General features: G+C 43.1%; 59 protein-coding genes, 2 tRNA genes and 3 pseudogenes (1 of these 64 only partly in view). 28 read left to right on the forward strand and 36 right to left on the reverse strand.

Annotation, left to right across the window (positions count from 1 at the left end; translation table 11 throughout):
- Nucleotides 1-198: 198 nt before the first annotated feature.
- The 4 genes from O9323_RS08225 to O9323_RS08240 form a co-directional block, all read right to left on the reverse strand.
- Nucleotides 199-618: a hypothetical protein gene (locus O9323_RS08225; RefSeq protein ID WP_288124939.1), complete on the reverse strand. Its 420-nt coding sequence runs from the start codon at nt 616-618 to the stop codon at nt 199-201.
- A complete protein-coding gene (locus O9323_RS08230) occupies nt 602-1666 on the reverse strand; it encodes a ParA family protein (protein WP_002750534.1) in 1065 nt (354 codons plus the stop codon). The genes O9323_RS08225 and O9323_RS08230 overlap by 17 nt, the downstream gene beginning before the upstream one ends.
- Nucleotides 1667-1838: 172 nt before the next feature.
- Nucleotides 1839-2543 carry a Uma2 family endonuclease gene (locus O9323_RS08235; protein WP_002750532.1) on the reverse strand — a complete coding sequence of 235 codons (705 nt, stop codon included), beginning with the start codon at nt 2541-2543 and terminating at the stop codon, nt 1839-1841.
- A gap of 159 nt (nt 2544-2702) precedes the next feature.
- Nucleotides 2703-2942: a hypothetical protein gene (locus tag O9323_RS08240; RefSeq protein ID WP_002750530.1), complete on the reverse strand. Its 240-nt coding sequence runs from the start codon at nt 2940-2942 to the stop codon at nt 2703-2705.
- An 8-nt stretch (nt 2943-2950) separates the two neighbouring features.
- Between O9323_RS08240 and O9323_RS08245 the strand changes: the two genes are divergently transcribed.
- Nucleotides 2951-3217, forward strand: coding sequence for a glutaredoxin family protein (locus O9323_RS08245; protein WP_002750529.1), 267 nt, complete (start codon nt 2951-2953; stop codon nt 3215-3217).
- A gap of 3 nt (nt 3218-3220) precedes the next feature.
- Here O9323_RS08245 and O9323_RS08250 read toward each other — a convergent pair whose 3' ends face one another.
- Together O9323_RS08250 and O9323_RS08255 are read right to left on the reverse strand one after the other, a co-directional pair.
- Complete coding sequence (locus tag O9323_RS08250; RefSeq protein ID WP_002750527.1) at nt 3221-4402, reverse strand: serine hydrolase; 1182 nt, start codon at nt 4400-4402, stop codon at nt 3221-3223.
- Between the two features lie 27 nt (nt 4403-4429).
- The gene (locus tag O9323_RS08255; RefSeq protein WP_002750525.1) at nt 4430-5230 is read right to left on the reverse strand and encodes an RNA methyltransferase; all 801 of its coding nucleotides are present in this window, start codon (nt 5228-5230) and stop codon (nt 4430-4432) included.
- A gap of 36 nt (nt 5231-5266) precedes the next feature.
- On the opposite strand from O9323_RS08255, the gene O9323_RS08260 reads away from it, so the two are divergent.
- From O9323_RS08260 to O9323_RS08275, 4 genes are all read left to right on the forward strand, one after another.
- Entirely contained in the window at nt 5267-5422 is a 156-nt protein-coding gene (locus O9323_RS08260; RefSeq protein WP_002777610.1) for a DUF2256 domain-containing protein, read from the forward strand.
- Between the two features lie 169 nt (nt 5423-5591).
- Nucleotides 5592-6740 carry a glycosyltransferase family 4 protein gene (locus O9323_RS08265; protein ID WP_002750522.1) on the forward strand — a complete coding sequence of 383 codons (1149 nt, stop codon included), beginning with the start codon at nt 5592-5594 and terminating at the stop codon, nt 6738-6740.
- Nucleotides 6741-6749: 9 nt separating this feature from the next.
- The gene (locus tag O9323_RS08270) at nt 6750-8084 is read left to right on the forward strand and encodes a TrkH family potassium uptake protein (RefSeq protein ID WP_002733049.1); all 1335 of its coding nucleotides are present in this window, start codon (nt 6750-6752) and stop codon (nt 8082-8084) included.
- Between the two features lie 92 nt (nt 8085-8176).
- On the forward strand, nt 8177-8866 hold the full coding sequence (locus tag O9323_RS08275; RefSeq protein WP_002750520.1) for a potassium channel family protein: 690 nt from the start codon (nt 8177-8179) through the stop codon (nt 8864-8866).
- Between the two features lie 11 nt (nt 8867-8877).
- Here the strand turns inward: O9323_RS08275 and O9323_RS08280 are convergent, their stop codons facing one another.
- The 7 genes from O9323_RS08280 to pirA form a co-directional block, all read right to left on the reverse strand.
- Entirely contained in the window at nt 8878-10086 is a 1209-nt protein-coding gene (locus tag O9323_RS08280; RefSeq protein WP_002750518.1) for an RNA-guided endonuclease InsQ/TnpB family protein, read from the reverse strand.
- A 233-nt stretch (nt 10087-10319) separates the two neighbouring features.
- Nucleotides 10320-11918 carry a SpoIID/LytB domain-containing protein gene (locus O9323_RS08285; protein ID WP_002750516.1) on the reverse strand — a complete coding sequence of 533 codons (1599 nt, stop codon included), beginning with the start codon at nt 11916-11918 and terminating at the stop codon, nt 10320-10322.
- Between the two features lie 157 nt (nt 11919-12075).
- Nucleotides 12076-13125, reverse strand: coding sequence for a hypothetical protein (locus O9323_RS08290; protein ID WP_002734161.1), 1050 nt, complete (start codon nt 13123-13125; stop codon nt 12076-12078).
- 124 nt (nt 13126-13249) lie between these two features.
- A complete protein-coding gene (locus O9323_RS08295; RefSeq protein WP_288124941.1) occupies nt 13250-15298 on the reverse strand; it encodes a PP2C family protein-serine/threonine phosphatase in 2049 nt (682 codons plus the stop codon).
- Between the two features lie 270 nt (nt 15299-15568).
- Entirely contained in the window at nt 15569-16024 is a 456-nt protein-coding gene (locus O9323_RS08300; protein ID WP_002750513.1) for a GNAT family N-acetyltransferase, read from the reverse strand.
- Nucleotides 16017-16181 (reverse strand): DUF8624 family small hydrophobic protein, encoded by a 165-nt coding sequence (locus O9323_RS08305; protein WP_002732944.1) that lies wholly within the window; start codon nt 16179-16181, stop codon nt 16017-16019. The genes O9323_RS08300 and O9323_RS08305 overlap by 8 nt, the downstream gene beginning before the upstream one ends.
- A 155-nt stretch (nt 16182-16336) precedes the next feature.
- Nucleotides 16337-16498, reverse strand: a complete 162-nt coding sequence (gene pirA, locus O9323_RS08310) for an arginine synthesis PII-interacting regulator PirA (protein WP_002733724.1) — start codon at nt 16496-16498, stop codon at nt 16337-16339.
- A gap of 134 nt (nt 16499-16632) precedes the next feature.
- Between pirA and O9323_RS08315 the strand changes: the two genes are divergently transcribed.
- On the forward strand, nt 16633-17430 hold the full coding sequence (locus tag O9323_RS08315) for an SAM hydrolase/SAM-dependent halogenase family protein (RefSeq protein ID WP_002750510.1): 798 nt from the start codon (nt 16633-16635) through the stop codon (nt 17428-17430).
- 40 nt (nt 17431-17470) lie between these two features.
- Here O9323_RS08315 and nadC read toward each other — a convergent pair whose 3' ends face one another.
- Nucleotides 17471-18319 (reverse strand): carboxylating nicotinate-nucleotide diphosphorylase, encoded by an 849-nt coding sequence (nadC, locus tag O9323_RS08320; protein WP_002750509.1) that lies wholly within the window; start codon nt 18317-18319, stop codon nt 17471-17473.
- A gap of 71 nt (nt 18320-18390) precedes the next feature.
- Nucleotides 18391-18957 (reverse strand): Uma2 family endonuclease, encoded by a 567-nt coding sequence (locus O9323_RS08325; RefSeq protein WP_288124942.1) that lies wholly within the window; start codon nt 18955-18957, stop codon nt 18391-18393.
- A 161-nt stretch (nt 18958-19118) separates the two neighbouring features.
- On the opposite strand from O9323_RS08325, the gene O9323_RS08330 reads away from it, so the two are divergent.
- Genes O9323_RS08330 through O9323_RS08340 form a run of 3 tightly spaced genes read left to right on the forward strand, consistent with a single transcriptional unit; the run spans nt 19119 to nt 21020 of the window.
- Nucleotides 19119-19586, forward strand: a complete 468-nt coding sequence (locus tag O9323_RS08330; protein WP_002781546.1) for a CBS domain-containing protein — start codon at nt 19119-19121, stop codon at nt 19584-19586.
- A 42-nt stretch (nt 19587-19628) separates the two neighbouring features.
- Complete coding sequence (locus O9323_RS08335) at nt 19629-19919, forward strand: hemolysin XhlA family protein (RefSeq protein ID WP_272104109.1); 291 nt, start codon at nt 19629-19631, stop codon at nt 19917-19919.
- Nucleotides 19920-19973: 54 nt separating this feature from the next.
- The gene (locus tag O9323_RS08340; protein WP_288124943.1) at nt 19974-21020 is read left to right on the forward strand and encodes a S66 peptidase family protein; all 1047 of its coding nucleotides are present in this window, start codon (nt 19974-19976) and stop codon (nt 21018-21020) included.
- 327 nt (nt 21021-21347) lie between these two features.
- Here the strand turns inward: O9323_RS08340 and O9323_RS08345 are convergent, their stop codons facing one another.
- From O9323_RS08345 to rimM, 5 genes are all read right to left on the reverse strand, one after another.
- Complete coding sequence (locus O9323_RS08345; protein WP_288124944.1) at nt 21348-23453, reverse strand: secretin GspD/PilQ domain-containing protein; 2106 nt, start codon at nt 23451-23453, stop codon at nt 21348-21350.
- Nucleotides 23454-23526: 73 nt separating this feature from the next.
- Nucleotides 23527-24318, reverse strand: coding sequence for a hypothetical protein (locus O9323_RS08350; RefSeq protein ID WP_002750499.1), 792 nt, complete (start codon nt 24316-24318; stop codon nt 23527-23529).
- The gene (locus tag O9323_RS08355) at nt 24315-25076 is read right to left on the reverse strand and encodes a PilN domain-containing protein (RefSeq protein ID WP_002733761.1); all 762 of its coding nucleotides are present in this window, start codon (nt 25074-25076) and stop codon (nt 24315-24317) included. Before O9323_RS08355 ends, O9323_RS08350 begins: the two co-directional genes overlap by 4 nt.
- A gap of 169 nt (nt 25077-25245) precedes the next feature.
- A complete protein-coding gene (locus tag O9323_RS08360; RefSeq protein WP_288124945.1) occupies nt 25246-25809 on the reverse strand; it encodes a transposase in 564 nt (187 codons plus the stop codon).
- Between the two features lie 553 nt (nt 25810-26362).
- A complete protein-coding gene (gene rimM, locus O9323_RS08365) occupies nt 26363-26941 on the reverse strand; it encodes a ribosome maturation factor RimM (protein WP_002746464.1) in 579 nt (192 codons plus the stop codon).
- 150 nt (nt 26942-27091) lie between these two features.
- On the opposite strand from rimM, the gene O9323_RS08370 reads away from it, so the two are divergent.
- Nucleotides 27092-27889: a Tab2/Atab2 family RNA-binding protein gene (locus O9323_RS08370; protein ID WP_288124946.1), complete on the forward strand. Its 798-nt coding sequence runs from the start codon at nt 27092-27094 to the stop codon at nt 27887-27889.
- On the opposite strand, the gene O9323_RS08375 is transcribed toward O9323_RS08370, so the two are convergent.
- Together O9323_RS08375 and O9323_RS08380 are read right to left on the reverse strand one after the other, a co-directional pair.
- Nucleotides 27872-28666: a CPBP family intramembrane glutamic endopeptidase gene (locus O9323_RS08375; protein ID WP_002750490.1), complete on the reverse strand. Its 795-nt coding sequence runs from the start codon at nt 28664-28666 to the stop codon at nt 27872-27874. The two genes, O9323_RS08370 and O9323_RS08375, sit on opposite strands and share 18 nt — an antisense overlap.
- A gap of 377 nt (nt 28667-29043) precedes the next feature.
- Nucleotides 29044-29430 carry an AbrB family transcriptional regulator gene (locus O9323_RS08380; RefSeq protein ID WP_002734386.1) on the reverse strand — a complete coding sequence of 129 codons (387 nt, stop codon included), beginning with the start codon at nt 29428-29430 and terminating at the stop codon, nt 29044-29046.
- Between the two features lie 532 nt (nt 29431-29962).
- Between O9323_RS08380 and O9323_RS08385 the strand changes: the two genes are divergently transcribed.
- From O9323_RS08385 to O9323_RS08395, 3 genes are all read left to right on the forward strand, one after another.
- Nucleotides 29963-30946, forward strand: coding sequence for a succinate dehydrogenase/fumarate reductase iron-sulfur subunit (locus O9323_RS08385; RefSeq protein ID WP_002750488.1), 984 nt, complete (start codon nt 29963-29965; stop codon nt 30944-30946).
- A 73-nt stretch (nt 30947-31019) separates the two neighbouring features.
- Nucleotides 31020-32021, forward strand: a complete 1002-nt coding sequence (locus O9323_RS08390) for a CsgG/HfaB family protein (RefSeq protein ID WP_288124947.1) — start codon at nt 31020-31022, stop codon at nt 32019-32021.
- Nucleotides 32022-32274: 253 nt separating this feature from the next.
- A complete protein-coding gene (locus tag O9323_RS08395) occupies nt 32275-33237 on the forward strand; it encodes a protochlorophyllide reductase (RefSeq protein ID WP_002734294.1) in 963 nt (320 codons plus the stop codon).
- Between the two features lie 362 nt (nt 33238-33599).
- Here O9323_RS08395 and O9323_RS08400 read toward each other — a convergent pair whose 3' ends face one another.
- The 4 genes and pseudogenes from O9323_RS08400 to dnaK form a co-directional block, all read right to left on the reverse strand.
- Nucleotides 33600-34871 (reverse strand): esterase-like activity of phytase family protein, encoded by a 1272-nt coding sequence (locus tag O9323_RS08400; RefSeq protein ID WP_016516882.1) that lies wholly within the window; start codon nt 34869-34871, stop codon nt 33600-33602.
- A gap of 150 nt (nt 34872-35021) precedes the next feature.
- Nucleotides 35022-35213 (reverse strand): annotated as a pseudogene (locus O9323_RS08405) (hypothetical protein); the annotation flags it as partial.
- A gap of 97 nt (nt 35214-35310) precedes the next feature.
- Nucleotides 35311-36519, reverse strand: coding sequence for a sodium/glutamate symporter (gene gltS, locus O9323_RS08410; RefSeq protein ID WP_004162253.1), 1209 nt, complete (start codon nt 36517-36519; stop codon nt 35311-35313).
- A gap of 138 nt (nt 36520-36657) precedes the next feature.
- Nucleotides 36658-38562, reverse strand: coding sequence for a molecular chaperone DnaK (gene dnaK / locus O9323_RS08415; protein ID WP_002750478.1), 1905 nt, complete (start codon nt 38560-38562; stop codon nt 36658-36660).
- Nucleotides 38563-38923: 361 nt separating this feature from the next.
- Here dnaK and O9323_RS08420 point away from each other — a divergent pair, with 361 nt between their 5' ends.
- Together O9323_RS08420 and O9323_RS08425 are read left to right on the forward strand one after the other, a co-directional pair.
- Entirely contained in the window at nt 38924-40105 is a 1182-nt protein-coding gene (locus tag O9323_RS08420; protein ID WP_002750472.1) for an RtcB family protein, read from the forward strand.
- A 78-nt stretch (nt 40106-40183) separates the two neighbouring features.
- The gene (locus O9323_RS08425) at nt 40184-40795 is read left to right on the forward strand and encodes a 4Fe-4S single cluster domain-containing protein (RefSeq protein ID WP_002750470.1); all 612 of its coding nucleotides are present in this window, start codon (nt 40184-40186) and stop codon (nt 40793-40795) included.
- 256 nt (nt 40796-41051) lie between these two features.
- Here the strand turns inward: O9323_RS08425 and O9323_RS08430 are convergent, their stop codons facing one another.
- Nucleotides 41052-41816 carry a YebC/PmpR family DNA-binding transcriptional regulator gene (locus O9323_RS08430; protein WP_002734597.1) on the reverse strand — a complete coding sequence of 255 codons (765 nt, stop codon included), beginning with the start codon at nt 41814-41816 and terminating at the stop codon, nt 41052-41054.
- 214 nt (nt 41817-42030) lie between these two features.
- Between O9323_RS08430 and O9323_RS08435 the strand changes: the two genes are divergently transcribed.
- The 5 genes from O9323_RS08435 to O9323_RS08455 all read left to right on the forward strand — a co-directional run bounded on the left by O9323_RS08435 (nt 42031) and on the right by O9323_RS08455 (nt 47030).
- Nucleotides 42031-42516: a pentapeptide repeat-containing protein gene (locus O9323_RS08435; RefSeq protein ID WP_288124948.1), complete on the forward strand. Its 486-nt coding sequence runs from the start codon at nt 42031-42033 to the stop codon at nt 42514-42516.
- A gap of 171 nt (nt 42517-42687) precedes the next feature.
- Nucleotides 42688-44619, forward strand: coding sequence for a transglycosylase domain-containing protein (locus tag O9323_RS08440; RefSeq protein ID WP_288124949.1), 1932 nt, complete (start codon nt 42688-42690; stop codon nt 44617-44619).
- A 115-nt stretch (nt 44620-44734) separates the two neighbouring features.
- Nucleotides 44735-44980: a YlcI/YnfO family protein gene (locus O9323_RS08445; RefSeq protein WP_002750466.1), complete on the forward strand. Its 246-nt coding sequence runs from the start codon at nt 44735-44737 to the stop codon at nt 44978-44980.
- Nucleotides 44981-45081: 101 nt separating this feature from the next.
- Nucleotides 45082-46212, forward strand: coding sequence for a hypothetical protein (locus O9323_RS08450; RefSeq protein ID WP_002750464.1), 1131 nt, complete (start codon nt 45082-45084; stop codon nt 46210-46212).
- A gap of 8 nt (nt 46213-46220) precedes the next feature.
- The gene (locus tag O9323_RS08455; RefSeq protein WP_002750457.1) at nt 46221-47030 is read left to right on the forward strand and encodes a DNA adenine methylase; all 810 of its coding nucleotides are present in this window, start codon (nt 46221-46223) and stop codon (nt 47028-47030) included.
- Between the two features lie 319 nt (nt 47031-47349).
- Here the strand turns inward: O9323_RS08455 and O9323_RS08460 are convergent, their stop codons facing one another.
- The 4 genes and pseudogenes from O9323_RS08460 to O9323_RS08475 form a co-directional block, all read right to left on the reverse strand.
- A complete protein-coding gene (locus tag O9323_RS08460; protein WP_002750455.1) occupies nt 47350-47685 on the reverse strand; it encodes a type II toxin-antitoxin system PemK/MazF family toxin in 336 nt (111 codons plus the stop codon).
- A gap of 15 nt (nt 47686-47700) precedes the next feature.
- Nucleotides 47701-47940, reverse strand: coding sequence for a hypothetical protein (locus O9323_RS08465; RefSeq protein ID WP_002750454.1), 240 nt, complete (start codon nt 47938-47940; stop codon nt 47701-47703).
- Between the two features lie 165 nt (nt 47941-48105).
- A pseudogene (locus O9323_RS08470) lies at nt 48106-48201 on the reverse strand (LamG domain-containing protein); the annotation flags it as partial.
- A gap of 164 nt (nt 48202-48365) precedes the next feature.
- The gene (locus tag O9323_RS08475; RefSeq protein ID WP_155119063.1) at nt 48366-48734 is read right to left on the reverse strand and encodes a hypothetical protein; all 369 of its coding nucleotides are present in this window, start codon (nt 48732-48734) and stop codon (nt 48366-48368) included.
- Between the two features lie 277 nt (nt 48735-49011).
- Here O9323_RS08475 and O9323_RS08480 point away from each other — a divergent pair, with 277 nt between their 5' ends.
- Both O9323_RS08480 and O9323_RS08485 read left to right on the forward strand, forming a co-directional pair.
- Nucleotides 49012-49257, forward strand: a complete 246-nt coding sequence (locus O9323_RS08480; protein ID WP_002734321.1) for a hypothetical protein — start codon at nt 49012-49014, stop codon at nt 49255-49257.
- Between the two features lie 40 nt (nt 49258-49297).
- Entirely contained in the window at nt 49298-49501 is a 204-nt protein-coding gene (locus O9323_RS08485; protein WP_002731958.1) for a type II toxin-antitoxin system RelE family toxin, read from the forward strand.
- A 317-nt stretch (nt 49502-49818) separates the two neighbouring features.
- Here O9323_RS08485 and O9323_RS08490 read toward each other — a convergent pair.
- Nucleotides 49819-49891: transfer RNA gene (locus O9323_RS08490), tRNA-Arg, on the reverse strand.
- An 88-nt stretch (nt 49892-49979) separates the two neighbouring features.
- Nucleotides 49980-51119: a ferrochelatase gene (locus O9323_RS08495; RefSeq protein ID WP_288124950.1), complete on the reverse strand. Its 1140-nt coding sequence runs from the start codon at nt 51117-51119 to the stop codon at nt 49980-49982.
- 198 nt (nt 51120-51317) lie between these two features.
- On the opposite strand from O9323_RS08495, the gene O9323_RS08500 reads away from it, so the two are divergent.
- Nucleotides 51318-52076 (forward strand): LmeA family phospholipid-binding protein, encoded by a 759-nt coding sequence (locus O9323_RS08500; protein ID WP_002750445.1) that lies wholly within the window; start codon nt 51318-51320, stop codon nt 52074-52076.
- Nucleotides 52077-52230: 154 nt separating this feature from the next.
- Here the strand turns inward: O9323_RS08500 and yidD are convergent, their stop codons facing one another.
- On the reverse strand, nt 52231-52461 hold the full coding sequence (yidD, locus tag O9323_RS08505; RefSeq protein WP_002732315.1) for a membrane protein insertion efficiency factor YidD: 231 nt from the start codon (nt 52459-52461) through the stop codon (nt 52231-52233).
- Between the two features lie 55 nt (nt 52462-52516).
- Between yidD and O9323_RS08510 the strand changes: the two genes are divergently transcribed.
- The 4 genes from O9323_RS08510 to tsaB all read left to right on the forward strand — a co-directional run bounded on the left by O9323_RS08510 (nt 52517) and on the right by tsaB (nt 55073).
- Entirely contained in the window at nt 52517-53203 is a 687-nt protein-coding gene (locus tag O9323_RS08510) for a diacylglycerol/polyprenol kinase family protein (protein WP_024970158.1), read from the forward strand.
- A 230-nt stretch (nt 53204-53433) separates the two neighbouring features.
- A complete protein-coding gene (locus tag O9323_RS08515; RefSeq protein ID WP_193978273.1) occupies nt 53434-54306 on the forward strand; it encodes an aldose epimerase family protein in 873 nt (290 codons plus the stop codon).
- A 63-nt stretch (nt 54307-54369) separates the two neighbouring features.
- A tRNA-Lys gene (locus O9323_RS08520) sits at nt 54370-54441 on the forward strand.
- A 29-nt stretch (nt 54442-54470) separates the two neighbouring features.
- Complete coding sequence (tsaB, locus tag O9323_RS08525; protein WP_149106443.1) at nt 54471-55073, forward strand: tRNA (adenosine(37)-N6)-threonylcarbamoyltransferase complex dimerization subunit type 1 TsaB; 603 nt, start codon at nt 54471-54473, stop codon at nt 55071-55073.
- A gap of 453 nt (nt 55074-55526) precedes the next feature.
- Here the strand turns inward: tsaB and O9323_RS08530 are convergent.
- Together O9323_RS08530 and O9323_RS08535 are read right to left on the reverse strand one after the other, a co-directional pair.
- Nucleotides 55527-55793 (reverse strand): annotated as a pseudogene (locus O9323_RS08530) (transposase family protein); the annotation flags it as partial.
- Nucleotides 55794-55849: 56 nt separating this feature from the next.
- Entirely contained in the window at nt 55850-55999 is a 150-nt protein-coding gene (locus O9323_RS08535; RefSeq protein WP_002750438.1) for a hypothetical protein, read from the reverse strand.
- Nucleotides 56000-56188: 189 nt separating this feature from the next.
- Here O9323_RS08535 and cysK point away from each other — a divergent pair, with 189 nt between their 5' ends.
- Nucleotides 56189-56190, forward strand: partial view of a cysteine synthase A gene (gene cysK / locus O9323_RS08540; protein ID WP_004162273.1) — a 2-nt sliver only. The gene runs 979 nt beyond the window's last position; only 2 of the gene's 981 nt are visible here; only part of the start codon is in view: it crosses the right edge, with 2 bases visible at nt 56189-56190; its stop codon lies beyond the right edge, outside the window.

Genomic DNA, 56190 nt, shown 5'->3' on the forward strand with positions numbered 1-56190 from the left:
TTTTATATCTGAGGTTTTCTCTAATTTCAGTCTCTAGCCAATAATTACTATTAAGTTTGTTGGTGAGGAGATTTTCAATCATTGGTAGTACCTCGGAAATTGAGCGGCTCTTCTCGACTTTGTGTGATAATTTTTGCTTATGGAATCGTGAAATGCTTATCGGGTAACACTTTTAGGACTATTTTGTCGAAGAAACTATCAGTATAGACCTCGTTTCCACACAGAAACCAGAAGAGCCATTGAGCGAGATTCTTGACAAAAAAAAGAACCGTAGTTTTGTTGAATTTCGTTCTCTAACCAAGAGCCAATACTAATAGCTATCAATCGTTCTTGTCGTGCGCCATTCAAGGAGACTTGAAAACGAGAAAAGGCAGATTGAGAACTGTTAGGAGTGGGAGAAGGTTCTGAACGTTGGCCTCGATAAATTTCTAGCATTCCTAGAGTAACCACTTCGTGAATATAATAATCTAAAGCGCTCACAGTCAGGACTAAAGCGGCTCTGAGGATATCCGATACATCTAGGGCCGAAGTAGTCTGAGATTTGAGGGAATTGTGGATAGCGATCAAGTCACGAACGCGGGCAATGCTAAGGCGAAATTGTTCAATTGCTAACTGCATAAATCTCGGAGGTAAGACCGATAACTTTGTCTGCTAAGTCAGAAAAAATCTTTTTAAAGTCCTCTTGTTTTTCTTGGGCTTGATCTAACACTGTACCTTGCCATCCTAATTGTTCAGCAGTTAGCGCAAAAACGGGCGTTTGATGCTCTTGAGATAAGGCAATAAGACTATTAAAATCAGGTATTTTTACTAGAGTACAGCAAGCCGGTACACCATTCTGATCGTAGATAAATTTCGGTAGCATCATGCCATTTTTTTCTAGAGATGGAATCATTTTATCGCCAATATTTTTCTCGATTGTGTTAATCCAGTTTTCAAAGGCTTTTGTTTCTTGACCACCTCTGATTCGATAGTTTTGAACAATAGTTCCCAAAAAATGTAGGTTAACTTCGGGGAAGGGATAGTTGGCGGTTTTGAGAATTGGTAAAGCACTAGCTGCCTTAGCCCATTGGTGCCACTTAGGCAAGATTTTAGTTAAAGAATCGATAGCCATAACCGAGAAAAAATCCGCTGTGGTTGGCACAATAAAAAAGTTGCTGGTCATCAGTATATTTTGATTGATTGACCCCAAACTGGGACTCATATCGATTAAAATATAGTCAGCTTGAAATCTTTCGGCAGTTTTGTCTAATAAATATGTAATCGCACCGGGGAGATTTTTTAAAGCCTGAATTGACCCACTAAGTTCTTGAGCAATACCTAGGGTAACTTCATATTCAGCCAACCCCACATGACCGGGCAATAGAAATAAACGATCACGACCATCAATAGGAATACATTCCACAGCTTCAATTAATCTCGGTTGAGACTCAAAAGCAGGCGCTAAAGCTGTTTTAATATTAGAGTAAGTATTGTAGATTGCTTGTAGTCTTTCCTCCCTATCTTCACTTTCATTATTCAAAGCCATACCAGTTAAGTTACATTGGGGATCGGTATCGACAATAATTACTCTTTTGCCCTTCTCAGCAAGCATCCAACCAAGGTTAAAAGTGGTTGTAGTTTTGCTCACTCCACCTTTATGATTAAAAAAAGCTATTTTTTGCACCATGGCATTAATTATATTTGAAGATTGTTGCCCTTGGTCATTATTGTAACATCAGTGTGGAGATTTTGCCATGACTTCTAGGCTAGAATCAGAGTTTCGGATTACTCGTTTTAATGCCTAGCAATTAAGGAAAAATTGCGCCATGGTTTCCACCCTAACAGCCCCAATCGGATATTTAAGCAATTTCATCGGGATTAATGCCCAATTCTCGCAGCTTTTGGGCTAATTTTTCCGCCCGTTGTTGTTCTCTTTCTTTGGCTAATCTTTCCTGTTCTTTGGCTAATCTTTCCTGTCGGGCCGACTCTTGAGGGGTGGGAACCAATTCACCTGATTCGGTGAAATAGCGCAATTTATTGGCAAAAATTCCTAAATATAATCCTAGTTGCTTACTCCATAAATAACCGTTTTCATTGGGGGTAATCGGTTGGTATTGTCCCTCGATTAAAGTGAATCCTTGCCATTCTAAAGTATTAGGATCAAACCAAAAATATTCAGGAGTCCGGAAAGTATGCTGATATAGTTCCTTTTTGGCTTTTCTGTCCACATTAGCGGTGGAATCGGAGAGAATTTCGATGATTAAATTGGGATATTTACCCCCTTCTCCCCAGACAACCCAACTTTTCCGGGGACGTTTCTCTGTATCTAAAACCACGAAGAAATCTGGTCCACAAAAATCTCGCTGTTTTAGTTGTCTTTCGTTATAATAAATAGTCAAATTACCCGAGGCATAGTAATCGTTTCTATCTTGCCAGAGCCATTCAAGACAAGATAATAATAAAATAATTTGTTGTAAATGCAGATCACTTTCCAAGGGTGGTTCATCACTCCATAAATCGGTGGGAGGACAGACAATATCGGTAGCAATATCTAGGGTTGTCATCGTTTATAAACCCATTGAGTCAATTTGGGGTGATTCTAGCAACAAGCCACAATCAATACAATTATATTATAAGTCCGATCGTTTTGCTTGTATATAGGGTGTTAGGAGTCGGTTGGGGAAGTCAGAATATCATGACCTCAATCCCCTTGGTTGAAGGACTTATAAAAACCAGAAAAAAGCAACTAAAATAACAGTGAGAGTGGCGGCAAAAATGAGAGCGTATTCAATTTTTTGATTGATAATACCAATAACCATGACTAGGGTAATTGCCAGAAGAAACACACCGATATAGACTAGATTTTGAGAACCTGAATTAACTAAATTATTATTTAAAGTCGGTGTGGGTGTGGGAGTTTGTAGAATTGTTGATGAGAGACTAATCGTAGAGGTAATGAACATAAATATTTATGACTACCATAGAACTAATTTTATACAGTAAACCGGACTGTCATCTTTGCGAAGGGTTGCTAGAAAAACTAGAAAAAATCCGTCAACCGGAGTGGCAGTTAGAAATTAGGGACATTACCAGTCGAGAGGATTGGTTTAACGCTTATCAGTACGAAATCCCCGTTCTCTGTCAAAAACTGGCCACGGGGGAAAAAATCCTCCCTCGTCTTTCCCCCCGGGCAAATGCCGAACAATTAGCCCGTCTTTTAGCCAATAATTTAACCTAGGGGCTAATTACCCGGACTAGGACTAAGGACCAGACTAGGAGAGGGAGAAGACTGGGCGACTGGTTGCGGTTTGGCTGCGGGTTGAGTTTGATACCATTTAAAGTGTTGGTAGGCCGTGCGCGATATTTGTTGAATCAGAGTCCTAGCGTTACTATCATTGTGGGGACGTTTGACCATCACTGCTCCTAGATAGCGTTTCCCGTTGGGCATATCAATAATCCCCGCATCCGCTAACATTGAGCCAATATCACCGGTTTTATGGGCAATATCGGCGGATTTCTCGATACCTTGGGGCAGCAGGGTGCGAGTGCGCGTTTCCTGCATAATATTCAATAGACGATCTCGGGAACGTAAACTAAGTAATTCCCCTTGATTAACTTTTCCTAAGATTGTCACCAAATCTCTCGGACTTGTGGTATTAGTTCCTTCCAAGTCTGGTAAAGGGTTATTAATTACCGTACTGGTCAAACCCCAAGCTTGAAAACGCTGATTAAGAGCCTTTTTGCCGCCCATCCGCTTAATTAACATATTAGTAGCGGTATTATCGCTAATTACGTTCATTTTAGTGGCGGTTTCTAGGGCAGTATAGGTTTTATTCAATCCTAGATACTGCATATCCCCAGACCCACTGGCCAGGACATCCTTAGTGGCCACAAGGGTTTCATCGAGACGAATTTTCCCCGCGTCCACATCCTCAAAAAAGGCCACCAGAATCGGGATTTTAATCGTACTAGCGGCAGCAAAAATAGTATCTCCGCGAAAATTAGCGTAAGCACCGTTATCAAGGTCAATAAATAATGCTCCCGCCTGTAATTTCGGATATTTGACCGCTAAAGCCTGTAATTTCTGGTTAAGGCTGCTGATATTTTCGTTTAAGACTAAGGTGGTCGGTTTTGGGGTGACGAGTTTGAGAGTCGGGGAATTAGTAGCGGTGGGTTTTGGGTGTAGGGGTAATTTGCTCGGATCCACCACCGTTAAAACCGTACCAGCGATCGCACCTAAACCGACACCAAGGATAGAGAAGCGAAGAACCTGAAGGAGAAAAGAAGCGATTAGGTTGGGTTTACGCTGTTTTTTTGTCCTTTTAACTGGCACAGGCCTTTTGTTATTGTTTGAGTCCACGGACCTAGGGGACTCAGGGCCAGATTGAACTTTACTAGGACGACGAGTTACTTGACGAGTCACGGTTTTCCTCAAGGGTATCCAGATTTATTATCGGTCGCTAGGAGAATTTTTTTTCTTGCCCTTGAGACTATCAAGACCGAGAAAAAGTTGCCCGATACTTTCAATATGACCGATAATACCCCGCAGCAGGGCTAATTCCTCCACCGTGGGCCGGGCCCGATGATAAAATTGCCGGAATTTCTCCATCCTAGCGGCGGCGGTGTGGGGGTAAAGATAGCCAATTTTGAGCAAAAAGCTCTCTAAGTGCTGATAATAGCCTTCTAGAGCCTCAAAAGTGGCATTAGGGAGCATTTCTAACGGGGGTTCGAGCCTATTTTCCGTCGCCATTTGGTACAGTTCGTAGGAGCAAACCGCCACCGCTTGGGCCAGATTAAGGGAGGAATATTGAGGATTAGCGGGAATACCGACAAAACGCTGGGCGTGGTTCAGCTCGCTGTTACTTAAACCCCGGTCTTCTGGCCCGAAAATTAGGGCCGATTCTAGGTTAGGGGTGAGTAACCAGGGTAAGGCGGTCCGGGGTGTTTCGAGGGGAGTATTCAGGTGACGGGGTTTCGAGGTGGTGGCAATGATGCGATGACAACCCTGCAAAGCTTCCCCCAGGGTGGCTACCTGTGAACAGTTTTCTAGGACTTCAATTCCGTGTACTGCCATGCGTCGCGCTTCTTCTGCAAGGATATCACAGACGGGATTGACGATAATTAAGCGACTTAAGCCCATATTCCGCATAATTCTGGCAGTGGAACCCACATTTAAGGCTCCAGCTGGTTCAACTAAAATAATTCTCAGGCGATCGAGTGGGGAACTCGGATTATTTTCATCTACACTCATAGATAAGGCGCAGTTTTTGACTTTTTAATTTTAATCATGGCACGTCAGCTCTCGAAGTCCGATCTTCCCAGTAAAATTTGTCCCGTTTGCGGTTTATCCTTTACTTGGCGCAAAAAGTGGCAAAACTGTTGGCATGAGGTCAAATACTGTTCAGAACGCTGTCGTCGTCGCAAGTCCTCGGTGAATCAGTAAAAAGCCGAGAATTTTAACTATCAAATAGGCACTCTTGCAAAAGGCAATTTTTAGCTGAGGACTTAGATGGGTAATTAATTTTGCTTAGGTACTCTATTCGCTTTTAATTTTACGGCTAATTTAGTAAGCTGATATTTGGCTAAATTAACTTTTTCTTAAGAGAATCTCAATGCACATTGCCTGGTTAGGAAAAAAATCTCCTTTTTGCGGTAACGTTACCTATGGGCGAGAAGTGACTAATTCCCTGCTCGATCGAGATTATCAAGTCAGTTTTCTGCATTTTTCTTCCGAAAAACCCACCGTAAGCGATTGGCCCGACTTTTACGACGAAATCACCCTGCCACGTCTCTATAGTTCCCAAGTCTATACTATTCCCACCCTGAAATCGAGTCGGGTTCTACAGGATAAACTCAGGGAACTGAAACCCGATCTAGTTCATGCGTCCTTACCCCTGTCTCCCCTCGATTTTCTGCTACCGGAAATTTGTGAGTCTTTAGATTTGCCTCTGGTGGCGACTTTTCACCCGGCTTTTGATAGTAAAATTCGCAATCTCATCTCTAGTACCCAATTATTAACCTACCAACTACACGCCCCTTTTTTAGCTAATTACGATAAAGTAATTATTTTTTCCACCTCTCAACGGGATTTTTTAGTTAAATTGGGAGTTCCCGAAGAAAAATTAGCAATTATTCCCAATGGGGTTGATATTAATAAGTATTGTCCAGGACTATCGAATATTAAAGCTCAATATAATGCCGATTGTTTATTTATTTATCTCGGTCGGATCATGCCGGAGAAAAATGTAGAATCTTTATTGAAAGCCTGGAAAAAAACCAATTTAGGGGATAGATGCAAACTGCTCATTGTTGGAGATGGTCCGTTAACTCCTTCCCTTAAACCTTTTTATGGGGAAGAAGATGGTATTATCTGGTTAGGTTTTATCGGCGATGAAAATAAACGAATTGAAATTCTGCGCGGGGTTGACGGCTTTATTTTACCCTCTTTAGTGGAAGGTTTATCGATTTCCCTTTTGGAAGCGATGGCCTGCGGTGTTGCTTGTCTGGCTACGGATGTGGGTGCCGATGGGGAAGTGTTAAAAGGTGCGGGAATAGTTCTAGATACTAGAGGACTAATTACCCAATTAAAAACTCTCTTGCCTGTATTACGAGATCATCCCGAATTAACCACAATTTTAGGTCAAAAAGCCCGTCAAAGAGTTTTAGACTCTTACACTCTTAGCAAAAATATCGATCGCTTACAGTTAGTTTATCAAGAAGTGTTAGCTCAAAAACATTCTTCTCTTAGCTACTTTCACTAAGGAATTTATATGACGATTGCCCGGACAATTTGCTTGGGATTTATGGCGGTAATTTTAGCGGGAACTTCCCTGTTAATGTTGCCTGTTTCTACCACTAGCGGCACTTGGAATGATCCAATTGTTGCCCTCTTTACCTCCACTTCTGCTGTCTGTGTCACGGGTTTAGCAGTGGTAGATACGGGTACTTATTTTTCTTTTTGGGGTCAATTATTTATCGCTTTATTAATTCAAGTGGGTGGACTGGGATATATGACCACTACCACTTTTTTAATGTTATTAATTGGGCGAAAATTTGACCTGAGACAGAAGTTAGCAATTCAAGAATCTTTTGATCGACCTTTCCTACAAGGTAGTCAAAGTTTAATGAAATCAGTGATTGCTACTACTTTAGTTTTTGAGTTAACAGCAACTTTTGTTATGTTAACTGTCTTCGCCCAAAAGTATGATTTTAGATATGCGGTGTGGTTATCTTTATTTCATAGTATTAGTGCTTGGAATAATGCGGGTTTTGGCTTGTTTAAAGATAACTTGATGTCCTATCATTCTTCAATTATTATTAACTTATCTATCACAGGACTGATCATTTTTGGAGGTATCGGTTATCAGGTAATTATCGAGTTTTACACTTGGTTTATTTACCGCTTTCAATATAAACGAAAAGGCTTTGTTTTTTCTCTTAACTATAAAGTTGCTATCAGCACAACTATATTTTTATTAGTGATAGGAACCTTGGCTTTTTTACTTACTGAACAGGGAAATGGTGACACTTTGGCTAATTTATCACTGAAAGATAAATTGCTGGGTGCTTGGTTCCAATCGGTAACATCGAGAACAGCAGGATTTAATACCATTGATATTGGTAAAATTTCCGTAGAAGGTTTATTAATTACCATGGCTTTGATGTTTATAGGAGCCAGTCCTAGCGGTACAGGGGGAGGTATTAAAACCACAACTTTTAGGATTTTATATAACTGTACCCGCTCGGTTTTACGGGGACGTGAAGAAGTGACTCTTTATCAAAGACGCATTCCTATGCCGTTAATTTTAAAGTCAATGGCGGTGGTTTTTGGTTCAGTTATAGCGATTATTATCTCCACCCTAGCTATCTCATTTGTGGAGACAGATTTTAAAATGATTCAACTATTTTTCGAGGTAGTTTCTGCCTTTGGAACTGTCGGCTTATCTATGGGAATAACCGCCGCTTTATCACCGATTTCTAAGTTAATTATCGTTTTTATGATGTATCTTGGACGGGTAGGAGTTATACTTTTAATAGCGGCCATTATCGGCGATCCGAAACCAACAGTTATTAATTACCCCGAAGAAAACCTTTTAGTGGGATAATTAATATCAGTTATCAGTTATCAGTTATCAGTTTCTCTTGTCTCCTCACTCATTGACACTAGCATTTTAAATGCGTAACAGTTTAACTTCTTATGCAATCAATTAAATTTTTTAGTAGTATGCGTCCCCAAAATCGCCAATTTGCCGTCATCGGATTAGGCAGATTTGGGCGAGCCGTTTGTGAAACCCTACGCAAACAAGGTTATCAAGTGGTAGGGACAGATATTGACGAAGGATTAGTAGCACAAGCGTTATCTGATCGAATAGTAGATAATGCGATCGAGCTTGATTCTACCAAACCTAACGCTCTGCGAGAAGCGGGAATTTTTGAAACCGATACGGTGATTGTCGCTATTGGTAAATACGTGGAAGAAAGTATCATTACTACTCTCAATTGTAAGGAAGCAGGGGTTAATTTTGTCGCCGCTAAAGCCTCCACAGAAATCCATGGAAAATTACTCAAAAAAGTTGGCGCAGATTTAGTAGTGTTTCCCGAATACGATGCCGGTTGTGAGTTAGCGCACCGTTTAACTAGACCATCAATTTTAGAACGATTTGATCTCGATCCCGAACATAGTATTGTCGAGTTAAAAGTCCCGGAGGCTTTTCACGGTAAAACCCTAGCAGAGTTAGAAATTCGTAATCGTTATGGGTTAAATATTGTCGCTGTCGGTAATGCGGAAAAATTCAAGATTAACCCCAATCCCCAAGAAAGATTACACAAGGATTTAGCCATGGTGGTGATTGGTTCTAACCGAGATATTCAGCGTTTACCGATTTGACACTCCCCGCTCTAAAGAGACGGGGATTCTTGGTTCACAGAGATTACTTGCTTAGACAGAATTGCTTCTGAAAAAGTAGAGGTATTCTCTCCCCAAGCGTTTATTGGATCGAGCCCAAAGGTTCCGGTATGCCCTACCGTACTTAGTCCCCTTTTAAGGATGTTGATTGCGGCGTTTTCATCCCTATCCAAAACACATCCACATTTGCACTGATGGGTTCTAGTCGATAAAGATTTTTTGACAGTTTCACCACAGTTTGAACAGTTTTGGCTTGTATAATTCGGTGAGACAGCAATCGTTATCTTGCCGAATTTAACCCCAAAATACTCTATCCATTCCCGAAACTGATACCAGGCCGCATCATTTATCGATTTAGCTAGACAATGATTCTTGACTAAGTTCTTAACTCTTAAATCCTCGTAGGCTATCACATCGCTAGAGTGAACTACGCACCTTGCTAATTTCACAGCAAAGTCTTGACGTTGCCTATTTACTTTAAGGTGAGCTTTAGCTAATCTTTGTCTAGCTTTTTGACGATTTTTACTTCCCTTTTTCTTTTTAGATAATCGCCTTTGAAGTCGTTTTAATCGTTTCTCGGACTTTCTCAAGAATTGAGGATTATCAACCTTGTTGCCATTGTTATCTGTATAGAAAGAAGCCAAACCTACATCTAAGCCAATACACTTACCTGATGGTTTAACATCTTCTTTAACGTCACAAGAAAGGACAAATTGACAATAATAACCGTCCGCTCTCCGAATCAACCTAACCCGTTTAATATCGGATTCTTGAAAGTACCCTAAATCCCAAGTTCCTACCAACTTAAGAACACCAATGTTTTTCTTGTCAGTGAACTTAACAGTTTTAGGGCTAAGAAGCTTCCATCCTGATTGTTTGTATTCAACAGAGCGAGATTTTTTAAATTGAGGATACCCCTTTTTGCCTGATACTTTACGTTTACAGTTGTCGTAAAAACGACTAATTGAACTCCAAGCACGTTCAGCACTTGCCTGTCTAGCAGTTGAATTAAGTTCATCGGCAAATTTAAAGTCCTGAGCTAATTCTTTAGAATATCGGTATAAATCGTTCTTACCCGTACCTTTTGTATCCATCCATAACCTTACACATTTGTTACGGATGAATTGAGCAGTACGAATAGCATCGTCTATGGCTTGATACTGTTGAGTTTTAGCTTTAACTTTAAACTCTAAGACAAACATTTTACGCAGGGGGGACTTAGACAAAATCAGTATAGCACAATAAAAGTTAAGTTAACAAGATATAGTTTAAAAAGCCGTCCTAAAAGGACGGGGCTTTAACCCAAAATTTCGGTAAATTTTAGTCAAACATTTGATTTACTTAGTTTCTAATCCTCTTTTTAGGTAGGAGAATTGTCAGAGCCTTTCTCTTGCCTATTGCCTATTGCCTTCAGAAACTGATAACTGATAACTGATTAATTTCCTCGCCAAAAGACAATCGAATTATTGAGAGGTTGAATGGTGGTGCCGGGATAATAGAAAGCGAGAATTTGTTCGGGAGACCAACCCAAACGGGCTAAATTATAGGAACCAAATTGACTTAATCCCACCCCGTGGCCAAAACCGCCACCAATAAAGTTATAACCCTGGATCTGTCGATTGGTATCGTAGATAGGATCGATGTAGAATAGGGTACTGCGAGGCGGTCCCAAAGCACTACGCACCTCATTTTTATGCAGTTCCAAAATCCCCTTATCGGTTTGAATGGTCATAGTCAGAATCCGACCGGAAGGAGAGCGTTTAGTCACTTCCATCCATTGGATTTTCTGGAAGTCGGCCAGGGGATGTTTTCGCCGTGTTAGATAGGTTTCTAGGTCTTGACTCAAATCAGCTAAAGAAGCTTGTTTTTGCCAGCGAAAAACCCGTCGTCCCGTCTCATTAAAACCATCTTTAAGATTAATAAACTGGCGAAAAGTTGTCTCATTAGCGAGGGATTGTTTCGACAGATCCCAAACTCGATTAGGGGAGTCCACCACTGCCCGGAGATAAGGTCTTTCTTCCCCATCCCACACATCACTAAAGAGGGCAGTTACTCCGCCGGTGGTGGAGGAATAAAGGGCATCCACTAACTCATTTTGGTAGGTTAAAACCAGTCCTTGGGTAGCTGCGATCGCTTGATCAGCCCGGGGATTAGTTCCCGTCAATCCATAATAAACTTGACAATGGGTATCGGCACAGAGTTCGTAATTATCGGCTTGAAAACGGCGGAGATTGCGGAGGGCGTAGGTACGGGCGATAATAGTTTGCGCTTGGGTGGCACTTTCTGGGGCATCATGACCGATTTCGTGGGGGACAACCCCGCGCAGGTAGGTTTCGAGGGGAACGTTATTAACTAGGGTAAAAGTGCCGTAGGCGTTGGGCTGTAGGCGCATAGTCCCACCGTACAAACGTACCTGATCGGGGCTATGGCTGACTTGAATTAGGTTTTTTTGGCTCTCGATTTCCAATTCTTTGGGAAAATAGCGCACCCCGTTGATTTGGAAAGAAACTTGCGGCTTTTCTTTGAGTAAAACACTATTAATATAGGGTTGATTGTAGCCTTTGGCTTGCAAACTGGTCAGCAACCAATGTCGCACTAGGGGATTTTCATAAACTTCTCGCTTTGCCCAAACCTGCCAGCGTCCGGGTTGGGTGATTTCCACTTTAATGCCCATTTTTGCCCAGTTTTTGGCGCTATTTTCGGCGGTTTCAAAGGTGGCGTGGTCGCTTAAAATGACTTTTTCTTGGAGGATGGGAGAAGCAAGGGGACGGGGAATAACTTCTAATTGTAGGCGATTGGTTTGCAGGGTTTGGGATTGGCCATCTTCTCCTACCACGCGCAGGGTGAGATTATCACCACTGGTACTGCTCAGGGTTAATTTTTCCTTGGCTTCATCGCCAAAACGTTGGACAATGCCCACTCTCAGAAGTACATCCTTGGCCATAGCGGCAGGAATTAGGGTTAAACTGAGCAAGATCGCCGCAGTTATGGAACCGATGCTAATTATTGGTTTTTTTTCCTTGATTTTTAGCATAAAGTCAAGTATCTGTTAATAAGTTTTCATAAAATTTGAGGATATTCAGAGATTATAGCAGCAAGCCGTTGGGGAAATGGGGAAATGGGGAAATGGGGAATTTCAGCTAAAACCCTAAAAACCCAACACCCTAAAACCCCAACCGCCAACAAAGCACCTAACTTCCCCCATCGCTGATAATGCGTAAACGTACCGTTTTTTGCCCACCCTCATCCAGTTCTACTTCGATCACTTCACTGGTTAAACTTTCTAAACAGGTTAACATCGATCGCAGATGGGGATTACTTGCTCCTGTATCCACATAGAGGCGATCGGACAAACTACCCAAACGTTTCCAAGTAGTATAAAGTTTAGCCACAGCCTGCTCTAATTGTGTGGCTTGTTTAACCAGATCCGCCGCCGTATTTAGACAATCGACGCGCAAAGCTTCTTCTAGAGCCATTTCAATATCTAAATTACCCCGTCGGAGAGTTTGTACTTGGGCCGCCGCGTCGAGATATTTAGCTAAACTGCGTGCTTCCGAGGTGATTAATTTTACCGTGTCCACATCGGGATTAGCGGCGATTTCTTGACGGAGAGTGTCGATATGAGTATCGGGTAACTTTTCTAATTCTTTCACTAGGGGAGCGAGATGACGCGCCGGTAAACTGCCATCGCTGGCTTTTTCCTTCACTTCATCGGGTAGTAAGTCTGAACTCATCGCCGTCCATTCATCGGCCAATTGTTTCACCTCCCGACGAGTAATTCTCTCCCCTTGTCGGGCCGCATCACTGACTAATTTTTGAATTTCGGGGGCAGATTTGGCCGTTTCTACGAAGGCGCGTTTACTAAAATTATTGATACTATCGGGATCCAGTTGTCCTTCTGCTAGGAGAGTATCGGCACTATTAGCCAATTGAATCAGAGCATAAGCTTGACTTTTAGTGATTTCTCGCTGTTTTAACCAGTTTAAAAAGCCCGTACCGCGACTATCACCGCCTTGCTTCTCCCGGTCGCGAATAGCTCGTAAAATTCGCCCCCGCCAGATTTCTGTTTGCAAATCAAAGCGATCGCAAACTTTCCAAAAAGAATCCAGTTGCTGCTGAAAGTCATGATCTTGGATAGTTTCATCTTCGGGATCCGGCAGTTGAAAGTTAAACTCTAGAGGCGTTTCAAAGGCATCAATGATCGCGGAGGTGTCGGAGGAGAACGTCGCAGCATCAACCATAGGATAGACTCGGCAGTTAATCAGGCATTTTATCTTAACTCGCTCAGGCAACCCCCGACAAGCCGATTAATCTTCAGGTAAAACCCCACACCCTGTTCCCACGAACAACTTTTTGCCGCAAACCCTAGTTAGGGGAAGCATTGGGGGGACTCGGACTGGTGACAGGTGCGGGAGGTGTCGTCCCGGTTGTGGGACTCGGACCGGTGACGGGTGCGGAAGGTGTCGTCCCGGTCGTGGGACTCGGACTGGTGACAGGTGCGGGAGGTGTCGTCCCGGTCGTGGGACTGGTGACGGGTGCGGGAGAAATCGATGGATTGGGAGCGGGATGACGACCCAAGAATTGCCAAGCGATCGCAGCCAGCAAACCGAGAACACCGATAGCGATCGCCGCCATCGGGGGTGAAACGCTAGTGAGCGCGGGGGGAAAAGTACGACTAGAAACCGAAGAAGATGCAGGGGAGGGAGTGGGTATTGCCGTCACCACTTCTTCTCCGGGGTCGGTGTCCCCGTTGTGATCAAAATCTTGGTCATTAAGATGGGGAATAATTCGTTCTTTGGCCTCAGCATAAATTAAAGGCCTGACAGTTTCAGCCGCAGGAACTACCCGACAATAAACTAGGGCGATGGTGGAGTTATCGTGACCGTTTTTCTGGTTAGCTAGTTGTAATAAACTTTCCCCCACGGCCGTCACGGTTTTCTCTCCTCGCAAAAGAGGCAGAATTTCACTGTCCCAGTATTGTTCTACCCGATCATAATCACTTAAACCATCGGAACAGAGGAGAAAAACACAATCTTGATCAACAATCAACCTCTGAACAGTGGGATGGAGATTAGTGGCGCTACCCATGCCCAAAGCTTGCACCAAAGCCCCCGCGTTGGGATACTGTATGGCATCACGATAGAGGAGATAGCCTAATTTCACTTCCCTGGAAGCGAGATCATCATCTACCGTCACTTGATGACAACCTTGGGGAGTAATCCAATAGATACGGGAATCCCCCACATGGGCAACGTACATTTCCTGAGCATGGCCAAAGGCCATAACTAGAGTCGTACCCATGCGCCGGCGGTCTTGTCTTGACTCCTGATCGTTGCGTTGACTGATCAGATCATTGGTGACACGAATCGCCTGTTCGAGGACAAGACTGTAACTATCGGGATAGACTTCCATATCAGTGGTGGGACTGGGATTAATTTCCCTAGGCAGGGTTTCGATCGCCAATTGAGAAGCGATTTCGCCCCCTTCCTGACCGCCGATGCCATCACAGACAATCGCCAGGGGATTTTGACCATTAGACAGGGTTATGGCCTGATTAGCTGGGGGATAACAGCCATCCTCGTTGTGTTCCCGCATCGGACCGGTATCGGTGCAGGTGAAAATCTCATAGCTGCGCTCTTGACCTGCACCGTAGTGCTGTAGGGCATAATCGAGAATAGCGATCAGGGATTCTGGGCGATCGAGATCACCGGATTCTAGTTCTTGGGTTAGGGATGCGAGAAAATCTTGAATATTAGCGGCTGCCGTCGGGATCAGACTGGACCAGAAGGCCCCTAAATCTTTGAAATTGGGAGCGGTAGCCTCGTCTTTGCTTAATTCTAGCAATTGCAGCAGCTGATTATTCACTCTCGTCAGAAAAGGGTTAAGCAGACTAGAAACCACAGCTTTTTTCTGGAGGGGATGCCAGAGTTTGGCCATTTGCCATAACCAGTGAATTTGCCTTAAATCGGAAGCTTGCGACCAAACCTCGGCCAGAGTGGGCAATAGTTGTGGATAAATTAATTCTCCCGTTTCATCGAGGGGAATAGTGCCGTATTCTAACAGCCAGATGTCCATTTCTAAGCGTTCGTCGGGACTGGGAATATAGCCATAGACTTGGGGAATATGGAGATGAAATGGTAACAATTTTAGGTAGAGGGAGAGCCAGCTAGGAGGTTCTTCCGGTGCTTCGGGTGCTTGAGCGGGTTTAGTATCAAGAACAATTTGTGGTTGTTTGACCAAATAACGATTATCAATTAGCTCACCAACACGATAATAGCTTCTCACCCAATCACCCATCATCCATAAATAGCGCTTAACTAAAGGAGTACCGCATTTTTCACAGAATCTATTAGTGAGAGCGTTCGAGGATAGACAAGTTAGGTTTTGACATTGGAGGGTTGTCAGGGAGTCCATGAAAACTGCTTACTCCTAAAGCGCGATTAGTATAGGTTACTAAAATAGCGTGTTTTTACCACGTTGACTGCCAGTGTATTGCAGTGTTTCCCAAATTTTAACCTTTGTCGCTTGATCGACAATAATTAGGGTTTGCGGCAAAAAGTTTTTCCTAGGGCCAGGGTGTGGGGTATGGGGTGTGGGGTGTGGGGTGTGGGGAGAATAAATAAAATAATCTCCTGTCTCCTGTCTCCTGAATCCTGTCTCCTGACGACCAGCTCCTAAAAGTTTCTAAATATTTTTCCACATCAGCAAAGAGCGAGTTTGAAAGCCGAGATTTTGGTAGAGATTGAGAGCATTGTCGTTATTGATGAAGACCTGTAAACCGATGCGGGTTTGTCCGCGACTTTTTGCCCAATCCTTAGCTCGATCGATTAGTGCGCTGGCGATACCTTGGCGACGATGCTGGGGATCGACGTAAATTAGGAAAATATGACCATAGCGATCGCCTGTCACCTGATCGACGGCGCTCCCCATCCAGAGACAAGCGATCGCCGTTTGTTGTCCTTCGACGATCCACAGGGGAGTATCAAGGCCAAAAAACTGTCTGACTGTATCAGCTAGATGGGAGAGGTTTTTTTGTTCGGGAAAAAATTCTTGATAGCTGCGGGTGAGAAAATTAATGAGTAGATAGCGATCGCCCATTTTGCCCAGTCGCAGCCGATAATCTTCGGGAAGGTTAGCCATGCCAAGGATAAGAGAAAATTATGCCCAGGGATGGCTCGATCGGAGCGGGTGCCGCTAAATCTGCCGGCAAAAAAATCCGGATGCCAGTGGCAACCAGAGCCACTAAAAACACTAAGATAGTCAGGAGCGGGGCGATATATTGCCGGAAAAAAGCCATAATTATTTGATCTCTAAACTGCTGTTCCTTCTATTTTAGGGATTGCCAGTGGAGATATCGGCAATTTTTTTCCTAAAAATTCGCCCAAAAAAAAGTGATCGGCATACCGATCACTACATACCGACAACTAGACTATGACTAAACACCGATTAAATCTAACGAAGGTGCAAATAGGCCGCCTCTGCTTCTAATTGACGCACTAAAGCTTCATTTCCCTGCGCTCTAGCTACTTCCAGTCGGTGTTGCAAATTTCTGCGGAGTGTTTCTCTATGAGCGACGGTGGCCTGTGTTAGGACTTGCTGACGATTTTTGTTCATGATGGACAGATTTTTGAGCGACTTAACTTACCTTATATCTAAATCATAACATTCTCCTTGGATAACTGTATCTTTAGCTACTGAATTTCCCATTAAGATTTATTAAAGCCGTTGGCCAACCTAGGGACAAGTCAATGAAGGAACAGGCACTAATAACCCTTACTAGCGATTTTGGACTACAGGACGGTTATGTGGGCATTATCAAGGGAGTAATCGCAGGAATTGCCCCCCATGCTCGCACGATCGATCTGAATCATCAAATTTCGCCCCAAGACCTTTACGCTGGTCGTTTTATCCTCCTGAATGCCTATCAATATTTTCCCCAAGGCACTATTCATCTGGCAGTTATAGATCCGGGGGTGGGAAGCAAAAGACGCGGGGTAGGGATTCGTTTTGCTGGTGGTTATTTAGTCGGGCCAGATAATGGTTTATTTAGTGGCATTTTAAGCCAATCTCCCGCTATATCTGCCGTTAATCTCAATAATTCTTCCTATTGGCGCACCCCTAACCCTAGCACTACTTTTCACGGTCGTGATATTTTTGCTGCTGTGGCCGCTTATTTGGCCCAGGGAGTACCCCTAGAAATATTAGGTGAGATTATTGATCCCGATAGCTTGCAACAGTTAGCGATCGCTGTTCCGCAAATCGAGGAAGATAAAATGAGGGGACAAATCCAATATATTGACATTTTCGGCAATTTAATCAGTAATATTCCCGATTATCTCCTAGAGGGAAAAAATTGGTCAGTGCAGTTGGGTCCAAAAATTATCCCCACAAAAAACACCTATAGTGATGTTCCTTCGGGGGAAATAGTCGCTTTTATCGGTAGTCACGGGGGGTTAGAAATTGCCGTCAATAGTGGCAGCGCCCAAAAGCAATTACACTTAAATATTGGCGATGCGATCGAGGTTAGAATAGATAGGAGTCAGTGATCAAAACTGATAACTGACAACTGATAACTGATATAGCCTTTTAATCAATTTTCATACTAATATCTAACCAAGTAGAACGGGTAACTGGGGCGCTAGTGGAAATATAATCTACTCCTGTTTCGGCCACGTTGCGAATGCGATCGAGGGTAATATTTCCCGATGCTTCTATTTTGGTTTTACTATTAAAATTGCGGATCATCTCCACAGCAGTTTGCATCATCTCTAAATCCATATTATCTAACATAATGATCTCTACCTGCTGCTGCAGAGCTTGATTCACTTCTTCTAATTGACTGGTTTCCACCTCAATTGTGAGAGGATAGGGCATATTTTGCCGTACACGAAGCACTGCTTCCTCAATGCTGCCGGCTGCTTGAATATGATTATCTTTAATCATAATTGCATCATCTAACCCCAAACGGTGGTTAATAGCGCCACCGATACCGGAGGCATATTTTTCTAAAATTCGCAATCCGGGGGTAGTTTTGCGAGTATCCACCAATCTTGTCGATAAATCGGCAATTTTCTCCACATATTTGCGAGTTTCACTAGCAATCCCACTCAAGCGCATGGCAAGATTTAAAGCGACTCTTTCCCCGATTAACAGCGCATCGAAGGAACCCTCTATCTCGGCAATAACTTTAGATTTGGGGCAGAATTCCCCCTCGGCAACGGTGGGGGTAAAGTGAATAGTGGGGTTAAGCAGTTGAAAAACTCTTTCAGCTACGGGTAAACCGGCAATAACTCCCGCTTCCTTGGCAATCCAACTAGCTTGACCGATTTTAGCATGACCGAAGAAAATTGCTTGGGTGGTGCGATCGCCTCTACCGAGATCTTCTCGTAACCAGTTTTCTAACAAGGGATCAAGAACTAATAGGGGCGGTAACATAGAATTTATCGAAACAATCGGGACGTATTTATTTTAATTCTAGGAAGGTTTGACCTGTTTGTAAACTTTCTTTAATTGAAACTTATCCCTTCATAGATTAACTCGATCGCACAGTGAAAATCGAGACTAGATAGAATAATTTCTTCCCCCTGACTATAAGCGCAGTAAAACCAAATTTTATCTTCACCGCGACGATAAACCTCAACACTAATCGATTCGGCATCGACTAAAACGTATTCTTGTAAACTAGAAATCTGACGATAATATTGTAACTTTTTAGTGCGATCATAGTTTCCTGTGCTGGGGGAAAGCACTTCAATAATAACTTGTGGATGTTGAATAAAATTACGAGATTCTCTATCCCTAAAATCGCAACTAATCACCAAATCGGGATAAAAATAACGACTATTATTAGCTTGTACTTTCACATCAGATACATTGACTCGACAGCCTCGCGGACGGAGATGAAATCTTAAAGCAGTATAAAAATTCAAGGTAATATCATTATGGGGCAGACTACCCCCAGTCATGGCGATAATTTCCCCATTAATATATTCATGGCGACATTCCTGTGTAGCTTCCCATTCTAGATACTCTTCCGGGGTCATTATTTCTGGGTATTGAGTTTGAGCGATCATTTTTCTTTTTGCTTGTCAACTAACTAAATTAATATCCCATTTCCTTTTTATCTTATACCATTTTCTCAGCCGAAGATTGAAGAACAGTCATAATTAAGCGGCGACTGATTACCCTAATGATAAGATAGAGAGAGAAAGCATTATTATCGCGAGTCCCTAAGATGACGAAAACAGTTGCCGATATCATGACTCCCAATCCCATCACCGTCACCGCTAACACTTCTCTGTCCGAAGCAGTGAAGATTTTGGCCGAAAAGCGGTTTAGTGGTTTACCCGTGGTGGATGACAATATGCGACTGATTGGGGTTATCTCCGAAACTGACCTCATGTGGCAGGAAACGGGAGTAGAAGCTCCTCCTTACATTATGCTCCTCGATAGCGTCATCTATCTACAAAATCCTAGCCGTCACGAGAAATTACTCCATAAAGCTCTCGGTCAAACCGTGGGGGAAGTAATGACCGATAAACCTATTAGTATCACGGCTGATCGCCCTTTGAAAGAAGCGGCCTCGTTAATGTATGATCGTCATGTGCGTCGTTTACCGGTGATTGAGGAAGAAACCCACAAAGTAATTGGTATTGTCACTCGCGGCGATATCATTCGCGATATGGCAAAATCGGAAGCATAATGGCTTTTCTAGGGCAACAATTAACTAAAAAGTCTTGAACAAATGAATCAATCTCAGGAAACGGTTACTTATTCCCTAGAAACTATCTTGATGCGGATTGAGGGAAAAATCGATTCGTTACAAAAAGATGTGAGGGATTTAAAGGTAGGACAAGCGGTGTTAACGGGAAAAGTTGAGGGAATAGAAAATCGACTAAACTCATTAGAAGGAAACCAAAAATATCAGGTTTGGACATTAATTGTCCTCTTAGCTGGGGTAATTGTGAAAAAATTTTTTTTCCCTCGATCCCCCCTTAATCCCCCCTTAATAAGGGGGGCTTCTGATAATTTTTAACGCCTACCTACTTAAATTCTTATTTCCCTGGCAATTTCTCTAAAAACTATCAGGATGAAGCGCCGTCAATTTCTCACTACTACTGCCCTAACTGCTCTTAGTTTTTCCCTAATTCCTAAAAAAGTTGTTAGTAATAATTTTCCTCTAATTAAACCGCCACATCTACAACCGGGGGACGGAGTGGGTATTATTAGTCCGGCGGGGGCAACTTTCAAAGAAGATGACTTGAATATAGTCATTGAGGCTGTTAAAGCTTTAAAATTAGTCCCAAAAGTTGGTCAACACGCTTTAAATCGTTATGGTTATTTAGCTGGTAAAGATAGGGAGCGAGCATCGGATATAAATCGATTTTTTGCTGATGATAATATTGCCTTAATTTTACCAATTCGCGGCGGTTGGGGCAGCGCTCGTTTATTACCTTATCTCGACTACGATTTAATTCGTCGTCATCCGAAAATCATCTGTGGTTTTAGTGATATAACTTCTTTATTATTGGCTATTTATGCCAAAACTGGTTTAGTTACTTTCCATGCTCCCAATGGCTTTTCTAGTTGGCGCACTGCTCAAACTGAAAGCTTTCGACAGGTTTTATTTTCTGGGGAAAAGTTGACTTTTAGAAATCTTCCCGATCCCGATGATGCTAATCGTTTAATGCAGGTAAAAAACCGCATTCAAACTATTACTAAAGGTCAGGCAAAAGGTAAATTAATCGGCGGTAATTTAACCACTTTAGCCTCAATAGTTGGCTCTCCCTATCTACCAAATTTTACCGGAGCTATCCTATTTTTGGAAGATATTGGTGAAGATGTTTATGAAATTGATCGACTGTTAAATCAATTAAAATTAGCGGGAATTTTCGATAATTTAGCTGGATTTATCTTCGGTCAATGCAGCAATTGTAGTGCCGATAGTGACTATGGTTCTCTGACGTTAGAAGAAGTGATCCAAGAATATATCCAACCCTTAAAAATTCCCGCTTGTCTAGGATTAACTATCGGACATTTAGAAATTATTGAAACTATTCCCATCGGTATTGCAGTAGAATTTAATGCTAATCGGGGAACAATTACTATGCTGGAATCGGCGGTTAGTAAACCCTAAAATAGCTGACTGTTGCTATTCGTTTTTTTAACTGATAAAGGAATATTTAGACTGGCGAATTCGGCTCCATCTTAATTATTAGACTAAATACTTGGCTCTTCTCGACTTTGTGTGATAAGTTTAACTTATATAGTAGCGATCAATCTTTGTGTCCTCTGTGTCTCTGTGGTTCCTTCCACTCCCTCGCCCGCAAGACTGTATCTTAGAATACATTTTACCCACCAAACCTGGGAGAGCCCCTTTGAGTATAGGCTAGTTATCAGGAGAGGCACTCATGCAAGAGGCAAAAGCTTCAGAAGCTGATTACTGATTACTGAAAAAAGCTGATCACTGTCGTGGTTGTACGGGGAAACCTTGACGCTGCAACACTTCCGCCGCATCTTGGCCCGGTTGATAGTTGATACCGAGGGTAGAGGTGGCCGTATCTTCGATGATTTTGGGAGTGAGGAGAATAATCACCTCCGAGCGACTATTCTGATTGGTACGACTGCGGAATAAAGCCCCTAAAATAGGAATATCCCCTAAAATCGGCACTTTTGTCTCAGAACTTTGTTGGCGCTCTTGTATAATCCCGGAAAGAATTAAACTCTGTCCATCCCGGAGACGAATTAAACCCGATAATAATTCCCGGGTAATCAAAGGAGTCAATTGGTTGATTGTCGCCCCACCGCTATTAAATGGAATCTGGGGACCTGGTTGGGCAATTGTAGGCGCAACATTTAAACTGATGTAACCATTATCATCAATTTGATTCACCTCGACGGTTAAGGTCAGTCCAGCATCACCAAACACAGGAGTTGTAGTTCTCACATTGCCATTGCTATTGGTATCAATTGTTGTTTCAACACTGACCAGCACTTTCTGGGTCAGCTTCACGGTGGCCTGTTGACCTTCCTGCACCACCAGCGAGGGATCGGTGAGAATCTTGGCATTTCCTGTCTGAATTGAGGCTTGCAGGGTCATCAGGAATTTTTGGGGATATTGAAATAGGGTCGGTGGTTTGTATTCATACTCTATTATTCCCGTCTCTGGGTCAATATTAACATCACTCAAACCGGGTTGGAAGGGGTTAACAGTGCGACCAAAACTGGGACGAGCATAGGGTGTTGTGCCACCTACAAAGTCATTCGGTCCCTGGTTAACACGGCCAAAGGAAGCGCCATTCTGAACATCAAAAAAAGGTGCTATTTCCTGGTCCGCGTTTGTACTCCCCGATATGATATCGAAAATCGGCACAACAGGCTGTGCAAAAGCCCCCGGTCTGCCTACAGTCTCACTACCGGGTGGGTTCATATTACCAAAGTTCAGCACTGCCGCCCCTCCATCTTGAACGAAGAAACCATCGTTAAACCCGAAGGAAAAACTACTGCGAAATTCGTCCGTATTGAGCAGATTGACATCGATAACTTTGACGTTAACCACCACCTGACGGCGACGGGCATCCAGTTGGGTTAATAAGGAGGTGGCGATCTGGACTTGTCGGGGTTCGCCGATTAAATTGATAGAATTAAGGCGCTCGTCGGCGGCAATTCTTAAACCAGTTAAAAGTAGGGCAGCTTTTGAGCCTTCTGTGTTTTGGGGTTTCAGTGGCTCTAGGGTGGGAGGAACATCCCGGCGACCGACGACCCGTTGGGTGAGGGGATCGACGATATCCTCGGTTTGGGTAACTAAACGCTGGTATTCTGCCCCTTGGGTGGCGAGGAAAGTGGCGGCGGCGACGGCTTTAACTTGGTTGAGGCGCAGGGTGCGGCTAATCAGATTACGAGCGCCCTGGGGTAATTGCGCCCCGACAAAGATGGTCTTACCCTGACGGTTGGCCTGGAGTCCGGAAACTAACAACACGGCGTTAAAAATGTTTTCCACCGATTCGTTAGTAAATTCCAAGGAAACTGTCTGAGAAGTGGCGTTAGCTTCCCCCTGGGCGCTGGTGAAAACGACGTTATAACCGGCAATGTTAGCAAGGGTCATTAACACTTCTCTAGCGGAAGCTTCCCGCAGTAAAACACGAGGTACGGTGATATTGCGATCAAATTTGATCTTTTCGGCACTAGCATCGATATTAGAGATGGCAATATCTCCCACTGGTGGGGCGACGGCCCGGGGTAGGGTGGGAGCGCCGGGGGCTTGAGGTATGCCTTGAATGATAATTTCCGGATTGGGGACAAGGGGCGCACTTTGGACAAGTAGTTTTTCACTGTCTAAAATGCGATCGCTGATTTCCTTTTCTACGGCCGCGCTGGAAGGGACAAGCTGATTTAGCGATTTTTGTAAAGTTTCTTGACTAAACTCTTGCGAAAATTCAATTTTTGATGTAGCAGATTTTAACTCTGAACCATGGAAGGAAATGGCGGTTTCGGCCAAGACGCTCAGGGGAGCCATCAATAAAAACGAGGCAATTGGGGGGATAAACAGAGCATAACGGGACGGATTCACTTTAACTTCACTCCTCAACGATTACGGGATTCAACGGACAAAAAACGCAATACTCACACCGGATTGAAGACTATTATTGGCGCGGACTGGCGGAGGGTTGACCTTCGGCGGGGGGTTGACCTTCAGGAGGTGGGGGTGGTGCTAACTTGGCTAATTCGGCGGCACTGAGAGGAATAATCACATCGAGAAGAAAAGTCGTGGTCACGGGTCGATCGCCTTGGGGAACGATAGTGGCCTTATTGTTGCCAGTACTAACTACTTTAAACGTCGATCCTTGCTTTTCCATCTGGGTATTGAGACTGTTGAGCAAAATGAGCGGCTGTAATCTTTCTAAATCCCGAATAACCTCTTGAGTGTTAACATAGTTTCCTTGAATCTTGACGTTAAAAGTTTGACGTTTGAGCTTATTATTAACCTCACTACCGAGGGAACCATCGGAGACTACCACCGGTTCTAGTCCTTGGGGTTGAAAACTAACCAGCTTAACATCGCCAGACTTAAAGATATTACTAACGTCTAAGAGAATAGTGCTTAAGTCCCTTTCTCTAGCAAAAAGCGAGAGTATTTGCTGTTTCATAGCTTTTTGTTGTTGTAACTGACTCTCGATTTTTTGGAATTCTGAAAATTCGAGACGGCTTTTTTGTTGATCTAGCAGTTGTTGTTTGTCGGCGGCATCGGTTTGCAGTTGCTGCAAGGTATCATAAGCGGGCATCACCCAGTTAAAAAGCAGATAGAGAGAGCCAAGTAAACCTAGCATAGCGGCAGCGATGCCACTATTACGGGGAGTAAAATTTATCCCGAAAGCGATAGGATACTCCTGAAATTCCTCTAATTTCAGCTTCTCAAATTCTTCGTTAAAGGTCATGGTTGAATCGCTCCTTGGCTTTTGAGAGTATTAATCCTAGTGATAACTCCGATCGCTCCATTCCTGACCAGATTGGGCAGTTGTTGAGTGGTGGGAGTATCACTTAATTGGGCGGTGATCACAAATTGAACCACTTGGGGGAAAGTAATATTAATATTTTTATACTGATTGTCCACCTCTACGGGTAAATCGGCCAGGGCAGCACTTTCGATCACCGTTTGCTTACCCTGCAAAAAAGGAGAAGCTTGTAGAGTTAAGAGATAATCATTGACTGCTTCGTAATTACTGGCAAAACCACTGATTTTTAAGCGCGTAGCCGAATTGGGTTGCCCTTGATTGAGGTTCGCGGGAACCTCCACCTGTTGCACACTATTTAACTGCACCCTAGGAGGAGTTTGTTGGCGAATTTCTTGGAGAATGGCTGACCAAGGACTAATCTGATTGAATACACCCACCAGAGCTTGATTTTCTGCTTCTACCGCCTTTAGTTCCCCTCTGATGTCTTCTAGTTTTTTACTTTGGACTTGTACTTGACCTAATTCCCCGTCCAATTGCTGAATTTTGGCCTGAGCTTCGCCAGTTTTCCAACCGACGGCTAAACCGAGTAATCCCGTCAGTGCCAATAATCCGGCCCCAACTCCTACACCGATGAACAGGGGTATTTGTTTACTTCGGTCAATAACGGTGGAAACCTCGAAGTTAGAGGCTGTTTGGTTAAGATGGCGATCTTTAAGAAAATTAACGTCAAGACTATACATAATTTCTGTTTATACCGATACTTTTTTGCTAACATTGATTAAGCTAAGGCGTATTTTAATCGCTTATTCTTGGATTAGCCGAATTTCCCCCAATCCCTTTACTTTTGCCTCTTGCCTCGTTTCAACAAGCAATTTGAATTAGGAACAGCTTAACATTTCTGTTAATGGGTTAACAATGCACGCTCAAAGAGTCTTTGAACGAGGGTGTATCTACCAGAGCAAGAAGGAAGAACCCCCGTACTCCCTTAGGATACCTGTCCATTTGTCGCCCATCAATTTCTGATTTAATTACTTTTTTTCCACCCAAATTATCGATTAATTCACCAGTCCGGCTACCTGTCTTTGGCCTATAAGCTTCACAACAATTTATAACGGTTTTTTCGTACTCAAATGCCTTAGATCTTAAGAATATTTTAAACTGATACTGTGACCAAGTTAACATCTGTCTAACAGACTTTGATTGGATTTTTCTTCCAGACCTTAAGACCATTTCTGATACTTCAAATGTCGGCAATAAAATCCCATCGAAGTTTTCTACTAAGAATCTAGCTACTTTGTGATGTAGTTCATCAACTAGGTTTCTAATTCTTAATCTTAGTCGGTTACAGGTGTTATGATGGCATTTACAGGTTTTGGCTTTAACTTTAGTGGAACGAAAAATTAAGTCATCTAAATGATAGCACAAACGAAGACTTCTAATCACTTTAAAATGATCGGTAATGTCTTCACTCATTGACAGTCTTGCCCCTTTGAGAGCCAGTTTCAGATCAGACCTATCCATAATATTATCTTAATACTAAAAGTTTTTCTAGTTAAGGAATCTAACCAAGTAAAAATGATTTTAATTGTCTCATATTTTTTCAGTGCAATTGAATTAGCAACGATAGATATACATTTCAGCCATATAAATAGTCAGTTAGTACACAAGCTAAAAGCAAGCTGTGATTGGGTTATAATTTTTGAAGATATCTATTGTCGATAATATCATCGGGTAATTTTGAGAGGGTGTTCGGTGAGCTCAGTCGAGCCGTTGGCCAGGGTTCTTTTTTTGACTTGATCTCCTTCTTGATAGGAATCTGGTCGAAGAACAGCGGGAGGGTAATTACGATTAGGAACTTTTTCTATATACATGACCTCTATTCTAGCAAATGGAGAGAATTCTTGTCCATTAATAAATGTTACAAATTACATGGCTCCATCAAGAAAAGTTAATGGGTGTATCCATTGATGGATAAAGGTTTTAGGCTATTATAGTAGATATGTATGGGGGAAGTTCAGTAATAAGTCTATGACCAATTGATCTCTAATAACCCCGGTGGTGGCGCAATCTCGATGCGTGCCGCTTTCAGATCCACCAGTGGAACAATTTCTTTGACAAAGGGAACCAGGGCCGTGGCTTTTGAGTCGGAGGAAGGGCTTTTTTTCTTAACAGAGGCGAGATTTGCTTCTAGTTGCACTGCTAAAATGTCATTACCCGCCCACAAAATATCTACTACAACCCCGATTTTTTCTCCTGTCAGGTGATGATAAACCTCCAAGTTTACTAGCTCACTAACATGATATTCATCCGCTTTTAGGCGAGGTTTTTCCAGTTTATTCGCCCATAATTTATATCCGCGCAAAGCTTGGGCCTGTTCCCGATTTTCAACCCCCTCTAACTTGATAACATAAACATTTTTGCCCGGTAGCTCACGTCCCCTGAGCAGCGTAATTTCTCGGATTTCTCCCCCTTGGGTCTCTTGTATTCCCCTAATACCTCGCTTCTGAAAACGTTCGGGAAAATCTGATACCGATAAAACTCGCAATTCTCCCTCCAGTCCCTGGGGTGCTACTATTGTCCCAATTTCTAGCCAATTTTCTTCCATTGTCTCGATATGTTTTGCTATAGCTTTCCCTAGTATATAGCCTTTTTTGTCTCGCTCCTAGATTTTAAAAGTCTTGGTAAGGTAAAATTTTTAGTTGACCTCTACTCCTGACCATTTTTTGACTTTTTACTGGTGGCTTTTGACTGAATTATGACTATTTGGCAAGCGGATTTTTATAAATCTTCATCTTCTTCACCTCTTGAGACAGTCTGGCAATTGCTAATTTTCGATCCTCTCGGTCATCTTATTTATGAAAATTCCTGTCCCCAATCCCAAGCTAATAGCGACTGGTTAACCCAACAGTTAGAGCAAGCTTGTCAAGTCTCCCCCCCGGAAATTATCCAAGTTTTTCGCCCCCAATGCGCCAATTTATTTCTCCTCGCTGGTCAGAATTTACAGATCAAAATTGAGTTAACCCGTCACGTTAACGCTCTGAAAAAACAGCTAGAATTACGGCAAATCCCCATCAATATCGACTCTCCTCCACCGCAACCCCTACCAGACCGATTTTTAGGTCAAGAGTGGCGTTTTGCTCGTTTTCCCGCCGTTGATTTAGTTAACTTTTTTGGCGATCGCAGAATACCGATTCTTTCCCTACCAGAGGCCTTTTCTCCCTTAAAATTAGGTTTAGCCTCCACTCTCATGATCCCCGGTGTGGTTATTACCGGTGGTAAAAAATCTCTGGCGATCGCTCGTTGGTTAGAGGAAATTAACCTGGTATTTATCGATCATATTCCCACAGAAACGGGGCGATCGGGCGGTTTAGTCTTGGAATCGGGACTAAATGAGCGTTGGATTTTTCTGACCTACGAAGATGAAGAAGTGGCCCTGGCAGCCAATATTTATCAAGCAACCAAAGAGGAAAGCCAAGGTTTGCACTTTCTTCTCATACAACCGGATGATTCTGGTCGCACTTTTACCGGCTTTTGGCTACTGAAGCAAGTTTAACCCCCAAGCTGTCCCCAAGAGGCAAAGAATGCCGGCTAAACCCGCTAAAGGTTGGTTATAGATACCTTTAACCCAAACTAACCCAGAATCGCTGTAAGACATCAATTCGGCACTGTCTAGCAAAGCTAATCCCCACACCCAACCGCTATGAAGTCCCCAAGCTAATCCTAAACTACCATGATCGATCGCCCGCGCCCAGACCAGAACCATCCCCATCAGAAATAAACCGGGTAGTTGCGGCAGCGTTTGCTGACGTTCCCAAAGCAAGTGCAGCAGGGCAAAAATTAGGCTAGAAATGGCTCCCGCCACCCAAAAACCGTATTCTTGGCTTAATTGGCTCAAAAAGATGCCCCTAAAGATTAATTCCTCGGTAATACCCACCCAGAGAGCCACTATCAACAGGGGTAAACTCAAGGCAAGAGCACGAGTTAGGTTTTTGGGCTGCCAATGTACCCAGGCCAAAATCCCCTCCAGAAAAAAAATTATCCCTAATCCCACCACTGCCAAGATTAATCCTTTGGTTAGGGAGATAAATAGGGAAAATGACGAAATTAATCCGTAATTATCGAGGCTGCTCCCCTCTATCTTCAATAATCCCCAGATAACTAAGGGAGCCAAGGCGTAAAGAGAGGCCACCAGGGGCAATTTCTGGTCAGGTTTTGTCCCTTGCAGCGGTTGCCATCCCAAACGACTCCCTAAACTAATGGCAATCGGCAGCCAGAGAATTAACCAGGCTAACAGGAAAATAATAATTTTTATTAAGGCAGCCATGTTCATTGTCAATTAGGTGTCAGAGAAGTGGGGTGTAGGGTGTGGGGTGTGGGGTGTAGGGTGTGGGAAGAATAAACAAAAATAATCTCCCGAATACTAACTCGGAGTCTCCTGTCTCCTAACACCCATAAAACAAACCCCCTAGGCATAGGATAACTGTGGAACTCTGCTCTGGTAAAGCCTAGCTCCAACAAAAATCCATCCCTAGGGGGTTGCGAAAAAGAAGAAAAAGTGCTTAAGGAAAACCCCTCAAGTTGATAAAAGAGGCGGTCAGGGGTTAGAATTAGGGGTAAGAATCTATATTGTCTTCTTAGTCGGTCTTGTCAAAACTAGCCCTTTTGACTGCCGATTTTTTTTGTCCTTATCCCTACTCCGTAACCTATTTAAGCTTCTACCGGTTCTTCTGATTCCGTTTGTTTGAGGTGGATGTGCTTGTAGCCAAGTTTGATTTCAAACTCATCGCCGGGCTGCAAGTTCATTTGTTCGGTATAGGTGGAACCGATGACGATTTGACCATTTTTATGGACACTAACCCGGAAAGTGGGTTCGCGGCCGCGGCCATCTTTAGTGCCTTCGGGATCGAGAGGAACCCCTTTTGCACCTAAAACAGCATCGTAAAAGTCGGTTAAATTGACCCGAACCTGGCCATCTTTACTTTGAGAGTAGTAACCACAACGTTTTGCCGTTTCGCGACGGGGTAAGTGGGATAACTCTTTGACTTTTTGAAGTAGAGCTTTCCCGGTTAGGGGAGTAGGAGAGATGTCACTCATGGTACTTTTTAATGTTCCTTGATTTTTGACTGACTGTCAATTAAGTTTACACTGACAAATTGATCATACCAAAAATCTTGCCAAAAATGTCTAGAGGGGAATAATAAATTTTTTAAAACTGATGGTTCGGTGATGACAATCGTGCTAAGAAGACCCCGGACTAGGTAGTAAGTATAAACCTTGTGGGGGAGAGGAAATTTTTGGCCAAGACTCCGGCAATTTTTGGTCGGGTGCGGGGAAAACAGGGGGGAGAAAGTGAGGACATAAAACCGTTTAAGCTATACCTAGCAAGGAATTGAGAAACTATACTTGTGGTTGGAGTTGGCAAAAAACTAATGACCCAGAGCAGTAAATCCGGGGGGATTAAACTGTTTTCGAGCGACTTCCCCATCTATCATTAGGCCTAGATACCCACCCCTTGGCTCAACCGACCCGGGAAAATCTTAAGGATTAATTACCATTACTAGCTCCCCCTTGGCCCGTTAACATCGATTATCCTGAGTATTAGGAGTCCCTCATCCCCGTGCCGAGTATGGAAGTTTCTTTTAAAATTCTGCGTCAACGACCCAACGACACCCCCTACCTAGAAAATTTTACCCTAGAGGTGGAGGCGGGAAATACAATTCTCGACTGCCTTAATCGCATCAAATGGGAACTTGATGGAACTTTGGCCTTTCGTAAAAATTGCCGCAATACAATTTGTGGCAGCTGTGCGATGAAAATTAACGGTCGTTCGGCCTTGGCTTGTCAAAAAAATATCGCCAGTGAATTAAACCATTGTAGCCAAAAAGATGCCGGAGAAATTCCCGAAATCACGATCGCCCCTCTGGGTAATTTACCAATTATCCGGGATTTAATCGTCAATATGCAACCGTTTTGGGACGATTTAGAAAAGGTTGAACCTTATATTAGTAGTCAAGCACGCACCATTCCCGAACGAGAATTTCTGCAAACTCCAGAAGAAAGAGCCAATCTCAATCAGATGGGTAACTGCATTATGTGCGGGGCCTGTTATTCGGAATGTAATGCCAAGCAAGTGAATCCTGATTTTGTCGGTCCCCACGCTTTAGCAAAAGCGCAGCGCACCCTAGCAGATTCCCGCGATGGTAATCAAGAAGGTCGCCTAGAACTTTATCATCAAGGCACCGCCGGGGTTTGGGGGTGTACGCGTTGCTATTTCTGTAATGCGGTTTGTCCCATGGAAGTGGCTCCCATGGATCAAATCGGTAAAATTAAACAGGAAATACTCGCTCGCAAGTCGGACGATAGTAGTCGTCCCATTCGTCACCGGAAAGTTTTAGTGGAATTAGTCAAAGCAGGGGGATGGGTTGATGAACGCAAATTCGGCCTCTATGTGCTGGGCAATTATTGGCGCGATTTACAGGGTTTATTAAGTATTGCCCCCTTGGGATTGCGGATGATTGCTAAGGGTAAATTTCCCACTTCCTTTGAAGCTTCCGAGGGAACCGAGGAAGTGAGAGGTTTAATTACTGCCATTCAAAATTCTCGCTCTTGATCACTCTCGATGGTTAGAGTAATTCTGAGATGATTATGATCTATATTCTATTTGACTGGAGAACCCCCTTATCATGTTCGATCGAGATAGTATCCGTGGTTTTTCTGCCCTAATCACCCTTGTGGGAGTCGCTTCTAGTTTGGGTTTTAGCTTCAACGCACCAGCTTTCTCCCAGGCTATCTCTAACAATTTACCGTTACTCTTAGCCCAAAAAAGCGAAAAGGTGCGAGTAGCGGTTTTAGACTTCGATTATAGCGGTCTCAGTAATCCCCAGTGGTTAACATTTTTCAATGGTGGGGCCAGTGGTGTCAGTGATATTCTCGTCAATAAATTGGTGGAAAGTGGTCGCTATACAGTCATTGAGCGCAGTCGCATTGATACCGTCCTCAGAGAACAAAATTTTGGGGCTTCGGGACGGGTAGATGCCGCTACCGCTGCTCAAATCGGGCAAATTTTGGGGGTAGATGTGGTGATTATCGGTTCGATTACCCAATTCGATTTACAAAAAAAACAATCCGGTGGCTCGTTTATTATTTTTAGCACTGCTAAGACAGAAACCGATGCTTTTGTCAAGTTAAATGTCCGAGCAATTAATACCACCACGGCCGAAATTATTACCACCGCGCAGGGAGATGGTAGTGCCAATCAATCCGATGGTTCAACCGTGGTTTTAGGGGTTGGGGGGGGTTCCCAAACCTCCAACGAAGGGAAATTACTCAGTATTGCCACCGATAAGGCAGTAGCGCAGGTGGTGGATAATCTCAACAATAAAGCTGACCAAATCGCCGCTACACCTCGCTCGCTCCCGACTGTCACCGCTTTAGTGGCTGCTGTGGCAGGAAATCAGGTAATTCTCAATAAAGGTACGGGAGAGGGTTATCGTGTCGGTTTACGCATTTCCATCGAACGGACGACCCAAACAGTCAAGGATCCGCAAACGGGTAAGGTTATCCGTCAGATTACTCAACCGATTGGCACTCTCGAAATTGTCGAAGCTGATGGTCAATCTAGCGTCGGTCGCATTATTACCGGTAATGGTTTTAAAATCGGTGATTTAGCTAAACCGATTCGTTAATTGGGGAAGTGGGGAGCGGGGTGTGGGGTGTGGGGAGCGGGGAGATCGGTAAACTTAAAACTCAAATCTGATAACTGATAACTGATAACTGATAACTGATAACTGATAACTGATAACTGATAAGTGAACACTCAGGAAAATTTGAAGTTATGTAAAGGGAACCTGGGGGTCAGGTAAGACAACCGATAAAATTTATGATTGGAATCCCTTGGATATTCCCTAGACCAGAGCGATTAACGAAAACTATCAAAAAATGGTACAAGATCAAAAACCCACGGTGATCATTACTGGGACAACTTCTGGAGTCGGTCTCTACGCCGCTAAATCCCTTGCTCAAAGAGGTTGGTTTGTGGTTATGGCCTGTCGGGATATCCCGAAAATGGAACAGGCTGCCAAGGAATTAAACATTCCCCGGGATAACTACTCTATTGAATTTATCGACCTCGGTTCCCTCGATAGCGTCCGGCGCTTCGTTAAAAATTTCCGGGCCTTGGGCCGCTCTCTAACCGCTTTAGTCTGCAATGCCGCTATCTATCTGCCTTTGCTCAAAGAACCCTTAAGAAGTCCCGACGGTTATGAATTGAGCATGGCCACCAATCATTTAGGTCATTTCCTGCTCTCGAATTTGCTCTTGGAAGATCTAAAAAATTCCCCTTCTCCCGACCGCCGTTTAGTCATTCTCGGCACTGTCACCCATAATCCCGATGAATTAGGCGGTAAAATTCCTCCTCGTCCCGATTTGGGCGATTTGGAAGGGTTTGCCAAGGGTTTCAAAGAGCCGATTACTATGGCCGACGGCAAAAAATTTGAATCGGTCAAAGCCTATAAAGATAGTAAGGTGTGTAATGTTCTCACCATGCGGGAACTGCACAAACGCTATCACGAATCGACCGGAATCACTTTTACTTCCCTCTATCCGGGTTGTGTGGCCGATACACCCCTTTTCCGCAATCATTACCCCTTTTTCCAGCAGTTTTTCCCTTGGTTCCAGAAAAATATCACTGGTGGCTATGTTTCCCAAGAATTAGCTGGGGAAAGAGTGGCCATGGTGGTGGCTGACCCCCAATACCGTCAATCTGGTGCTTACTGGAGTTGGGGCAACCGTCAGAAAAAAGAGGGTAAATCTTTTGTACAAAGGGTTTCTCCTCAAGCTCGCGACGAGGAAAGAGGCGAAAAAATGTGGGAATACAGCGCTAAATTAGTCGGATTAGCCTAATTTCCGATTTTGAACCTAAAAAAGGACACAAGTTAACTTGTGTCCTTGTGGAAACGGGGAGCGCTGGGACAGGGAGAAACAGTCCATAACTGGGTTTTTAAAGTTTGATTGGCAGTTAATGATATTATCAAAAACCGATTTGGTATTAGGCTCTCTTGGATTTGGTGGGTAAAATGTATTCTAAGATACATTCCTCCTAGCGAGGGGCTAGACTAACCACAAAGACACAAAGAACACAAAGATTGATCGATCCTATGTAAGTTAAACTTATCACACAGAACCTAGAAGAGCCATTGTCCAATTGACGAAACGCTCGGCAACCCCAAAGATAGCCTGATCTCTATGCTGTTGCCAGATTTTGTTTAGCTTTCCCGTTTTTTGACTAGAATAACAACGCAACCGATCACCAGCAATCCTGCTAGGGTTGAGGGTTCGGGTACAGTTTCGACGCTAAAGGCGAGAAATTGAGTAAATTGGAACTGGGTAAAGTTATTGTCGCTGACGAGAATTATTGAGCGCTTGCCGTTCGGTAAATAGGGGCCGAAGGTAATCCCCTCCACGTTATCGATGGGGATATTTAACAAGGTCAAATCGAATAATAGGGTTTTCTGGGCGGCCACGATACCCGAAACCCCATTAATACTGGGAAAGGCACTAATATCGGTGGCCCCCTCCAGGGAAACCTCGTAGATTTTCACAGTATAGCCCGTATTCCCTGGTGTTCCCGTCGTTATGGAGAAAGAACGTTCTAGGGAGAGAAAGCGTTTGCCACTATTATCAAGTGCCAGTAAATCGACGAGTCCGTTGACATCGACTGGGCTTGGAATAGTCGGGGGAAGGGCGATTGGATCGGTATTGTAGAGGAATTGAGCGATCGGCTGTCCATTAGCGAGATCGTACTGCAATATCCGTGAGGGAGAACCGTTCGTTGGCGTCGCAGCCGGCCCATCCTGCACAAGCGCGTTCTCGGAGGCCGTGAACAGGAATCGCTGATCTGGGGTGGTGGTCAGACTTTCTAGAGCCAGATTATTGCGAACCCCGCTTGTGGTGGGAATCGAGTTCGGCGCGGGGATAAACTGGTTTGGAATCGGTAAAGTATTGTTCTGTTGACCGTTGGCCAGCGCGAATCGATTGACAAAGGGATTGAGAATCTGATTGTTAGAGACCTCCCCTTCGGAGGAAATATACAGATTAGAACCCACGAGCGCGATCCCTTCTGGATCGAGACTCAGCGCGGGGAAAGTTTGCCCGTTAGTCTGTAAAAGTGGGGTAACACCGGTAAAGGTAACGCCGCTATTCGTCCCATTAACATTAAATAGAGTCGGATTGATCGTTGCGGTGTAGAAACGCGCCGGGCCGTTCTGAGAGCGATCGTCCGAGATGATGTAAAAGTTATTACCCGCCGGATCGTAGGTAATGCCCGATAATCCCCCGACCGGAACGGAGACACCGTTCACGGTTCCCGCTGGGCCTGAGGGAATAAACCCCGTGGGAACAATCGATTGACCGAGAAATTGTAAATTTAAAGGCGAAGCTTGAACCGACGAGGTAGCGAGGAAACCGACCGTTATGGTTCCGGCGATCCCGATGAAAAAACGAGAGGGGGATTTCATGATTTCTATCCAAAAAAACATTAGAACTCTTGCAAATTAATTATATGTTACAATAATGTGTTAACTAATTTTTTTGGGAAAATTAGTCGCTTAGTAAACTCGTACTAAATAGGAGCCTGAAGTTTAACTTTTAACCCAAAAATATTTAGATATGCTTTAATCTCTTCGGGTCTAATTCCCCGCCGCTCGCAGGGTATAATAGAAAAATGAGTGAATACATCCATAAGAGCCATAATGTAAGTGTTTTGGGTTCTTCGTTACTTGGGATGATTCGATAGGGGGGCATAAATCGACTAAATCCTTATCTGGCAAGAGACTTAATTGATTAGTTTGCTCTAGAGCAAAAACAATTGACAAAAATCGCTAAATGCCTTTCTATATAGGGGTTCCATCCCTTATAACCCCCGTCCATTACATAACACAAACCGAAGAGCCATAATTACTTGATCGATAAAAATTTTTAAGTCAGAAAATTCAAAAATTGCTGGATGATAAAAGCATTAAACAAATCAATAAAAAATGCCCCCACCAAAGGAACAATAATAAATGCCTGGGGAGAAGCCCCAAAATGTTCCGTCACCGCTGTCATATTGGCAATCGCTGTGGGAGTTGCCCCTAGAGTTAAACCCAAATAACCGGCGCAAACTACTGAAGCATGATAGTTTTTTCCCATTAAGGGAAAGACCAGTAAAACAGTATAAATAATACTGAGTGAGAACTGCACTAATAACAGGATAGCAATCGGTCCGGCCAAATCGATCAATGTCCATAATTGTAAACTCATCAAGGACATAGATAGGAATAAACCGAGACTAACATCAGAAATTAAGGCTAAAGAGGGCGTATTAGCGGGCCAAGGAAAGCGTTTCAACACCAAAGGTACGGTATTAGTCAGGATAATTCCTGCCAATAAACAGGTGACAAAATCTGGTAATTTTAAACCAAGGGGAGTCACCCAGTAGTTAATCTGATTACCTAAACCGATAGTTAAACCAATCACTAAGATTGAATGGAGCATTGTATTGTAATCGATATTGACATTCCTCTGGCTTTGTTTAATTCCCACCGTTAAATCTTGATCTTGATTATTGGCTCGCAGTCGATTTCTCGTAATTAACCATTTAGCCACCGGTCCGCCAATAATTCCCCCTAAAACTAGCCCAAAAGTAGCACTAGCTACACCGATTTCTGATGCTTTGGCGATGCCATAATTATCACGAAAAATAGAAGCCCAAGCAATGGCAGTCCCGTGACCCCCACTCAAAGAAACGGAACCAGCAATCAAACCGATGGGTAAATCTAATCCCATCACTTTTGCCACTCCTAACCCAGCTAAATTTTGTAGAATGAGATAAACCACGGCGGTTATTAATAAAATTAGCAAGGGTTTCCCCCCTTGCAGCAGGGTTTTTAGTTTTGAGGACAGCCCGATAGTAGTAAAAAAAACGATTAACAGGGCATCCCGAACATTAAGGGTAAATTCAATTTGCCATTTAAAAACAGCAAAAAATAGACCGAAAAACAAGGAAGCCAAGACACCACCAGCAACGGCATCAGGAATGTTATAATCTTGTAGAAATTTGATATTTTTGGTTAAATACTTACCGAGATAGAGGACTAGAATAGCCATAATAATTGTCTGGCGTTGGCTAAATTGGTAAATTTCCATTTTCTTAATCTTAGTCCTCCAAGATGGTTCACTTAAGTTTAGTCCTAATTTTCGGTGACAGCCTTATCTTTAAGAAAGCCGCAAGGAAAAAAGGACACAAGTTAACTTGTGTCCTTCCCGAAGCTAAGAACTTAATTTTTATTTAGCGTCGGAGAATTCCGCATCGATGACATCATCGCCACCACCAGCACCACCAGAGGGGCCATTGTCATTATTGCCACCGGGGGGATTGCTAGGGGCTCCTTGCTGATACATACTACTACCGATCGCGTAGAGGGCTTGTTGTAATTCCGGTAGGATGGTTTTGATCTTACCATCATCGTCTTGAGCGATCGCTTCTTTCAGGTCTTTAATCAACCCTTGGGCTTTATTTTTCTCAGATGGAGGAACCTTATCGCCTAACTCTTCCAACTGCTTCTCAGCTTGATAAACCAAGGAATCAGCTTGATTTTTGCGTTCAATGCGTTCACGACGTTCCTTATCCACCGAGGCGTTCGATTCTGCCTCATTAACCATGCGTTCCACTTCATTTTGGGGCAAGGTAGAAGCGCCGGTGATGCTGATCGATTGTTCTTTTCCTGTACCTTTATCCTTAGCGGTGACATTGAGAATACCGTTAGCATCGATGTCGAAAACCACTTCGATTTGAGGCACACCACGAGGAGCGGGAGGGATACCATCGAGTCGGAAAGTTCCCAAACTCTTGTTATCTTTAGCCATTTCCCGTTCCCCTTGCAGGACGTGGATTTCCACGTTAGTTTGTCCATCTACTGCCGTGGAGAAAACTTCCGATTTTTTGGTGGGGATAGTGGTGTTGCGGGTAATAATCCGCGTCATCACACCGCCGAGGGTTTCCACACCCAAAGACAGGGGCGAAACATCAAGCAGAAGAATATCTTTGACTTCACCGGCGAGAACACCACCTTGAATAGCGGCACCGACGGCTACCACTTCATCGGGGTTAACGCTTTGGTTAGGATCTTTGCCCAGAACTTTTTTAACTAATTCCTGGACGGCGGGAATCCGGGTTGAACCACCGACGAGAACCACTTCATCGAGGGCAGATTTATCGATTTTGGCATCACGGATGGCATTTTCGACGGGAATCCGACAGCGATCAATTAAATCGGCGCAAATTTCTTCAAATTTAGCTCTAGTTAACGTGGTATCTAGGTGTTTTGGTCCTTCGGCGGTAGCGGTGATGAAGGGCAGGTTAATTTCCGCTTGGGTAACGCTAGAAAGCTCAATTTTGGCTTTTTCTGCCGCTTCTGTGAGACGTTGCAGGGCCTGTTTATCTTGACGGAGATCTATTCCTTCAACTTTTTTGAATTCTCCGGCTAGATAATCAACGATTTTTTTATCGAAGTCATCACCACCGAGATGAGTATCTCCAGAGGTAGCGAGAACTTCAAAGACACCATCACCCACTTCTAGAACCGATACGTCAAAGGTTCCTCCACCCAAGTCAAAAACGAGAATGGTTTCGTTAGCTTTTTTGTCTAATCCGTAGGCAAGAGAGGCGGCGGTGGGTTCGTTGATAATGCGGAGAACTTCAACCCCAGCAATTCTCCCGGCATCTTTGGTGGCTTGACGTTGGGAGTCGTTAAAATAAGCGGGTACGGTGATGACTGCTTGGGTAACGGTTTCGCCGAGGTATTTACTGGCATCTTCCACCAGTTTCCGCAGTACCTGGGCGGAAATTTCTTCGGGGGCGAATTGTTTGCCCTGGGCGGGACAGTCTAATTTAACGTTGCCGTTGCCGTCCTGGAGAGTTTTGTAGGATACTTCTGTGGCTTCGTTGGTAACTTCGTTGAATTTCCGGCCGATGAAGCGTTTGACGGAATAAAAAGTATTTTGCGGGTTCATTACCGCTTGACGTTTGGCGATTTGTCCTACTAGGCGATCGCCACTTTTGGCGTAGGCGACGACTGAGGGCGTGGTTCTAAACCCTTCGGCGTTGGCGATAACGGTGGGTTTACCCCCTTCCATAACCGCGACGCAGGAGTTAGTCGTCCCTAAGTCAATTCCAACTACTTTTCCCATAATCTTTGTGCTGCTCCGATACAAATTATAGTGACTTCTAGAATCGGAACTGTACTCGGTTTTTAGGCGATACCCACCCCTATCAGTTCCTTTGTTATCTCTATAGTGCAAAATAACCCCGCTTTCTCGATAGTGTAGGTATCCGAACCTTTTTGGTAGTATTGCAGTAGTCGGTAAACCTGCGGTGAAAGTCAAAAATTTTCCCAGGGGGCAGTCTGAGCGGGTAATTTAGATAGTCAACAGCTTATCCTCTGTGTTAAAACACGATCGCCGATAACAATTTATCTAATTCATCGCAGAATCTCAATTGCCTTATTGTCTTAGTTGCATCCGCCTTTTATCTGATTATTTCATAAAAACTATGGCTTACGAAACTCTGGAACTTTCCACCCCGACACCGATTTTATCTTGGGCGGGCCATGAATTGGGACCCCAAGAAACCCAAATGGCCAAAAATGTTGCCTCCCTACCTTTTGTTTATAAACACATTTCTTTAATGCCCGATGTTCACTTGGGTAAAGGTGCTTTAGTCGGTTCGGTGATTGCCACCAAAGATGCCGTAATTCCCGCCGCCGTCGGAGTCGATATCGGTTGCGGCATGGCTGCCCTAAAAATGCCTTTTACTGGTGAACAATTGCAGGGAAAACTTAAAAAAATTCGCCTCGATGTAGAGGCGAATATTCCCGTCGGTTTTGCGGAAAATAAAGAAGTGGATCGGGAAGTGACTAAATGGTCAAAATGGGGGGAATTTAAACAGATTCATCGAGGTGTACAAAACCTAGAGAAAAAAGCCCTTAAACAAATGGGTTCTCTGGGGGGTGGTAATCACTTTATCGAAATTTGTTTAGATACAGATAATCAAGTTTGGTTAATGCTCCATTCCGGTTCTAGAGGTATTGGTAATCAACTGGCCCAATGTCATATTGATACTGCCAAAGAGTTAGCCAAACTAGCAGAATGTAAATTACCCGACCTCGATTTGGCCTACTTTGTCGCCGGTACAGAAGAATTTACCGCCTACTGGCATGACCTACAATGGACCCAGGAATATGCCCGTTATAATCGGGAAATTATGATGGCTAGATTTAAACGGATTGTTGAAAAACATCTAGCGGGAGGCAAACCAACTAAACCCCTCTTAGTAGTTAATTGTCATCACAATTATGCCGAAAAAGAAATTCATTTTGGGGAGGAGGTTTATGTCACCCGCAAAGGAGCCGTCCGCGCTAGAGAAACCGATTATGGCATTATCCCCGGTTCCATGGGAGCGCAATCTTATATTGTTAAAGGTAAAGGAGAACATAATAGCTTCTGTTCCTGTTCCCACGGGGCCGGGCGCTTGATGTCGAGAAATCTGGCTAAAAAAACCTTTACTCTTGATGATTTAATCGCCCAAACCCAAGGGGTTGAATGCCGCAAGGATGAGGACGTTATTGATGAGATTCCGGGAGCTTATAAACCGATCCAACAGGTGATGAATCAACAGGCGGATCTAGTGGAAATTGTCGCCACTCTCAAGCAGGTGATGTGTGTCAAAGGTTAAAAATCATGGCCAGAGCGATCGATTCCTATCTTTTTCTCTAGCATGAAAAAGATAGGAATCGATCGAGGATTATAAGCGATGAGTCTGACTATTGCTGCCGAATTAGCACAAATTCCCGCCCATCATCTCAATATCATGGGCTATGTGGATGAATCCGCCGTTAACGGTCCCGGTTGTCGGGCCGTGGTCTGGGTACAGGGTTGTTCTCGCGAGTGTCGAGGTTGTTTTAATCAAGCTTCCTGGTCCTTCGAGATCAATCAATTAATTACTGTTGAGTCTCTAGCTGCCAAAATTTTGGCTAATCCCCGCAATAGCGGCCTAACTTTCTCCGGGGGTGAACCTTTTTGGCAAGCAAAAGCCTTGACAGAATTGGCTAAATGTGTTAAAGAAAAAGGCTTAAATGTGATGTCCTTCACGGGATTTACGATCGAACAATTGCGCTCAACCCAAGCACCGCCCCACTCTCAAGAATTATTGGCCGAGTTAGATATTTTGGTGGATGGGGCCTATGTGGAATCCCTCGCTATTCATTCTCCCGATTCTCCCGTTTCTTCTAACAATCAACGGATTCACGTCCTCAATCCCGCTCTGCAAGATCAGATTAATTGGGCATCGGATCAAGTAGAAATTCATATTCTCAAAGACGGAACCCGAATTTTTACGGGATTTTGGGGACAGATTATTTCTTGATCAGGCCCAGAATCAGTAATCAGTGATCAGTAAGGGACTTGCGTGGGAATAATATCCCAATCGATCGGAGGGCGCAAGCTTTGCGCCCCTACAGTAACGGATTTTGTTCACAATGTAGGGGCGAACTGCGTTCGCCCAAAAGGTACATTATCAAAGCGCAAGTCCCTAATCAAGATTGTCCAACTACTTACTCTCACTTCATACCGCTCACTGAAAACTCAAATCTGATCAGTGATCACTGCCTAGGAATTTAGGATCACAGATCCCCTAACATCAATTCCTCGACTAAATCAAAATTAGCCGTCACCGATTGCACATCATCGAGAGATTCTAGGGTGTCGATTAACTTGAATAAAAAACGGGCCTGGTCTCGATCGCTCACTTCTAGGGTATTAGTGGGAATCCAGCGTAATTCTGCTTCTTTGACCTTAAATCCCGCTGCTTGCAGAACCTTATTCAATCTCTCCAGGTTAGACACCTCAGTAAAAACTTCTGCTCCTTGACCTTCCTCCTCGCTGTCAAAAAACTCGTAGGATTGGGCCTGGCCCTCTAGGGAAGCTTCTAAAAGCTTATCCTCATCAATAGTTCCCTCAAGGCGAATTACCCCCTTATGGTCAAACATCCAGCCCACACAGCCCGTTTCACCTAAATTACCGCCATTTTTGCTAAAAGCCGCCCGCAGATCCGCAGCCGTGCGATTGCGATTATCGGTCAGTGCTTCGATCAGGATCGCCACACCCCCCGGACCATAACCCTCGTAGCGAATTTCCTCAAAAGCTGAGTCATTTTCCCAAGTTCCCGCCCCTTTAGCGATCGCTCTTTCGATATTGTCATTGGGAATACCGGCCGCCTTGGCTTTTTCGATCGCCGTGCGTAGCTGAAAATTGCCCGCCGGATCGGGAACACCGTTACGCGTAGCCACGATAATGGCCCGGGATAACTGGGTGAAAGTTTGCCCTTTTTTGGCATCAACCCGGGCTTTTTGTCGTTTAATATTTGCCCATTTACTATGACCAGCCATATCTATCTAAGATATCCAACATCAAAAATCTAGCAGATCGATCGCCCTTGGTAAATCTGGGGATAATTGTCAACGAGTGCCGGGTAATGATAATAAATCGTGTTGAGAAACTATAGAGGGGCGGCCAGTTCGAGCATTTGTACTACAATTCCCGATAGGCGGTTTAAATCCAGTACAGCTTATTATAGAAAAGGTTTATTGATCAGGTGGCAATATGGCGCAATTTTCTCGCAAAACTCTACTAATCTTGTTTGCTAGTATATTAGTATTATTATTCTCCTTAGCTCCGGCCCAAGCGCTAAGTTACAATAACCGCAATTTGACCAATAATGACTTTGGGGGGCAGGATTTGCGCGATTCCACCTTCGATCACTCCAATCTGCGCGGTAGTAACTTCAGTCATGCGAATCTGGAAGGAGTACGCTTTTTTTCTGCCAACTTGGAGGGGGCCGACTTTAGCGATGCCAATATGAGAAATGTGGATTTAGAATCGGCCCGTTTAACCAGAGCCAACTTTACCAATGCCGTTCTCGAAGGAGCTTTTGCCACTAACATTTTAATCAAAGGTGCAATTATCGACGGAGCCGATTTTACCGATGCAATTATTCGCTCCGATGTGGAAAAGTATCTTTGTGAGATAGCCACAGGAACTAACCCCATAACTGGCAGAAATACCCGCGATACCCTGTTTTGTCCCTGATATCTAACTATGCTGCTCCTAATCCCCCTGCCATGGCCGATCGAATCTAGAGCCAGATCGGCCATAATTGCTGTAAGCTAGTATTCGATTTTTTAACAAAACCTATAGAATAGATTTTCAAGCCAGTTCGATCGATCAGTCCCCTCTTGGAAAAAGGAAATTGTAACCATCGTGTCCACCAGTACCCTCGGCAATCAAGACAAAGAGCAGCAGTCCAGTAGTTCCCCCGATAGCTTTCTTCAGGGAGTCTCTAGAGTCGCAGGGGGAACCGCTCTCGGCCTGTTGATGGTATCCACGGCCGTGGTGACGGGGGCTGTGGTAGGATTAGCGATCAGTTACCGCAATCTACCCGATGTGAGGATTTTACAGGGCTATGTCCCCACGGAAACCAGTTATATCTATGATGTTAAAGGCAGACCCCTGACCAGCTTACACGGGGAAGCGCATCGGGAAGTGGTGGAACTTGATCAAATTTCCCCCAATCTGAAACGCGCAGTGATGGCGATCGAAGATAGCCATTTTTATCACCATCGTGGTATTAATCCTAATAGTATCGGCCGGGCAGTAGTCGCTAACTGGAAAAGTGGCGGTGTGGTGGAAGGTGCATCTACCATCACCATGCAGTTAGTCAAAAATATCTTTCTTTCCCATCAGCGCACCGTTAGCCGTAAATTAGCTGAAGCAGTCCTAGCAGTACGAGTAGAACAGGTTTTTAGCAAAAATGACATTCTGGAAATGTACCTCAATAATATCTATTGGGGCCATAATAATTATGGAGTCCAAACCGCCGCTAAAAGTTATTTTAATAAACCCGCCTCCGAGTTAAATTTAGCAGAATCGGCGATGATGGCCGGATTAATCCAAGCACCGGAAGTTTATAGTCCTTTTAATAATTATAAAACCGCCAAGGAAAGACAGGCACTGGTTCTCAGTCGGATGCGTAGCTTAGGTTGGATTACCCCCGCACAGGAAGAGGCCGCCTTAAAGGAACCTCTGAAACTGGGTAAACCCACCGCTTGGCAAGAAAGTAAGTTACCCTATGTCACCGATGCAGTGGTGGCAGAATTGCGGCAAAAATTTGGCAAAGAAACCCTAACTAAAGGGGGAATGCGGATTCAAACTACGATCGATCTTGACTTTCAAAACATGGCCGAGTCCACCATTCAACGGGCCTATAATGGCTTGCGTGGTCGCGGTATTCGTACCAAAGACCTACAAATTTCTCTAGTTGCGGTGGATCCCCGCACCCATTTCGTCAAGGCGCTCGTCGGTGGCGTTGATTACAATAAAAGTCAATTAAACCGAGCTATTCAATCCCGTCGTCAACCGGGGTCAGCTTTTAAACCTTTCGTCTATTATACTGCCTTCGCTAGTGGTCGTTTTACCCCCGAAACCGTGGTTAATGATGCTCCCATCCGTTTTCGCGAGGGCGGCGGCTTCTATAGCCCAAAAAACTACGGTGGCGGCTTTTCTGGTCCGGTTTCCCTGCGTAGCGCTCTGATGCAGTCTCTGAATATTCCCGCGGTTGTTCTCGGTCGTCGTGTCGGGATAAATAAAGTCATTGAAGTCTGTCGTCTGCTGGGTTTCGAGAGTCCTTTAATTGCCGTCACCTCTTTACCTTTGGGTTCCGTGGATGTGACTCCTCTGGAAATGGCGGGAGCTTACGCTACTTTTGCCAGTAATGGCTGGCATTCCGAGCCGACCTTTATCATGCGTGTTACTGATAGCCGTGGTAACGTCATGCTCGATAATACACCCAAACCGAAGCTAGTTTTAGACCCCTGGGCCACCGCTTCCCTCAATTCTGTCCTACAGGGAGTTATTCAGGGAGGAACAGCAACCTCGGCTCAAATCGGTCGTCCGGCAGCGGGAAAAACCGGTACTACCGATAACGAGAAAAATGTCTGGTTTGTCGGTTATGTTCCCCAATTAGCCACCGCAGTGTGGATTGGAGATGACCGAAACCGCACTTTAGGCAAAGGTATCACCGGCGGTGGTTTTGCCGCTCCCATTTGGCGCGATTTCATGGCACAAGCTCTGAAAAATGAACGGGTAGAATATTTTCCTTCTCCTTCCAAATTTCGCAAACCAACAGTTAAGTAGATGGTTAATCTAATTGGTTTGATCGTAATTTATCGATCGAGTAAAGGTGGCTAGGTTAAAAATGAAACCCACGCTTTGAGCCTTTAGGTTTCCTACGATTAATAGGTAAGTTACCATGAGTACCATCCAAGTTCAAATTCCCGACTCATTACAGAAAAGTTTAGATGATCTAGCGGCTCGTGATGGAATTTCGATCGATCAATTTATCTTTACTGCGATCGCTGAGAAACTTTCAGCGTTGATGACAGAAAATTACCTAATAGAAAGGTCCAAAAAGGGAAGTCGAGAAAAGTATCAGGCAATCTTAACAAAAGTTCCCGATGTTGAGCCAGAAGCCTATGACCGGCTGCCGACTGTCTGACATATCACTGCACCAGACTTTGTGCTAGACTTTGACAAGGCGGGTGAGTTCAACCGTTAGGCTGTCTTTTAATCCAATTAGTTTGATCGTAATTTCATAATATGAGCGAAGTCTTGAATTTGACTGGATTTATTAGAGATGTAAAATATACAGCCTGTCTAACAGAATCTTTAGACAGAGTATGTTTGGAACAATTTGATGTTAATGAATCCAGAGCTTATGGAATTATAGAGGCACAAAATACAGAAGTCGCTTATTCCAAGTGGGTTTCCCCTAAGCGAACCAGAAGTTATCCATTTGCCAGAATTTATAACACATATAATGCATCAAAAATATTGACAATAATACCGATTATTAAAGATGAGGGAAGAGATGGAGACTTAGATAAGCTTCAATATTCTACAGTTTCATGGATGAATTTACTCAATATATATATAGTTCTTGGATACTATGAAAATGCGGAGAAAAGTCAAAAAACGAAACAGAAAAATAAGCACAAACTTACCAAACAAAAGTTTAATAATGAATTTATTAAGAATCAAATAAAAGAAATTTTAAATTACAAGCAAAGTGCTTTACATTGGAATAAAAGTTTATTAGAAGAAAAGTTTACTTCGACTTTTCAACAGGCTCTTAATTCTTATAAAAATATCTCTGACAATACTGGTGTTTTTACTCATTCTCAAGCTAGTATGGGACAATATCTAAAAGCAGTTATGCTTGATTTTGAAGAATTCAAAAATATATCTCTAAAAGGCTCTAAAATGGCAAGTGAAAGGGAATCAGTTACAGTACATAAACATGAATATTTAGTCGATGGAAGGAAAGCAAACTTCTGTATTGAAAACTATTTGGGAGGAACTTATTATCTAGCACCAGACGAAATTTTATATATAAAAGATCAATATTACATTCAGGAGTCTAAAAATTCTACAAGGAAGGGGCTGCCAGATTTAACTGATATACAAGATGGTCTTTTTAAATTAATTCTGTATTCCAATATAGACTCCATTAACTTAAACAATCAATCCATAAATTTTGTGTCAAAGTTAAAACTTACAGGTAAAGGTATTAAAGACAAAATTACTTTACCTTGTCAATTGGAAAATCTAGAAAAATTTCTTGTGTTAAACTCGGATAATCTGAAGGAGAGAGAGCAGGAAATAATTAGAAAGCTTTTAGTTGAAGTTCAAACCAATAAAAAGCTCGAAATCGAGATAGGAGCTAATTAGTAAATAAAATGTCAAAAATTAAAAGTCCCTTGCGTTATCCTGGTGGTAAATCCCGGGCAATTAAGCAAATTATGCCGCAAATTCCTGTGAATATTAGGGAATATCGAGAACCTTTTTTTGGTGGGGGTTCTGTATTTTTTGCTGTTAAGCAACTCTTTGGACAGCAAATAAAAACCTATTGGATTAATGACTTAAATTATGATTTATATTGTTTCTGGCAATGCGCTCAAGAAAATATTGAGTTATTGGTAGCAAAAATAACAGAAATTAAACAGAAATATGATAGCGGACGAGAATTATTTCAAGATTTAACAAGGGAAGATTTAAAGTTAACCGACTTTGAGAAAGCAGTGCGTTTTTTTATCTTAAATCGGATTACTTTTTCGGGAACAGTGGATTCGGGAGGTTATTCTCAAGCAGCTTTTACCAGTAGATTTACTGATTCATCAATGGCCAGATTAACTCAAATTGCGCCGTTATTAGCATCAGTAAAAATTACTAACCAAGACTACGAAGAATTATTATTTGTTGAGGGAAAAGAAGTTTTTATCTTTCTCGATCCCCCCTACTATAGTGCCACAAAATCCCGTTTGTACGGTGTGAGAGGTAATTTACATACCAGCTTCGATCATCAACGTTTTGCCGATAATATGCGTCAATGTCAGGCTAAATGGTTAATTACCTACGATGATTGTCCAGAGATACGAAAACTCTTTAATTTTGCCCATATTATCGAGTGGAATCTTCAGTATGGCATGAATAATTATAAACAAGGAGCGGCGGCATCTGGTAGGGAATTAATGATCAAAAATTATTAGTGCGATACCGAAGGCACTGCGTAGCAGTACGCTAATCTTATAGCGATTGTCCCCAAGACGATAGGAGAGAATTTCCCATCCCTAGTTAGGGTTTGCGGCAAAAAGTTTTTCCTGGTGGCAGGGTGTGGGGTTTGGGGTTTGGGGTTTTACCCATTTTCAGGTGGTCAATTACCTAATTTTCAGGGAAAAAGTACCTGAATTTTCCCCCCAATCACTCCAAAGGTCGGCACTTTTTGAGGGGAAAAAAGTCCAAAAGTCTTATCCAACAAGGTTTTTAGATTTATTCAGCAGACCCTAATTAAACATTCATATTAGTGTTTTATGTTAAATCTAATGTGTATCGCATAACATCTTCCAATTGCTGTAAATAACTAGAAGAAAGTGTCCCCAACTGTCGTTGAAGTCGTTGTCTATCAATAACAACAATTTGATAACATAAGGCTACTGATTCCTGATTTAAGCCTCCTTGTCCTGCGGGAATAACCATTGTTCCGGGGATTTGTGCGCGACGTAAATTACTGGTTAATGGAATTACAACAACAGTGCTAGTGAAGCGATCAATATTGTTATGTTGGACAATAATAACAGGTCGAATACCAGCTTGTTCTGAACCACGACTCGGATTCAAATCAGCTAGATAAATATCGCCTCGCATTTATTCCTTATCCTCTTATTCAAGGTGAGATAAATAATCGGGTAAAATACTTTCTGAAAAGCTAATATCCTCTTGAGCAAATTCATTTTGTAACGATTGTGCTTCTGCATCTGAAATATTGTCCCATTTCTGAAAACGTGAATTTCTTTGTAAGGATTTGACAAATTCAAGGACTTTTTGCTGTTTTTCTAGCGGTAAAGTCTTAATACTTTGCAAAATCTGGTCTTGAAGATTATTAATATGGGTGACAGACATTTCAACTTTTACTATATCTACACTAGGCCAACCATTTTACCATAAAAAAACGCTCTTGTTGTCAATTAGTTAGCAGCAATTAAATAATAGACAATAAACAATACACAAAAAATAACCCCTCAATTGACTAAATGAAGGGGCATTTATGGTATTTTTAGAAGTAATTTATCCTACTTTTGTGGTTTCTTTTTCGGTAGATTGGGATGATTTTAGTTTGCGCTTCAGGGTTGAAACTGCGCCGATAGTGCCGAGAGCGAGGAGGAAAGTTATAATTTGAGGAACACTATTAGATATGTAGATATGATTAGATAAGGTACAATAAAAGATGAAGATGCACCTACTTAAGCCATGAAACAAGTTCTCAAAAATATTGAGGTATCAGAGATTCCCACACTAATCGATACATGGATAGATATTCCTGTAAATTAATCGATAGTAAACAATGTTGTGAGTCCCGCAGTTGTTCCTATGGAATAATATGTATTGACTGGAACACCATCTAAAGCTGGTATGGCTAAAGAACAACGATGGAAAGTTTTATCAAGAAATCTTTTGTACATACATCTTTTTACCGATTTCACGGGGATCAGGCAACTAACCCTACTGGAAGTTGCACCAGGAATACCTGGCACTATCAAAAATCTGCCATGATCATTTATACACTTATATACTTGACCAGATTGAGCTATTAAAAAGTCTTTGTTTTCACTTAAGTTAAATGTTTTAGCTTGTCGAGACACAGTTAGTCCCAATAAAGTTAATACAGCCGTTATGTATATTACACTTGTTTTCATTAATGTATCTCCTCAAAGTGCGAGCGCTCCCCCTCGCAGCCAGATTAAGCAACAACCCAACACCAAAGGCGGACAAAACAAAAACACACACTCCCCCCCCCACAACTGTATTAAAAGTTACAATTTAATAAATCTTTACATTCCTCTCTTAATCCCGATAAAGAAACCGCAGAACCAAGTCGGTTGTGAACAGCCCACCGCTTTTACCATTTTTGGTTAGTATCTGGATGTGGTATTATTTGAGGTGTGTTCGGATTATCTGATACGATCAAGGTCTATGACAACTTACTATGAAATCCTCAGCCAAATAGAGAATCTTCCCCTTACGGATAAGTTGCGACTTTTAGAGGATTTAAAAACTATCATCAAGCCGACCGTAGCGCCAAAAGATGACGATGAGATCATTCCAGCCGAAGAACTTGCTGAAAGCCAAGCAGCATGGCAAGATTATTTATCCGGTCGAGATACTGGAATCACTTCAACAGAATTAAAATACAAATTATTTGGAGATAAACTTGGCTGATTATATTCTACTTAGACAAGCAGAACGCTACTTAGAAAGGATGCCTAAAAATGATCAAATTCGTCTTCTTGAAGCTTTGGATACTTTGATTTCGGATTCTACAAAATTAGATATTAAACCCCTTTACGGAAGAGATGAACTAAGATTGCGAGTAGGTAAGTATCGAGTGTTGTTTTTTGAAGATAGAAATAACAATCTATACGTCATTACAACTATTAAACCTCGCGGCGATGTCTATAAATAATACCAGAACTCTTTTCTAGACTGCTGTTTCTCCTTTCGCCATAAGACAGTGATTCACAGAAGAAGGAGTTTCAGGTGTTTTCCCCTGTTTTACCCCTTTTCAGGCGACCTATCCTCATTCCGTGAGGTATTGTGACGCAGTATGTCCTATTCGCCTTTGCCTTCTCCCTTGACGGACTCTCAACTCGATCGCCAACTAAATTAAACACAATTAATATCAACCGACGGGATTCAACTGACCTAATTCGACGCTCACCGCATCAAAGCGATTGTCCCCGGGACGATAGGAGAGAATTTCCAATCCCTAGTTAACAATAACGGGTACGGTAGGGATCGAACCTACAACCGTCCGCTTAGAAGGCGGATGCTCTATCCATTGAGCTACGTACCCAGGAAAGCACAATTATAGATTATAGCTCCAACAGTGACAAGTGGTAGGACTAATTTTCGCCGTTGCCCCTCTTTGCCACTGTCCAAGCTTAATGATGATGGTGATGTCCGTGGTGATGATGGTGATCGGAATAAATGTGAGGAATTGTTACAGAACTATTGACAGATAAAGCCTCTTGTGATAGTAAAGCTTCGATATGTTCCTCGGCCCAATCGGCGACCATCTGGCAAAATTCGGGGTTATCGTTGACACAGGCCATCTGCACATAATTAACTTGGTCGTGTTTGCGGCGTAAAGCTTCGATAATATGCTCCACATCCAGTAAAGTTTCGTGATTTTCCGTAGCAAAGCCAATCGGCATGAAAATTAAAGCTTTGGCCCCTAATTCAATCAAATTCTTCGCCGCTAACTCTGCATTCGGTTGCGTCCATTTAATTAAGGGGGTTTGGTGATTTAACCAACCCACAGAAATCAAGGGATAACGATAGATTAATTTTTCCCGGACTAACTCGTATAAAGCTTGACTTTCATCGATTCCCGACGTAAATCCCTTAGCTTCGTGGGGACAACCGTGATTCATTAAAATAATGCCAATTTGCGAGGGAAGACAGCTACTAGCTACCTCGGCCGCGATTTTTTCTTCCACTAACCGCGCCATTAGATCTATATAAGCGGGTTGGTTATAAAACGAGGGAATATAGCGCAATCCTTTAACCCAATGTTCCCCCGTTTGTCCTTGAGCTAAAGCTTTATTAACCTGTTCGATGGCAATGCCACTGGTAAAGATAGAATCAACGACGAGGAGAGGATAGATCAAAATTTTCTCGAATCCCCGCTCGCGGATTTCCGTTAATATCTGTGCCGGTAAAAAAGGCGCACAGAAGTTAAACGCTTTGAATACCTCCACCAGATTACCCCATTTTGCCTGTAAATTGCGCTCAATTTCCTGTCTTTGATGCTCGAAAATGTGGTTATGGGGGGAAATAAAGTGATTATGCTGGTGCTGCCATTCGTGTAGGTCAAATATGGCCAATAATTTCGCTAGGGGAGGATAAACCCAAGTCGGTACAGGAGCGAACTTAGCCGTCAGCAAATTTAAGGCCTGTTCATTATAGTTGGCGAAGTCCTCGTAACTCTCCACTTCCCCGTATCCCATCAATAATACCGCCACTCGATCGCTGTGGTTGTGGGTAGCGGCTAACGGTTGTTGATCTGAAATGGCAACCACGTTTTTAACCCCGATTTTTTAAGTGAAAAACGCTATATCACTGGGATAGTAGCGTTTTTCCATCCTATCCCCTCCCACGCGATAGACCGCTAAAAATTTATAACCTCTACAGAATCATACAGATTGCTTATCATCTTCATTAATAAAACGATATGTAAAGAAACTTTAAATAATGTTAAGATCGTTGCAGTCCCACCTATGAGAGATATGACAGCAGGCGTGTTTGGTAGCTTACCTTTTCCCAATCAGAGCGGCGATCAACTCATCAGTAAAGTGGTGAGTGCTGCGATCGCTGCATTATTCAAACGCACAGGCAAGCTGACAGCGACTGTCCGCGCCGAACCCGTAGCCAAATTACTGCAAGGCAGTATCGACGGTTTTGACTTTATCGGTCAGTCGATGCTGATGTACAATGGCCTACGCATCGAAGCCATGGAACTGTATGTGCAGGCAGTGGCGATCGATTTTAGTGCCATTTTTACCGGACAGGTGAAACTCCGTCAACCGACGCGGGCCACTTTGCGGGTAGTTTTAACGGAAGAAGACTTAACCACCTCTTTTAATACACCTTTTATTGTCGAAAAACTGCAAAGATTAGAGTACGAAGGTAAATCAATTCACTGTCAGAACACAGAATTAATTCTCAATGACGATAAAACTTTAACTCTCAAAAGTCTAATTAAATTGGCAGAAGAAGAACCAATTCTGCTAGAAATGACCACGGCTGTGGTTGTGGAAGAACGGCGAAAAATTCAATTTGTTGATGTGGTTTACCAAGGGGACGAAAGATCGAAAGCTTTAGGAGAAGCTTTAATCAGCCATGTTAACAACCTTATGGATTTAGATAAGTTTGCTCTCGATGGTACTCAATTAAGGGTCGATCGACTACGTTTAAAAGATAAACAGATTATCTTTTATGGTATCGCCGATATCGAGCGTTTTCCCAAAAGAAAATAGGCAATCATCAACGGGTCTAAAAATATCAAGAGTTTTACAGACTTTACCCTAAAGATGAAGTATAACCTAGTTTGCTATTGACTCCTGAATCCTGACTCCTGAATCCCCAAAACGAAAACTTCTTATCTCACCATTGAGATAACTGCTGTGGCTTTTAATCGTGCTTGTGGCTACAGGGAGGCACAGGATCGTAACCTCCGGGGTGAAAGGGATGACAACGGAGAATACGCTTAATTGCTAACCAAGAACCCCGTAGCACACCAAAGCGATCGATCGCTTCTATGGCATACTGGGAACAGGTGGGTTGAAAACGACAGGAAGGGGGAAATAGCGGCGAAATAAACCGTCTATATCCCTCAATTAAGCCAATAAAAATTCCTTTCATCAATGTCACCTCGATCGCCTAAACTAAATAGATAGTCAATTTTCGCTTTTGCCACGTGGAACTATCCCACTCTCTCCTATTTTCGATCAGTTTAGTCGCCTGTTACCTAGCTGTTCTGATTCTGATCGCTGAAAAATTAAAAAGTGTTTTCAGTACCGATGGCGAAATTACCCGCAAAGTTGTCCACATTGGCACAGGAAACGTCATCCTTTTTGCCTGGTGGTTAAATATCCCCGCTTGGGTGGGAATAAGTGCGGCCATCCTAGCGGCAATTATTGCTATCCTATCCTATTTTTTCCCCATTTTGCCCAGTCTTAATAGTGTTGGTCGCCGCAGTTGGGGAACTTTTTTTTATGCTGTTAGTATCGGTGTTCTTGTGGCTTATTTTTGGCCAATTTCTCACCCCGAATACGCAGCAATGGGTATTTTAATTATGGCTTTAGGAGACGGATTAGCAGCCCTAGTGGGACAAAATTTCGGTCAACATCCCTACAAAATTTTCGGCAGTGGCAAAAGTCTGGAAGGTTCCCTGACTATGTTAGGAGTCAGCTTTCTAGTCAGCTTGATTATTTTATCTTTTGTTAATGGCATTAATCCGCCAATTATTCTAGTATCTTTATTGACAGCGATCGGAGCTACTATTCTAGAAACTTTCTCGAAACTGGGTATAGATAATCTCACTGTACCCGTTGGTAGCGCCGCCATTGCCTATTTTCTTACTCAAATTTTCATCTCAAGCTAGTCTATCTCAGCTTATTCACAAGGGACGAATCTAAAACCTCATTGGTTAAGCTAAGTAGGGAGGCACAATTATTTGTTAGGATGGGTTAGTGGTAGCGTAACATGAGCGGGTGTTGGGTTTCATGCTTCAACCCAACCTACGTTCTATGTTAGCAATCAGCTTTTTAGTCAGCTGTACCGATAACTGATAACTGATAACTGATAACTGATAACTGATAACTGATAACTGATATGACTTTTACGATCACTCAAAACCAAAATCAATACCTTACCTATTGTCTCAAGGATGAAGAGGCTGACGCTTATCTGGAAGTGGTTCCCGCTAGGGGAGGAATCATCACCCGTTGGCAAATTTGCGGAGAAGATCTTTTATATCTGGACAGAGAAAGATTCAAAGATCCTAACCTCAGCGTCCGCGGAGGAGTCCCGATTTTATTTCCTATCTGCGGCAACTTACCCGATAATACCTATCAACACCAAGGCCGAAACTATACCCTCAAACAACACGGATTTGCTCGTGATTTACCTTGGCAAGTCAGCAAACAAAGCAGCGAAACCGCCGCTAGTTTAACCCTAGAATTAAACAGTAATGAAGCCACTCGTCAAGTCTATCCCTTTGATTTTCAATTAATCTTTACCTATCAACTGCAAGGAAACAGCCTCAGAATTCACCAAAAAGTAATTAATCTTTCCCCCGAAAAAATGCCCTTTTCTATCGGCTTCCATCCCTATTTTCAAGTCACCGATAAAACCCGATTGTCCTTTGATATTCCCTCCTCCCAATACCTCGACCAACGCACGAAAACCTTCCATTCCTACTCTGGTAACTTTGACTTTAATCTCGAAGAAATTGATGCCGCTTTTCCGCAAATTACGCGCCATCAAAGTGGTTTTAGTGATTCTTATCATCAGCGCCAAATTGTCCTCAGTTACGACGATCTCTATACAACTATAGTTTTTTGGACCCTGAAAGATAAAAATTATATCTGTCTCGAACCTTGGAGCGCTCCCCGCAACGCCCTTAACACAGGCGAACATTTGACCTACTTAGAACCCCAGAGCAGCCGCGAGGCGATCGTGGAAATGCGAGTCAATCAAATTTAAATTACCCCTTGACTTAGCCTCGATAAGATGTTATATTGATGAATCGTGTGCAGAACACGAAACGGGTCGCTAGCTCAGCGGTAGAGCACTCGGCTTTTAACCGATTGGTCTTGGGTTCGAATCCCAGGCGACCCATAAAAATTTACTGATACAGAAAGATTGACTTGCCTTCCCCTGTCTATGGATTAGCTTTGCATACCAGCAGTCCCCAACTAGGACTGGCCCTCTCTAATTTCAGTGATGATAGTCGTCAACAAACTTGGGACTTAGACAGGGATTTATCAAACCTATTCCACCCCTATCTAAAACAGTTCCTAGCCCCGCAAAAATGGGCAGATTTAGCCTTTCTAGCCACTGCTAGGGGTCCAGGGAGCTTTACCAGTACCCGCATCGGTATAGTCACCGCTAGAACCCTAGCACAACAATTACAGCTACCGATTTTTACCGTCTCCAGTTTAGCGGCCTTTGCTTGGTCACAACGGGATTTTTATCCCCTTGATACCTATCTAGCCCTAGAAATGCCCGCCACTAGGGGACAATTGTATGTGGGCATCTATCGGGGTAATCGGGTTTATTTAGCTGATAGCCTGATGACTTTGGAACAATGGCAGCAGACCTTAGAAAACTTAACTATTTCCTATCAAAGATTAGCCACACCCAGTTATTTAGGCATAAATGCCCCCGCTATCCTCGATTTAGCCCATTTGGATTGGCAAACGGGAAAACGCCCCCATTGGTCGGAGGCGCTACCATTTTACGCGATGTGATTGGGGTTTGCGGCAAAAAGTTTCTCGTGGGGTGTGGGGTGTAGGGTTTTACCCATTTTCAGGGGGTCAATTACCTAATTTTCGGGGAAAAAGTACCTGAATTTTCCCCCTGATCACTCCCACGCCTGGCACTTTTGGATTTCAAAAAGGTCTAAAAGTCTTACCCAACAAGGTTTTTAGATTTATTCAGCCAACCCTAATTAGGTAGTGATTCAGTAGCAGTGGTGAGCCATCTTGCTTATCTGGACTGAGTCGTGTAGAATATTTATTGATAAAAATAATTGCTTGATAAATGTTGAGAATTTGTTTTTTATGATTGCTATTTTTATTAATAGAACTCTTGCAAATTAATTACATGGCAATTCCATACCTCTTTATTTAAGCTACACAAACTATCTCAATTATACAAATTAAGAATAAATTATCCTTGAATGGATTAATGTTTGGCAACTTTTAAGAAGTTGCTATATCTATGCCTAACTCATAGTTATAAATAGCCGCCAACAGGTTAACTCTTAAACTATATCTTCGACGACGATTCCGATATTTACAGGATAAGATTTTCAAGATTTTGAGTTTCCTGTTTATAGGTTCAATGATAATCCTTTCTTTGGCTAAAGGCTTGTTATACTCCTTTTCTAACTCTGTTAATTTTCTATTTTTCGGTTTCTTTTTCGGTGTATAACTATTACTATGATATGCAGCTATTCCCTGATAACCTAACTGATAACTGATGGGAGCATCTCACCTTTGTAACCCCTAAATCAGGTTTTATGTCAAGCTATTTTGAAAGCCTTGCTAGAAACCAGTTTAACTGATAACCACTGTCTTCTCTGCTGGTAGTTAAAGGTTTTCAAACCTTTATATGTATCTTTAACGCCTTTTTCCGCCGTATCTTTAGCCGCAGCAACCGCACCAGCAGTCAAGGCGGTGACGATGATTCTTCCACCTCAGCGGCCGACCCCGCTTGATTGTAAAGATTTGTTTAGCTTGACCAGAGGTTGATAGTGCATAGGCTAGGATGAATCTTAAATGGATTCAAAATGAATTTCAAATGAATTCAAGATGAACCAATCTGGTGAACTGTCGTATTTTAATCATGGAGTTGCCATTTTGT

Origin of the sequence: Microcystis sp. LE19-131.1A, assembly GCF_027532015.1 — a bacterium.
Classification (GTDB): Bacteria; Cyanobacteriota; Cyanobacteriia; order Cyanobacteriales; family Microcystaceae; genus Microcystis; species Microcystis ichthyoblabe_A.

What these genes read in the sequence shown, in the direction of transcription:
- O9323_RS08225 (WP_288124939.1), bottom strand. Translation starts at nt 618, where the DNA reads ATGCAGTTAGCAATTGAACAATTTCGCCTTAGCATTGCCCGCGTTCGT.
- O9323_RS08230 (WP_002750534.1), bottom strand. Translation starts at nt 1,666, where the DNA reads ATGGTGCAAAAAATAGCTTTTTTTAATCATAAAGGTGGAGTGAGCAAA.
- O9323_RS08235 (WP_002750532.1), bottom strand. Translation starts at nt 2,543, where the DNA reads ATGACAACCCTAGATATTGCTACCGATATTGTCTGTCCTCCCACCGAT.
- O9323_RS08240 (WP_002750530.1), bottom strand. Translation starts at nt 2,942, where the DNA reads ATGTTCATTACCTCTACGATTAGTCTCTCATCAACAATTCTACAAACT.
- O9323_RS08245 (WP_002750529.1), top strand. Translation starts at nt 2,951, where the DNA reads ATGACTACCATAGAACTAATTTTATACAGTAAACCGGACTGTCATCTT.
- O9323_RS08255 (WP_002750525.1), bottom strand. Translation starts at nt 5,230, where the DNA reads ATGAGTGTAGATGAAAATAATCCGAGTTCCCCACTCGATCGCCTGAGA.
- O9323_RS08260 (WP_002777610.1), top strand. Translation starts at nt 5,267, where the DNA reads ATGGCACGTCAGCTCTCGAAGTCCGATCTTCCCAGTAAAATTTGTCCC.
- O9323_RS08265 (WP_002750522.1), top strand. Translation starts at nt 5,592, where the DNA reads ATGCACATTGCCTGGTTAGGAAAAAAATCTCCTTTTTGCGGTAACGTT.
- O9323_RS08270 (WP_002733049.1), top strand. Translation starts at nt 6,750, where the DNA reads ATGACGATTGCCCGGACAATTTGCTTGGGATTTATGGCGGTAATTTTA.
- O9323_RS08275 (WP_002750520.1), top strand. Translation starts at nt 8,177, where the DNA reads ATGCAATCAATTAAATTTTTTAGTAGTATGCGTCCCCAAAATCGCCAA.
- O9323_RS08280 (WP_002750518.1), bottom strand. Translation starts at nt 10,086, where the DNA reads ATGTTTGTCTTAGAGTTTAAAGTTAAAGCTAAAACTCAACAGTATCAA.
- O9323_RS08285 (WP_002750516.1), bottom strand. Translation starts at nt 11,918, where the DNA reads ATGCTAAAAATCAAGGAAAAAAAACCAATAATTAGCATCGGTTCCATA.
- O9323_RS08290 (WP_002734161.1), bottom strand. Translation starts at nt 13,125, where the DNA reads ATGGTTGATGCTGCGACGTTCTCCTCCGACACCTCCGCGATCATTGAT.
- O9323_RS08295 (WP_288124941.1), bottom strand. Translation starts at nt 15,298, where the DNA reads ATGGACTCCCTGACAACCCTCCAATGTCAAAACCTAACTTGTCTATCC.
- O9323_RS08300 (WP_002750513.1), bottom strand. Translation starts at nt 16,024, where the DNA reads ATGGCTAACCTTCCCGAAGATTATCGGCTGCGACTGGGCAAAATGGGC.
- O9323_RS08305 (WP_002732944.1), bottom strand. Translation starts at nt 16,181, where the DNA reads ATGGCTTTTTTCCGGCAATATATCGCCCCGCTCCTGACTATCTTAGTG.
- pirA (WP_002733724.1), bottom strand. Translation starts at nt 16,498, where the DNA reads ATGAACAAAAATCGTCAGCAAGTCCTAACACAGGCCACCGTCGCTCAT.
- O9323_RS08315 (WP_002750510.1), top strand. Translation starts at nt 16,633, where the DNA reads ATGAAGGAACAGGCACTAATAACCCTTACTAGCGATTTTGGACTACAG.
- nadC (WP_002750509.1), bottom strand. Translation starts at nt 18,319, where the DNA reads ATGTTACCGCCCCTATTAGTTCTTGATCCCTTGTTAGAAAACTGGTTA.
- O9323_RS08325 (WP_288124942.1), bottom strand. Translation starts at nt 18,957, where the DNA reads ATGATCGCTCAAACTCAATACCCAGAAATAATGACCCCGGAAGAGTAT.
- O9323_RS08330 (WP_002781546.1), top strand. Translation starts at nt 19,119, where the DNA reads ATGACGAAAACAGTTGCCGATATCATGACTCCCAATCCCATCACCGTC.
- O9323_RS08335 (WP_272104109.1), top strand. Translation starts at nt 19,629, where the DNA reads ATGAATCAATCTCAGGAAACGGTTACTTATTCCCTAGAAACTATCTTG.
- O9323_RS08340 (WP_288124943.1), top strand. Translation starts at nt 19,974, where the DNA reads ATGAAGCGCCGTCAATTTCTCACTACTACTGCCCTAACTGCTCTTAGT.
- O9323_RS08350 (WP_002750499.1), bottom strand. Translation starts at nt 24,318, where the DNA reads ATGACCTTTAACGAAGAATTTGAGAAGCTGAAATTAGAGGAATTTCAG.
- O9323_RS08355 (WP_002733761.1), bottom strand. Translation starts at nt 25,076, where the DNA reads ATGTATAGTCTTGACGTTAATTTTCTTAAAGATCGCCATCTTAACCAA.
- O9323_RS08360 (WP_288124945.1), bottom strand. Translation starts at nt 25,809, where the DNA reads ATGAGTGAAGACATTACCGATCATTTTAAAGTGATTAGAAGTCTTCGT.
- rimM (WP_002746464.1), bottom strand. Translation starts at nt 26,941, where the DNA reads ATGGAAGAAAATTGGCTAGAAATTGGGACAATAGTAGCACCCCAGGGA.
- O9323_RS08370 (WP_288124946.1), top strand. Translation starts at nt 27,092, where the DNA reads ATGACTATTTGGCAAGCGGATTTTTATAAATCTTCATCTTCTTCACCT.
- O9323_RS08375 (WP_002750490.1), bottom strand. Translation starts at nt 28,666, where the DNA reads ATGAACATGGCTGCCTTAATAAAAATTATTATTTTCCTGTTAGCCTGG.
- O9323_RS08380 (WP_002734386.1), bottom strand. Translation starts at nt 29,430, where the DNA reads ATGAGTGACATCTCTCCTACTCCCCTAACCGGGAAAGCTCTACTTCAA.
- O9323_RS08385 (WP_002750488.1), top strand. Translation starts at nt 29,963, where the DNA reads ATGGAAGTTTCTTTTAAAATTCTGCGTCAACGACCCAACGACACCCCC.
- O9323_RS08390 (WP_288124947.1), top strand. Translation starts at nt 31,020, where the DNA reads ATGTTCGATCGAGATAGTATCCGTGGTTTTTCTGCCCTAATCACCCTT.
- O9323_RS08395 (WP_002734294.1), top strand. Translation starts at nt 32,275, where the DNA reads ATGGTACAAGATCAAAAACCCACGGTGATCATTACTGGGACAACTTCT.
- O9323_RS08400 (WP_016516882.1), bottom strand. Translation starts at nt 34,871, where the DNA reads ATGTTTTTTTGGATAGAAATCATGAAATCCCCCTCTCGTTTTTTCATC.
- gltS (WP_004162253.1), bottom strand. Translation starts at nt 36,519, where the DNA reads ATGGAAATTTACCAATTTAGCCAACGCCAGACAATTATTATGGCTATT.
- dnaK (WP_002750478.1), bottom strand. Translation starts at nt 38,562, where the DNA reads ATGGGAAAAGTAGTTGGAATTGACTTAGGGACGACTAACTCCTGCGTC.
- O9323_RS08420 (WP_002750472.1), top strand. Translation starts at nt 38,924, where the DNA reads ATGGCTTACGAAACTCTGGAACTTTCCACCCCGACACCGATTTTATCT.
- O9323_RS08425 (WP_002750470.1), top strand. Translation starts at nt 40,184, where the DNA reads ATGAGTCTGACTATTGCTGCCGAATTAGCACAAATTCCCGCCCATCAT.
- O9323_RS08430 (WP_002734597.1), bottom strand. Translation starts at nt 41,816, where the DNA reads ATGGCTGGTCATAGTAAATGGGCAAATATTAAACGACAAAAAGCCCGG.
- O9323_RS08435 (WP_288124948.1), top strand. Translation starts at nt 42,031, where the DNA reads ATGGCGCAATTTTCTCGCAAAACTCTACTAATCTTGTTTGCTAGTATA.
- O9323_RS08445 (WP_002750466.1), top strand. Translation starts at nt 44,735, where the DNA reads ATGAGTACCATCCAAGTTCAAATTCCCGACTCATTACAGAAAAGTTTA.
- O9323_RS08450 (WP_002750464.1), top strand. Translation starts at nt 45,082, where the DNA reads ATGAGCGAAGTCTTGAATTTGACTGGATTTATTAGAGATGTAAAATAT.
- O9323_RS08455 (WP_002750457.1), top strand. Translation starts at nt 46,221, where the DNA reads ATGTCAAAAATTAAAAGTCCCTTGCGTTATCCTGGTGGTAAATCCCGG.
- O9323_RS08460 (WP_002750455.1), bottom strand. Translation starts at nt 47,685, where the DNA reads ATGCGAGGCGATATTTATCTAGCTGATTTGAATCCGAGTCGTGGTTCA.
- O9323_RS08465 (WP_002750454.1), bottom strand. Translation starts at nt 47,940, where the DNA reads ATGTCTGTCACCCATATTAATAATCTTCAAGACCAGATTTTGCAAAGT.
- O9323_RS08475 (WP_155119063.1), bottom strand. Translation starts at nt 48,734, where the DNA reads ATGAAAACAAGTGTAATATACATAACGGCTGTATTAACTTTATTGGGA.
- O9323_RS08480 (WP_002734321.1), top strand. Translation starts at nt 49,012, where the DNA reads ATGACAACTTACTATGAAATCCTCAGCCAAATAGAGAATCTTCCCCTT.
- O9323_RS08485 (WP_002731958.1), top strand. Translation starts at nt 49,298, where the DNA reads ATGCCTAAAAATGATCAAATTCGTCTTCTTGAAGCTTTGGATACTTTG.
- O9323_RS08500 (WP_002750445.1), top strand. Translation starts at nt 51,318, where the DNA reads ATGAGAGATATGACAGCAGGCGTGTTTGGTAGCTTACCTTTTCCCAAT.
- yidD (WP_002732315.1), bottom strand. Translation starts at nt 52,461, where the DNA reads ATGAAAGGAATTTTTATTGGCTTAATTGAGGGATATAGACGGTTTATT.
- O9323_RS08515 (WP_193978273.1), top strand. Translation starts at nt 53,434, where the DNA reads ATGACTTTTACGATCACTCAAAACCAAAATCAATACCTTACCTATTGT.